The following is a 57,671-nucleotide window of genomic DNA, read 5'->3' as shown; positions in this document are numbered from 1 at the left end:
AGGTGCCGGGTATCCAGGTGACCCGGCCGCCCTTGGCCCGGTAGGCGTCGTAATCGCTCGCATAGCCGTCGACCGCCCGGCCCACCACGATGTCGGCGTAGCCGTCCCGGTTCACGTCCCCGACGGCGAGGTTCTCGCCGCCCTGGAGCGTGGCGCCGTCGATGTCCCAGACCAGGGTCCAGTCCGTGAGGCCGTCCTTGGTACCCCACCAGTACGCGGTCCGCCGGGAGTCGAAGTTCTCGCCGGTCTGGGCGGCGACGACGTCGGTGATCCCGTCGCCGTTGAGGTCGCCGACGTCGAGGTCGAGGACCGTGCTGGGGTACCGGTCCTTCACCACCTGGCGGTCGCCCCGGGCCGAGCCGGAGCGGGTGAAGGGGCCGCCGGTCGCCACCAGGCCGTAGTGGTCCACCGCGGTCAGCAGATCGGCCGCGCCGTCCCCGTCGACGTCCCCCACCGCGAGGTGTCCCTTGCTGCCGAGCCCGTCGTGGGCCCTGCCGGAGGCGAGGGAGGCGCCGCCGGACAGGCCGCGGGGGCCGCCCCACAGGACCTGCACCAGGCCGGACCCGCCGTTCTCGCCGCCCACGCCCACGACCAGGTCGGTGTATCCGTCCCGGTCCAGGTCGCCGGTGGTGAGCGCGCTGCCGAACCGGTCGCCGGCCTCGGAGCCGCCCGGGACACCGGCGGTGTTCTGGCTGAACACCCGTTTCGTCGAGGTCTTCAGGCCGCTCGGCGAGCCGTACAGCACACCGACGAACCCGGCCTTCGCCCGGCCGGCCACGGTCCCGTCGGGCGCCCCCACCGCGAGGTCGGCGTAGCCGTCCCCGTTGAAGTCGTCCCGCACCTCGTGCGGCGCGGCCCCCGCGACCGCGGGCAGAGCGACCACACCGCCGAGCGCCAGGGCCACGGCAAGCGCCGTACGCCACCCTCTTCGTTGAACGCGCATGCCGCATCCCTTCTGTGACGGTCGTACAGATGTGCCCGGTACGACTCACAGCAAGGGCGGTTGGTTGTCCTGCCGTGGGGCAGGACGTCGGCCGGCGTTCACCCGGGTGACGGGGACGCCGGCCGGTCGGCTCAGAAGGGCTCGAAGTCGTCGAACTCCTGGGAGGCCTCGTCCCGTTCGGCCTGCTTGTCGCGGCGGCGCTGGGCGGCGGGCCGGGGCTCCTCGAAGCGGTGGTCCTCGCCACGCCGGCCGAGCATCTCGGCACCGGCCATGACGGTCGGCTCCCAGTCGAAGACGACCGCGTTGTCCTCGGGGCCGATGGCCACGCCGTCGCCCGAGCGGGCGCCCGCCTTCATCAACGCGTCCTCCACACCGAGGCGGTTGAGGCGGTCGGCGAGGTAGCCGACGGCCTCGTCGTTGTTGAAGTCGGTCTGGCGGACCCAGCGCTCCGGCTTCTCGCCGCGCACCCGGAACAGGCCGTCCTCCTCGCGGACCACGGTGAAGCCGGTGTCGTCCACGGCCTTGGGCCGGATGACGATCCGGGTCGCCTCCTCCTTGGGCTTCGCGGCCCGCGCCCTGCCGACCAGGTCGGCGAGCGCGAACGACAGCTCCTTGAGGCCCATGTGCGCGACGGCGGACACCTCGAAGACGCGGTAGCCGCGCGACTCCAGGTCGGGCCGCACCATCTCGGCGAGGTCCTTGCCGTCCGGTACGTCGATCTTGTTCAGGACGACGATCCGCGGACGGTCGCCGAGGCCGCCGTACTCCCGGAGTTCGGCCTCGATGATGTCGAGGTCGGAGACCGGGTCGCGGTCGGACTCCAGGGTGGCGGTGTCCAGGACGTGCACCAGGACGCTGCACCGCTCCACGTGCCGCAGGAACTCCAGGCCCAGGCCCTTGCCCTGGCTGGCGCCCGGGATCAGGCCCGGCACGTCGGCGATGGTGTAGACGGTCTCGCCGGCGGTGACCACGCCCAGGTTCGGGACGAGGGTGGTGAAGGGGTAGTCGGCGATCTTCGGCTTGGCGGCGCTGAGCACGGAGATCAGCGAGGACTTGCCGGCGCTCGGGTAGCCGACCAGCGCCACGTCGGCGACGGTCTTGAGCTCCAGCACGATGTCCTGGAGGTCACCGGGCACGCCGAGCAGCGCGAAGCCGGGGGCCTTGCGGCGGGCGGAGGCCAGCGCCGCGTTGCCGAGGCCGCCGCGACCGCCCTGGGCGGCGACGTAGGAGGTGCCGTGTCCGACGAGGTCGGCGAGGACATTGCCCGCCTTGTCGAGGACCACGGTGCCGTCCGGCACCGGCAGGACCAGGTCCTGGCCGTCCTTGCCGGAGCGGTTGCCGCCCTCACCGGGCTTGCCGTTGGTGGCCTTGCGGTGCGGGGAGTGGTGGTAGTCGAGCAGCGTGGTGACGGACTGGTCGACGGTCAGGATGACGTCGCCGCCCCGTCCGCCGTTTCCGCCGTCGGGGCCGCCGAGCGGCTTGAACTTCTCCCGGTGGACGGAGGCACAGCCGTGACCTCCGTTACCCGCGGCGACATGCAGTTCGACGCGGTCCACGAAGGTGGTCATGGTTCGGTGCCTCCAAAAACGGTACGAGTACTACTTCAGTAACACGCGAAAGGCGGACCCGCCTTCCCACCAGGGAAGTGAGGTCCGCCTCGCGAAAAGTTCGGTCTAAGCGTGAGCTCAGGCGACCGGAACGATGTTCACGACCTTGCGGCCACGGTGGGTACCGAACTCCACCGCACCGGCGTTCAGCGCGAACAGCGTGTCGTCGCCGCCACGGCCGACGCCCGCACCCGGGTGGAAGTGGGTACCGCGCTGGCGGACCAGGATCTCGCCCGCGCTGACGACCTGACCACCGAAGCGCTTCACGCCGAGGCGCTGAGCGTTGGAGTCACGACCGTTACGGGTGGACGATGCGCCCTTCTTGTGTGCCATCTCTCCTCAGTCCCTTACTTCGCAGCCGCGGGGATCTCAGTGACCTTGATCGCCGTGTACTGCTGGCGGTGGCCCTGACGACGGCGGTAGCCGGTCTTGTTCTTGTAGCGAAGGATGTCGATCTTGACGCCCTTGTGGTGGTCCACGACCTCGGCCTGGACCTTGATGCCGGCCAGGACCCACGGGTCGCTGGTCACAGCGTCGCCGTCGACAACGAGCAGGGTCGAGAGCTCGACCGTGTCGCCAACCTTGGCAGTGGAAATCTTGTCAACCTCAACGATGTCGCCGACAGCAACCTTGTGCTGGCGACCACCGCTGCGCACGATGGCGTACACGCGGATCTCACTCTCTCGCTCGGGAACGGCACCCCCGCAGTCCAGCCGCCCGGCAGAGCGAACGGCCTCTCCCGGCCAGAACAGCGACCCGAGAGGAAGAGGTTTACGGGGATGTGGCGTGTCACCAGTGGACACGCCGACGGTCAAGAGTACGGGGCCTCGGCCGAACGGGTCAAACCGGGCCCCGCCTCGCTCAAACCCAGGATCAGGAACCGAGGCCCTGCCGGTACGCCACGCACTCCTCGTAGGAGGGCAGCAGCCCCTGCTCGCGCGCCTCGGCCAGGGTCGGCGCCTGCTCGTCCTTGGGGGACAGCAGCGGTTCGACGCCCTCGGGCCACTCGATGCCGATCTCCGGGTCCAGCGGGTGCACACCGTGCTCACGCTCGGGGGCATAGCCCTCGGAGCACAGGTAGACCACGGTGGCGTCGTCGGTCAGCGCCATGAACCCGTGGCCGAGCCCCTCGGAGAGGTAGACGGCGTGGTGGTCCTGGTCGTCCAGGCGGACGATCTCCCACTGGCCGAAGGTCGGCGAGCCCACCCGGATGTCCACGATCACGTCGAGGACCGCGCCGCGCACGCACTTGACGTACTTGGCCTGCCCGGGCGGCACGTCGGCGAAGTGGATGCCGCGCAGGGTGCCCCGGCTGGAGACGGACATGTTGGCCTGGGCCAGGCTCAGCTGGTGGCCCGCAGCCTCCGCGAAGACCGGGGCCTTGAACCACTCGTGGAAGCTGCCGCGGCCGTCGGGGAACACCTTCGGCTCGAACACCCAGGCACCGGAGATGGAAAGGGGTCGCATCGCGGGTCTCAGCCCTTCTTCTGGTTGGTCAGGGCGCGCTTGATGCGCCCGGCGGCCCGGCGCCACAAGGGGCGCGGTGCCTTCTTCGCGGGGGCGGCGGCCTTCTTCGCGGCGGGCTTCGCGGACGGCGTGTGCCGGTCGATCACCTTGGCGGCACCGTCGGCGTCCACCACGACGTCCACGGGGAGCCGGGTCCACTTGCGCTCGCCGCGGGCCGCGGAGGGCACCCCGACCCGGACCGCCCAGCGCATGCCGGTGAGCTTCTCCAGCGGCAGCGTGGCGGTGGCGACACGGCCGTCCAGCGTGGCGTCGGCCGGGTACTTGCCGACGTTCTTGCGCTCGAAGCGCAGCTGGACGGTGTCCCCGCCGGTCGCGGCGATGTGCAGCGGCAGGGGCAGCCGTACGGCGGAACCCTCGACCGTGCCCTTGGCGGGCGGCATGAAGGCGACCGCCTCGCCCTCCAGCTTGTTGGTGTGCTGGTCCACGTCGAGCGAGAGGTTGCCGGGGCCCTCGGTCCAGTACGGCAGCACGAGCCGCGTGGGTTCGCCGGTCAGGGCGGCCAGGCGGCCGGCCTCGACACCCTCGCCGCGCACCGCGCCGAGCCGGGTCTCCTTGCTCCAGCCGCAGGACTTGATCCTGAGGTGCAGGTCCCACAGGCCCTTGTCGAGCGGGGCACCGGAGGCCGCGGTCTCGGGGTCGAGCTCCGCGCGGGCGGAGATGCGCTGCCGGAAGACACCGTCGCCGGCCGCGATCTCGTGCAGCTCGCTGGTGACGGGCAGGTAGAACTGCCGGGCGTCCTCGCGGTGCCGGACCACGAGGTCGACGTCGCTCTTGGCGAGCGGGGCGTCCAGCTTGATGCCCTGGTCGTCGAGGGCCTTCAGCGCCTCGTCGGACAGCGGCAGCCCGAGCAGCTGCCGCTCGCCGTCCCGACGGAACGTCATCGGCTCGCCGTCGATCTGGAGTTCGGAGTCGAAGCCGACCTTCAGAGTGCCGTCCTGCCACTCCAGCGAGGTGAGTTCGCCGGTGGGCTTGATCCCGGCCTCCCACTCGGCGAGCGTGCGGATGTCCTGGTAGCGGTCGGCGAAGACCAGCCCCGCGACCACCTTCTGGGTGAGGCCGAGACGGGCGACGACACCGGGGCCGAAGCGCTCGGTGACCACCTTGTGGATCTCGGTGTACAGCTCCTCGGCGTAGTCCTCGGGGAGCTTGAGGAGGCGCTGGCCGCGCAGCCGCTCGACCATCTCGTTGCGCAGCCAGCGGCTGAACAGCTTGTCGCGCAGCGCGCCCGGCTCGGTCAGCTCCTCGACGACGTCCAGGGCCTCGCGCAGGTTGCCGAAGTAGCCGACCGGGTCGAAGCGCTGGAAGCCCGCGTTCGAGCCGTCGTCACGGGTGATGTGGTAGTAGCACAGGTAGTCGCCGAGCACGGCGACGCTCTTGGCGCGCAGGTAGGCCTCGACGACGAAGACGTGGTCCTCGAGTCGCCGACGGCCCTCCTTGAAGCGCATGCCGTGCTCGTTGAGGAACTCCCGCCGGAACATCTTGTGCGGGGTGAGGCTGTCGATCAGCGGCGCGTTCTCCACGGTGGCGCGCGGCCGGTTGACCCGGAACAGCTCCTGCGGCACCGGGCGCCCGATGCCCGCCATCTTGCCCACGACCACGTCGGCCTCGTTGGCCTTGCCGTAGTCGTACATCCGCTCGAGAGCCTCGTCGCCGAGCCAGTCGTCGTGGTCGACGAACATGACGTACTCGCCCTGGGCGGCCTCGATGCCGGTGTTGCGGGGGCGGCCGGACCAGCCGGAGGCGTCCTGGTGGATGACGTGGATGTGCGGGTGTTCGGCGGCGAGTTCGTCCAGCCGGGCCGGGGTCTCGTCGGTGGACCCGTCGTTGACGAAGAAGACCTCGAACTCGTCCGGGGTGAGGCTCTGCCGCAGCAGGCCTCCGATGCAGTCCTCGACGTACTTGCCGGGGTTGTAGACCGCGATGACGACGCTGACCTTGACCGTCACGCCGTGTTCTCCTTCAGATGGACCCGGTGGATCTCCGGGAAGGCCTCGGTGAGGGCCGTACGCCAGTCGCGCAGCGGCTCGATGCCGGCCTCGGCGAACCGGCCGTGGCCGAGGACGCTGTAGGCGGGGCGGGGCGCGGGGCGCACGAAGGCCTCGCTGGTGGTGGGGCGGACCCGGTCCGGGTCGGTGCCCAGCAGCCGGAAGATCTCCTGGGTGAAGCCGTGCCAGGTGGTCTCGCCGGAGTTGGTGCCGTGGTAGACGCCCGCCGGGGCGGTACCGGCCAGGGCGCCCAGGCCCAGCTCGACCAGCAGGCCCGCGAGGTCGGCGCTCCAGGTGGGCTGGCCGCGCTGGTCGTCGACGACGTCGAGGGTGTCCTTGACGCCCTCCAGCTTGATCATCGTCTTGACGAAGTTGGGGCCGCCGGTGCCGTACAGCCAGGCGGTGCGCACGACGTACCCGCGCTCGGTGGCGAGGACCGCCTTCTCGCCCGCCAGCTTGGTGCGGCCGTAGGCGCTGCGGGGCGCGGTGGGCGCGTCCTCGGCGTAGGGCGCGGTGGCGTCCCCGGCGAAGACGTAGTCCGTGGAGACGTGCAGCAGGACGGCGCCGGTGCGGGCGCAGGCCGCGGCCAGGTTCGCGGGCCCGTCGCCGTTGATGGCGAGCGCCTCGTCCTCACGGGTCTCGGCGTCGTCGACGGCGGTCCAGGCCGCGCAGTTGACGACCACGTCGGGCCGGTGCTCTTCGAGTGCCGCGCTCACGGCGTCGGCGTCGGTGAGGTCCAGCGCCTTGCGGTCGAGGGCGACGTACCGCTCCCCCGACTGGGCCAGCCGGGCCAGGACGTCCTGGCCCAGCATGCCGCCCGCGCCCGTGACCAGCCAGGTGCGGTTGTCGGTCACAGCGCGGCCCGCTCCTTCAGCGGCTCCCACCAGGCGCGGTTGTCGCGGTACCACTGCACGGTCTCGGCGAGGCCCTGCTCGAAGCTCTTGCGGGGCTCGTAGCCGAGCTCCTCGCGGATCTTCGTGCAGTCGACGGAGTAGCGGCGGTCGTGGCCCTTGCGGTCCTCGACGTACTCGACGCTGGTCTCCCAGTCGGCGCCGCACGCCTTCAGCAGCAGGCCGGTGAGCTCCTTGTTGGAGAGCTCGGTGCCACCGCCGATGTTGTAGACCTCGCCCGCGCGGCCCTTGGTGCGCACGAGCTCGATGCCCTGGACGTGGTCGTCGATGTGCAGCCAGTCGCGGACGTTGCCGCCGTCGCCGTACAGCGGGACCTTCTTGCCGTCGAGGAGGTTGGTCACGAAGAGCGGGATGACCTTCTCGGGGAAGTGGTGGTGCCCGTAGTTGTTGGAGCAGCGGGTCACCCGCACGTCGAGGCCGTGGGTGCGGTGGTACGACAGCGCGATCAGGTCGCTGGACGCCTTCGCCGAGGAGTACGGCGAGTTGGGCTCCAGCGGGTGCGTCTCGGGCCAGGAGCCCTCGTCGATCGAGCCGTAGACCTCGTCGGTGGAGATGTGCACGAAGGTCTTGATGCCCGCGCGGTGGGCCGCGTCGATGAGGGTGTGGGTGCCGACCACGTTGGTGCGCACGAACTCGGCGCCGCCGTCGATGGAGCGGTCCACGTGCGACTCGGCGGCGAAGTGCACGACCTGGTCGTGCTCGGCCATCAGCTTGCCGACCAGCTCGGGGTCGCAGATGTCGCCCTGCACGAAGGCGAAGCCCGGGTGCTCGCGCACCTCGTCGAGGTTGGCCGGGTTGCCCGCGTACGTCAGCTTGTCCAGGACGGTGACCGAGACGTCACCGGGGCCCTGGGGGCCGAGCACGGTACGGACGTAGTGCGAGCCGATGAAGCCGGCACCGCCGGTCACCAGAATCCGAGTGGTCATGAAGAGATCTGCACCTTGCTGTGATCACCGAGCACGAGCCGGTGTGCCTTGGGGTTACGGGGCGCGGGCGTGACCTCGACGTCACGTCCGATGAGGGAGGCCTCCACGCGGCGCACGCCGGTCACGGACGAGCCGCGCAGCACGATGGAGTACTCGATTTCGCTGTCCTCGATCCGGCAGTCCTCGGAGACGGACGTGAACGGGCCGATGTAGGCGTCGTTGACCACCGTGCCGGCGCCGATGATGGCAGGACCGACGATCCGGCTGCCACTGACGCTGGCACCGGCCTCGATGCGGACCCGGCCGATGATCTCGCTGGACTCGTCGACCGTGCCCTTGTTCACCGGATCGACGGTCTCCAGGACCGACCGGTTGACCTCCAGCATGTCGGTGACGTTGCCGGTGTCCTTCCAGTAGCCGGAGATGGTCGTGGAGCGGACGTCACGCTTCTGGTCGATCAGCCACTGGATCGCATGGGTGATCTCCAGCTCCCCGCGCCAGGACGGCTCGATGGAGCGGACGGCCTCGTGTATGGCCGGCGTGAAGAGATAGACGCCGACGAGGGCGAGGTCGCTCTTGGGCTGCTTCGGCTTCTCCTCCAGGCCCACCACGCGGCCGTCGGCGTCGAGCTCGGCGACACCGAAGGAGGTGGGGTTGGGGACCCGGGTCAGCAGGATCTGGGCCTCGGGCCGCTCGGCGCGGAACTCGTCCACCAGACCGGTGATACCGCCGACGATGAAGTTGTCGCCGAGGTACATGACGAAGTCCTCGTCACCGAGGAACTCCTGCGCGATGAGCACGGCGTGGGCGAGGCCCAGCGGCGCGTCCTGCGGAATGTAGGTGACCTTGATCCCGAACTGGGAGCCGTCGCCGACCGCCTCGCGGATCTCGTCCGCGGTGTCGCCGACCACGATGCCGACCTCGCTGATCCCGGCCTCGGCGATCGCCTCCAGGCCGTAGAACAGCACGGGCTTGTTGGCGACCGGCACCAACTGCTTGGCGGAGGTGTGGGTGATCGGGCGGAGGCGGGTGCCCGCTCCCCCGGAGAGCACGAGAGCCTTCACGAAAATCCCTATTTGTCTAAATTAAGCGTCAATCTCGGCTCACATCATAACCCTGGGCACAGGCCGGGGATTCACCGGCCATTCACATGATCGATCACCGGTTGACAACTGTCTGTCGGACGCAATAGCCACAGAATCACGAAATCCGCCCCCGGCGAACCGGGGGCGGATTTCGATCTCCGGACGATCTTCAGTTGGCCGAAATCATTCGGTGTCCGTCGGTCAGGCCTCGTCGGTCTGGGACGAGACGGACGGCTGCGACGACTGCTCGGCCGCCACCGTCTTCTTCGACGCCGCCTTCTTCGCGGTCGTCTTCTTGGCGACGGTCTTCTTCGCTGCCGTCTTCTTGGCCACGGTCTTCTTGGTCGCGGCCTTCTTCGCCGTGGCCTTCTTGGCCGTCTTGCGGGCCGTCTTCTTGGCCGGAGCCGCCTCCTCGGCGGACTCCTCCGCCACGGCGGGCTCCGCCGGCTCGGCCGGCGCCTCCGCGGACGGCACGACCACGACGGCCGCCTCCTCGGACGCGGTGGGCGCGGTGGCCTTGCGGACGGCCCGGCGACGCGGACGCGCCGGGGCGGCGCTCTCGGCGGACACCTCGGGCGCGGGCTCGGGCTCCGCCGCAGGCGCCTCGGCCACCGGCGCGGCCTCGGCGACCGTCACCACGGTGGCCTCCGCCCCGGCGGGCGACCCGGCCGGTGCGGACACCTTGCGGGTGGCGCGACGACGGGTACGGCCCTTCGGTGCCGCGTCCTCGGCGGGAGCGGCCTCGACGACCGGGTCCTCCGCGGCGACCGGCGCGGCCTGCGCCTCGGCGGCCGGCTCCGGCTGCACGGGACGCTCGGCCTCGGCCTCGGCGGGCACCGCCTGAGCGGTCGGCACCTCGGCGGTCCCGGAGACCGGGCCCTCCTCGACGGCCGGCTCCTCGAAACCGCCCGACCTGCGCGACCCGCCGCGCGGCGCACCGGCCGGAGCCGACGCCCGACGGCCCGTCCGACGACGGCCACGCCCGCGCGTGGCGGCCGCCTCCGCCTCGGCGATGCTGCTGTAGAGCTCCTCGTCGGGCTCGAACTCGGCCGGGGCGAGCGAGATCGGCTCGGCCACCTCGGCGGCGAGCTCGGCCTCCGTCTCGACCTCCTCGGGCGCCTCGGGAGCCTCCACGGCGACCGCGGCCTCGTGGGTGTGCTCGTGCCCGTCGCCGCCGCGCCCGCGCTTCTTGCGCTTGCCGCCGCCACCGGCGGAGCTCGGCTGCTCCATGTGCACGATGACACCGCGGCCGTTGCAGTGGACGCAGGTCTCGGAGAAGGACTCCAGCAGGCCCTGGCCGACCCGCTTGCGGGTCATCTGGACCAGGCCCAGCGAGGTGACCTCGGCGACCTGGTGCTTGGTCCGGTCCCGGCCCAGGCACTCCAGCAGACGCCTGAGCACCAGGTCCCGGTTGGACTCCAGGACCATGTCGATGAAGTCGATCACGATGATGCCGCCGAGGTCGCGCAGCCGCAGCTGACGCACGATCTCCTCGGCCGCCTCCAGGTTGTTCCTGGTGACCGTCTCCTCCAGGTTGCCGCCCTGGCCGGTGAACTTGCCGGTGTTGACGTCGACGACGACCATCGCCTCGGTCCGGTCGATCACCAGCGAGCCGCCACTGGGCAGCCAGACCTTGCGGTCCAGCGCCTTGGCGAGCTGCTCGTCGATCCGGTACGTGGCGAAGACGTCGACCTCGGAGGTCCACTTCTGGAGCCGCTCGGCGAGGTCGGGGGCGACGTGGGAGACGTATCCGTGGACGGTCTCCCAGGCGTCCTGACCGCTGACGACGACCTTGGAGAAGTCCTCGTTGAAGATGTCGCGGACGACCCGGACGGTCATGTCCGGCTCGCCGTAGAGCAGCGTCGGGGCGTTGCCGCCCTTGGCCTTCTTCTGGATGTCCTCCCACTGCGCCTGGAGCCGCTCGACGTCGCGGCGCAGCTCGTCCTCGGAGGCGCCCTCGGCGGCGGTGCGCACGATGACACCCGCGTCCTCGGGGACGATCTTCTTGAGGATGGTCTTCAGACGCGCCCGCTCGGTGTCCGGCAGCTTGCGGCTGATGCCGGTCATCGAGCCCTCGGGGACGTACACGAGGTAGCGGCCCGGCAGGGAGACCTGGCTGGTCAGACGCGCGCCCTTGTGCCCGATCGGGTCCTTGGTGACCTGGACGAGCACGGACTGGCCGGACTTCAGCGCGCTCTCGATGCGGCGCGGCCCGTTGGCCATGCCGAGCGCCTCGAAGTTGACCTCACCGGCGTAGAGGACCGCGTTGCGGCCCTTGCCGATGTCGATGAAGGCGGCCTCCATGGACGGCAGGACGTTCTGGACCTTGCCCAGGTAGACGTTGCCGACGTACGAGGTGGCCTGCTCCTTGTTGACGTAGTGCTCGACGAGCACGCCGTCCTCGAGCACGCCGATCTGGGTGCGCTCGCCGTGCTGACGCACGACCATCACCCGCTCGACGGCCTCGCGGCGGGCGAGGAACTCGGCCTCGGTGATGATCGGGACGCGCCGGCGGCCCTGCTCGCGGCCCTCCCGGCGGCGCTGCTTCTTGGCCTCCAGACGGGTCGAGCCCTTGATGGACTGCACCTCGTCGGACGGCTCGGTGCCCCTTTCCCGCGGGGGACGGGGCTCGCGCACCTTGACGACGGTCCGCTCGGGGTCGTTGTCACCGGGCTCGGCGTCGACGGAGGAGTCACCGGACCGGCGCCGGCGGCGACGGCGGCGACGGCTACTGGAGCTGGAGCCGCCGGACTCGTCGGAACGGGCGTCCTCGTCGTCCTCGTCCTCCTCGTCGTCCTGGGAGGACTGCTCGGCGGCGGGGTCGTCCGAGTCGTCGGAGTCCTCGTCACCGGAGGCCTCGGCGGACTCGCCCCGGCGGCGGCGACGGCCACCGCGACGACGGCGGCGACGCGAACCGGTGTCCTCGGACTCGTCCTCGTCGACGGAGTCCTCGGCGCGCTCGTCCGGCTCCTCTTCCTCGACTTCCTCGACGGCGGTCTCGGCAACCGTCTGCCGCGCCTCGGGCTCCTCGGGGGCACCGCGGCGCCGGCGGCGGCGCCGCGACCCGGTCTGCTCCTCGGCGGTCTCCTCGACGGCTTCTACAGCCTCGACGGGCTCGGCGGACGCGACGGCCTCGGCCTGCTCGTCCCGCCCTGCCTCCGCCTCGGCGGCGGCCTCGGCGGCCGCCCGCTGCGGGGTCTGGAACTGCGGCTCGGTGAAGACGGGGGCCTGGAACACGGCGACGGCGGGCCGCGCGGGGCGGCGCGAGCCGTTCTCCTCGTCCCCGGTGCCGGCGGTCCGCCGCGCGGGCTCGGAGAACCCGGTGGCGGCCTGGCGAACGGCCCGGCGACGGCCCCGACGGGGGGCGGCGTCCTCGACGGGGGCCTCCGCGGCGGGAGCCTCCGTGACGGGTTCGGCGGGGGCCTCGGCGGCGGGCGCCTCCTCGGCGGTGTTCTCGGCGGGCGTCTCGCTCTCGGCGGCCGGGGCGGACACGCGACGGGTGGCACGGCGACGGCGACGCGGAGCCGCGTCCTCGGCCTCGGCCTCCGCGACCTCGGCGGGCGCGGGGGCCTCGGCGGGCGCCTCCGCGGTCACCGGCTCGGTGGTCGACGGTTCGGCGGTCTCAGGGGCCCCGGCGGGCGCGGCGGCCCGCCGAGTGGCCCGGCGCCGGGTACGCGCGGCGGGCGCGGGGGTCTCCGCGGCGGGCGTCTCGTCGGCGGCCTCGGTCGCGGCGGCGACCGGCACCACGGTCTCGGTTTCGGCTGCCGCGGTCTCGGCGGGGGCCGCGGCCGGCGCCGACACTCGGCGGGTGGCACGCCGGCGCGGGCGCGCCGGGGCCGCGTCCTCGGTCGTGGCCTCGACGGCGGGCGCGCTCTGCGCGGTCACGTCATCGGCGGGCGCCTCGGCGGCCGCGGGCACCACGGTCTCGGCGGCATCGGCCGCCGTGGGGGAACCGGCGGGCGCGGACGCCCGGCGGGTGGCACGCCGACGCGGACGCGCGGCGGGCGCGGCGGCCTCGGCAGGTGCCTCGGTCTCCGTGCCCTCGACGGTCTCGTCGAGCTTCTCCTCCTCGTCGGAGACGAGGTCCTCGGCCTCCGCGGCCGGTATGGCCGGGGCGACGACCTCCTCAGCCGAGGCGGCGCCGTCGGTCGGCGGACCCGCCGGCCGGGACGCGGCACGGCGCCGACGACGCGGCGGCAGGGTGTCGCTGGGGGTGGTGTTGGCTTCGGAGTCCGTGGCGGACTCTGCGGCTTCGGTCGGTTCGAGCATGCGGGCTTGTCTCCCGTCAGGCTCCCGGGCGCCGCGCCTGGCCCGGCGGATATGCCGGTGACGTCCGCGGCTCGCGCGATGCGCGGTGCCGCCGTCCGGGGCGCGGGCGCCGCACGGGAGCTCTCTGTGTCCTGTCTCGCCGGTTCCGTACGCCCTCTTGGCTACGGCCTGGCGAAAGTCTTCTGTGTGGGTGCGCTGCCCGACCCAGGTGGCTCCCGAGTACGAGGGCTGCGCTACGACGCCCGTCCTTCGCGGGACCTTCCCTACGCCGGCGCCTTCGCGGTGGCGGTCGGTTCGGCCGTTGAGTGGGCCTCGACCGCCTCGCGGTCGGGCGCGAGCGGGTCGGTCACCGTGCCGGTCTCTTCATCGAGCAGCCCCTGCGCCAGCCTGGTCACCGCTGCGGGGACCGGCGGCGCCAGGTCGGCCACGGCGCGGAGACCGGACAGGACGTCGTCGGGTCGAACGGCAGGCGTCACGTGCCGAACAACCAGCCGCAGTATCGCACAGGGCTGGTCCGTCGGCCTATCAGCAGGTTCACTGTGCGTTTCAAGTTGTACGACAGCGGGGCGCGCGTCGAAGGTCCGGAGGCCGTTCTTGGTGGTGCGCTGGACCTCCACCGCCTCGGCGGCGTTGAACGCGGCGACCGCCTGCTCGGCCTCGGCCGGCTCCACTCCGTCCAGCCTGAGCTCCCAGACGGAAGCCGTGAGCCGGTCGGCGAGCCCCGAGGTCCTGGCCTCGACCGCGTCGACGATGTCGAGCCCGGTGGGCAGCGACTCGTCGAGGAGGAGCCGCAGCTTCTCCGGGTCGCGCGCCTGGGTGAGCGCGATCTCCAGGTACTCCGCCTCACTGCCCGTGCCGGTGGGTGCGGCATTGGCGTACGACACCTTCGGATGCGGTGTGAACCCCGCCGAGTACGCCATGGGCACCTCGGCGCGGCGCAACGCACGCTCGAAGGCGCGCTGGAAGTCACGGTGGCTGGTGAACCGGAGGCGGCCGCGCTTGGTGTAGCGCAGTCGGATGCGCTGCACCGCCGGTGCGGGCGGCGGGCCTTCGGGCTGTCGCTTGCCCAGTGTCGCTCAGTCCTTCGTGAGTGCGGTCGTACTGCTACCAAGAGTACGTGTGTCGGCGCCGGTCGGTTCCCGCCGGGCCACCGCTTCCCTCGCACGGGGTTCGCCGAAGAGCATGCGCCGGAAGTCGGCGCGGGCCTCGCGCACGGTCTCGCGGGCGGAGGCGAGGGCGGCCCGGGTGATCCGGCCCACAGCGCGGGCGGCCGCGGCGACCGGGCGCAGCACCACGTCCCGGACCACGTGCCCGACCGGGGTCAGCACCGTGCGGTACACCCAGCGCACGGGCTCCACGAAGATCCACCGGAAGAGGGTCCCGAGGAACCGTCCGACGGCGAGCGAGATGTGCCCGGCGATCCGCCAGGCGTGCCCGAGCGCGTGCCACACCTCCCGCCCGACGACGGCGAGGACGCGTCCGACGGGCGCGAGGACCCAGCGCCACAGGGCGACGGCGGGCAGCACGAGCAGCACGCGGGCGATCCAGTACAGGGCGACGCCGATGCCGTGGACGATCGTGCCCGCCAGCCACACGAGCCCGCCGGCGCACCAGGCGATCACACGCCAGACCGGCGTGAAGATCCAGGCGAGGACGGCTCCGACACCCTTGAGGAGCCACACGATGCCGTGCCCGATCGGGGTGAGCACGCGCGCGTACACCCACTCCAGCGCGGCCGCGATCCCGCGCGCGGCCCAGGCGATGCCGTGCCCGACAGGGGTCAGCACGTACCGGTAGAGCCACACCAGGGGGATGACGAGGAGCACCTTGCCGAGCCATCCGACCGCCTTGGCGAGGGGCACCACGACGTAGCGCCACAGGGCCGTCAGGGGCCAGACGACCAGCGCCCGCCACAACGGCCGCAGCAGGCTGTCCCGCAGGAACCGCCCGGCGACGACGAGCGCGTCCCACACCATGCGCACGGGCACGACCAGCACGAGCACGACGATCCGTACGGGGATGCGGATGGCGACGGTCAGACACCCCTCGGGCGCCGGCTGCCCCGGCGCGGGCTGCTTCTCCAGGTCCATAACGACGTAGACGCCTCAGTTCCCCGTCCGGATCCAGAACCGCAGCTTCACACCGCGCCGATCCTCGAATTCTCCGCCATTGGCCTCGATCACCTTACGAGACGCGGTGTTGGTGACGTCACACGTGATCAGGGCCCGCTCGATGCCCAGTTGACGACAGACCGGCAGCGCGGCCCGGAGCATCGCGGTGGCGTGCCCCCGCCGCCGGGCGCCCGGGCGGACCGCGTAGCCGATGTGACCGCCGAGTTCGAGCAGATGCAGGGTGAGCCGGTGCCGTATCGAGAGCGTGCCCAGGAAGGTGTCGCCCTGGACGTACCAGAGGTTGGTCATCGGCACCCGGTCGGGTGTGCGCGGGCGTTGGGCCTCCGCGCGGCGTCGGTCCAGCCGGGAGACCTGGAACCGGGCGTCGGGCGGGGTGAGCCGGGGCATCTCCTCATGATGGCGGGGACCCGTGCAGTATGTCCCCATGATTACGCTCACGAAGGAAGACGGCCCCGCCGACCTGGACGGCGTCACCCATCTGTCCATAGGGGTCTCCTGGGACCCCACGGCCGGCGCCAGCGGTGGAGTGATCGGCAAACTGCGCCGCAAGTCCGGCACGGACCTCGACCTGATCGCCATCGCCATGCACGACGGCGACCCGGTACGCCTCGCGGGCCTCGACTCCCTCGACCCCATCGGCAACGGCTCCCTGCTGCACAGCGGTGACAACCAGACCGGCCACGGGGACGGCGACGACGAGACCGTCACCGTCGAGTTCGCGAAGATCCCCCCGCACATCACGTCGATCGTCTTCGTCGCCGCGGCCTACAAGAAGGGCAGTTCCTTCCAGAAGGCCCGCAACATCAGCTTCAAGGTCTACGACGCCACCGGCGGCAGCTCCCAGCAGGTCGCCGACATCTGGCCCAGCATGCTCACCACGGACAACGGCTGCGCCGTCGCCAAGGCGGTACGGGTCGGCACCGCGTGGAAGCTCGAGGTCATCAACGTGACGGGCAAGATCAAGCAGGGCGACGAACTGGCCCTGATGCGCTTCGCGGCGAGCAAGTAACGGTCCCGGTCGCGAGCGGGAGGGCCACGGCGGGCGAACCGCCGCCCTGGTCCTGCCGCGGAGCGACCGATGAGTTCCGGTGCCCGCCGAGGTCTGTCCTCTCGGAAGAGACCGCTGCGCGCTCACTCCGTGAGGGGACCACATGACCACACACGCACTGCCCCCGGTCGTCGACACCGCGACCTGGCAGCACCGCCTCGACGAACTCCGCGCCCGTGAGAAGGCCGCCACACGGGAGCTGGACGCCATCGCCGCCGAACGCCGGCGCCTGCCGATGGTGGAGATGCCGGACTACACACTGGAGGGCGAGGACGGCCCCGTACGGCTGGCGGACGTCTTCGAGGGCAAGCGGCAGCTGATCGTCTACCACCACATGTGGTCCACCGGCCAGGAATGGCAGTGCCCGGGCTGCACGGGCTTCACCTCGCAGTTCACCCGCCTGGACTTCCTGGACGCCTACGACGCACGGTTCGTCGTGGTCACCCAGGGCCCGATCGAAGAGGCCCTCGCCTACCGGCACCGGGTCGGCAACCGGATGACCTGGTACTCGACGGCCGGCAGCCCCTTCGGCGCCGACGTAGGCGCCCCGCCCGACGGCGGCTTCGCGGTCAACGTCTTCCTCCGCGACGGCGACACCGTTTACCGCACCTGGCACACCACGGGCCGCGGCACCGAACAGCTCAGCCACACCTTCCCCCTGATCGACCTCCTCCCCTACGGCCGCCAGGAGGAATGGCAGGACAGCCCCGAGAACTGGCCCCAGTCCCCCACCTACAGCCGCTGGCCGACCTCCAAGCACATCGCATCCCTCTACGGCCCGACCACGGACCACACCCCCTGAGGACGTCGGCCCCTTCTCGACGACGGGACGAGGACGGGGTGGACCGGTCAGCCCGCCAGCTCGTCGAGCAGCGCACGTACGCGCCGCCCGATCCCGTCCCGGATCGGGCGCACCGCATCCACGCCCTGTCCGGCCGGGTCATCGAGCTGCCAGTCGAGGTACCTCTTGCCTGGGAAGACGGGACAGGTGTCCCCGCAGCCCATCGTGATCACGACGTCCGACGCCTGGACGGCGTCCACGGTGAGCACCTTCGGTGTCTCGGCGGAGATGTCGATACCGACTTCCTTCATCGCCTCCACCACGGCGGGGTTGACGGAGTCGGCGGGCGCCGAGCCGGCGGAGCGGACCTCGACCCGGTCCCCCGCAAGGTGGGCGAGGAAGGCCGCGGCCATCTGGGAACGACCCGCGTTGTGGACGCAGACGAACAGCACTGATGGTCGGTGGCCGAGAGCAGTCATGACGTGTCCTTCTGGTGACGATGATTCAAGGGGCAGCGGAAACGCCGACGTTCGGCGGCATTCGGGACATGGGCGGTCGCCGTGCCGGAATGTCGCCGTGCCGGAACGGGGACGCCCGGACAACGCCTGGGTGTCACGCGGGCACCCTGGCAGGCTCGGCTGTGGTCAGGAACGCGGCCAGTCGCTCCAGCACCCCGGGCAGCACCCAGTAGTAGACCCAGGTTCCGCGCCGCTCGCAGTCGATGAGTCCGGCCTGCCGGAGCAGCTTGAGATGGTGCGAGATGGTCGGCTGCGACAGATCGAAGGCCGGCGTCAGGTCACACACGCACACCTCGCCGCCCTCCCCGCGCGAGGCGATCATCGACATCAGCCGCAGCCGGACCGGGTCGCCCAGGGCCTTGAAGACCTTCGCCAGCTCCGCGGCTCGACCCTCGTCCAGCGGTGCGGACGCAAGCCCCTGGCAGCAGCCTTCATCGGCGTCCTGGCCGAGGATCTTCAGCTCTTGTTTCGACATGGCTCTATGTTGATGTTTTTCAATTCAAGGCGCAAGCTTGCATCAACAAACGTCAATACAGTCCGTTCCGGGGTAACGCCAAGCCCCCGTCATCCAGGAGTGAGACATGTCCGACCAGTCCACCGACCTGCGCGAAACCGTCCGACAGCGCTACGCGGCCGCAGCCGTGAAGGTCACCGAAGGCGGCAACGCCTGCTGCGGCCCCGAGCCCGTCGAGGTCGACGAGAACTTCGGCTCCACCCTCTACGCCGCGGACGAACGCGACACCCTGCCCGCCGAAGCCGTCGCGGCCTCCCTCGGCTGCGGCAACCCCACCGCCGTCGCCGACCTCCGCGAGGGAGACCGCGTCCTCGACCTCGGTTCAGGAGGCGGCATCGACGTCCTCCTGTCCGCCCGCCGCGTCGGCCCCACCGGCAAGGCGTACGGCCTAGACATGACCGACGAGATGCTCGAACTCGCCCTGTCCAACGCGGCCAAGGCCAAGGCGACCAACGTCGAGTTCCTCAAGGGCACGATCGAGGCGATCCCGCTGCCCGCGAACACCATCGACGTGGTGATCTCGAACTGCGTGATCAACCTGTCCACGGACAAGGCCGGCGTCTTCGCCGAGACCTTCAGGGTGCTGCGGCCCGGAGGCCGCATCGGCGTCTCCGACGTGGTCGCCGACGACTCACTGACACCGCCCCAGCGCGCCGAACGCGGCGACTACGTCGGCTGCATCGCAGGAGCCCTGTCCTTCACGGAGTACCGCGAGGGCCTCGAAGCGGCAGGCTTCACCGACATCGAGATCACCCCCACACACCCCGTCGCCGACGGCATGCACTCGGCCATCGTGCACGCCACGAAGCCCCTGGCCGGGGAGTGCTGCTGAAAGTTCAGTTCTCCTGCTCAGGCTCAGGGAAGAACCTTGTACTTCAGCTTGTAGAGGGCTCCCGCACCGTCGAACTGCTTCTGCACCTCTCCGTGACCGGCTTCATCGGACCGGAGGAACACGGTCCCCAGAGAATGGACTGTGCCGTCATCGACCGCTTTGAGGGCGACCGCGACTTCGCCGTGTTCCTCGGCGAACGGCAGGAAGAGATTCATGTCGTCCAGATCCCATACCTCGCCCTGCTGCACGGTCACCGTGCCGTGGTCGGGCAGGAATTGAACGCCCCCGACTCGACTCATGACTATCCGATCCTCCCCGTCGGAGTCCTGAGACTTCACCACGTTCAACTCCAAGAGCTTACCGAGAGGAAACGACATGAGATCCTCCAACTGACCTCGAACGATTCTCCGGTCGGAACGAACGGACGGTGCTTACGGGACAGCCGCGGCGTCACGGGCTCGGCAAGGCGAAGCGCAGCTCGAACTTCCCTTCATGGCCCGGGACATGACTCCGGAAGAGGGTGCCGAAGAGGTGGTCGTCGAAGACGGTGACCTTCCAGGCATCCTCTTCCGCAGGCGGCGGATTCTGTACGACGTGCCGGAAGCCGAGGAATGCACCGGGATGTCCCAGCGCATCGAAGTTCCTGGTCCCCATCTCGACGGACAGAGTCGTGATCGGCACCGTCACGTTGACGCCCAACGTCTCTCCTTGGGCGATATACCCCTCGAACAGCTCCTCGCCGTCCACGCGAAGGATGATCAATTGCTGATGGTCGCCGCTCGCCATGACAGGAGCAAAAACGTCCTCAAACTTGATGTTCGTCATCGCGTTCTCCAAACTCCTCTGCCGCAGCGCATGGAAATGAGACGCGGAAATGAGGGGGGAGTCAGCCCGTGAGCACGTCGAGCCCCGTGCCGTGACGATCCCGGCCACGTTGCTCGGATGTCGAATTCGCTCCACTTCCCATGTTCCCTCCGCTACCCCCTACCAGGCAACTCAGCCATCGGACCGAGCATGGGAAGCCCCCAGAAAGAGAGAACTGACAACCTCACGCCCGAAGCACGGTCTGCTCACGGCAAGTTGCGGCTCCGATTCGGCCACAGCCTGTTGCGGCACCTGAAGGGCACCCGCTGAAGACCAAGGGCATGACACTGACACTGGCCTCGGACAGCGTTGAGCCGCCTCCTGATCGAGAGGCAGAGAGAGCTGATCAACCAGCACCAATGTTGATCTTCAAGCTGGGAGATAACCGGTCCGCGCCAACGACCCTGGTGCCAGCGGGCAACTGAAGAGTGCGGAGGGAAAAGACTTGCCGCAACGAAGTCACATCGATTTCAGGGACAGGAGTTTCCAACGTCAACCGGGTAAGGCGGGGAAAATCTCCGAGCCAATCCCAAGAACTGTGCAAATCCGTCGCAATGCACAGACCTACGAGGCGATCAGCCGCGCAATAGCGCTTAATCTCTCCAGGACTGATAGGCGCTACGATCTTCAATAGCGATCTTCCGCCGAACCTACGCAGAGCCCGAAGTTCTCGACTGCTTGAAACCACGAAATAGAGGTCACCCTCCTGCAAATGGGCGATAACTTCTTCACCATAGCGGTCAGTGTCGAATCGACTCCACGCCAGGGCTAGTTCAGTACGCACTCTTAAATCATCTACGTCGCGAAATCTACTCAATACTGAAATGGCAGCATCAGTCCCGACCCGAACGGCGGTCAGGACGGTGAAGAAGGCCTCATCCAAAGTAAGGTTTTTGGGACCTTGCAGCAGTTCGAGTACGACCGGCCCGACATCTGCGAGACCACGAGTCTGGGCCATAGAACGAGGAGGGATGAGCTTCTCGGCACGGCGTTGAACTTCGGTTCGCACGGAAGGATCAAGCTCTGTGGCGTCGTCCAAGCAAGCCGCAGCTAACAGATGAAGGCGGTGGCGAATATCTGCGGACGAGTCGCCACGCTCGACCAAACCGGTCAGCAATCGCGTACGTTCCGTCGGACGCGCGTGAGCCACGGCCATTCGGATGACATCCTCCCATTGGTCAAGGTGGGCATTGCCACCCAGGAAGTCGAAATCAAGGCTCTCCACGGCGGCTCTTGCTCCGAGGTAGTCTTGAAATGTCCTGTGGATGAACTGCACAGTTCCTTCAATGGGCTCGATAAGCAGGCCGCTTCGAACTAGAAGATGTTGGTAGATCTGTTTCACCGTGCCCTGCTGCGCTACACGCGGCATCGCGGTCAACGCTTGGGACAGCAAGTCCAGTACGTCGCGCTTATCCATCTCAGAGCGACCGTTACGGATCAACCAATAGGCCAGTTTTTGGATCAGCTGAACCTGGTGAGTTTCACCGATGCGCATGTCGCCCTCTTTGTAGACACCACGCTCCCGGTCTCGCCTGGACAGCAGCATGGAGAGAGCCGCGTCATAGAGTTCTTTACGCCCATCAGGAAGGTAGCCCCTGCGATCTCGATGTAGCGCACAAATCAGTGCGCACATAAGCGGGTTGGTGGCAAGCCGGGCAAGTTCCTGCTTGGCCCGTATCGCGTAGAGCAGTTCCTTTCCATACACATCTGCACTTCCGGCCGCCCTATGCCAACGTTCGATGAACGCGGCGATATCGTCGCGACTCATGGGCGACAGATCCAGTTCCGAGAACCCCTCGTCAGCGAGCCAGTGTTCTCGTACGGCCGATGGACGTGAAGTCACAAGCCAATGATTTTTAGGGTATGAATCGATGAGGTCTTTCAGCCAATTGCGGGCTTCCTCGCGTTCTTCCTCGGGTATCTCATCGATTCCATCGACCAACATCAGCCCACGCCCTGCTGTGAGAACACGGTCATACCAGCCTGTGGGCTGGGCATGGGCAATCGGGCATCCCACGGCAGCAAGGAATTCGTCCGGGGCAGGCAGCCTTGCGCCGGCTCGGGTCAGTGACCGCAAAGGCAGTACGAACGGCACCAAACCATGCAGATATAGGAGCCGTTTATCGAGATCGTTACGAACGGCACTGACCGCCAACCACTGCACCAACGTGGTTTTTCCGGAACCTGCCACTCCTCGCAACAGCACTCGATCACGCCCTGCAAGGACCTTTTCGGCGGGAAGTACTAGTGGAACCTCGCCAATTGCAGTCTCGGTCGCCTCTAAGCTCAGGTAAGCCGCATCGAGGGGCCACGAGGCCGAAGATTCGGACAGATCGAGGCCGAAAATGGTTAACTTGCCATGCTTTTTAGAGATATAGCGCCCATACCTTTCTTCAAAACCGCCATCAGCCGGGGATGGATTTCGCAGAATAAGTACATCGATCCTTGAAGAGAGTTCTTCGATTTTGCGACTTTGCTCGACCAGCGTGCGAGGCACAAACGTGGATCTCGTGGTGAAGAAGTGCAGGATGTGCAAGCAGGCTGTATCCACGACGTTTGCATGTAGTAGCACTGCATCACTTGAGAGGCCAATCGTGGCTGCCTGATTGCTAGACCGCAGAAGCCGGGACAGTTCCAAGTAGCCGAGCCGGACCGCTTGCACATCGTCCATGTCGATATGCCCAAGAGAGCTGAGCGAGTGCGCCACCGCGTTCACCACTGCACGTTGCTCGTAACCAGCAAGGCGCTCCGAGACTCCGGTCGACTGCGCTGCACGGTCCACCAACTCTTCTGCAACCTTGCGGAGATCAGAGTCCGAGAGAGTCCGCTTCTCGCCGCGGAACGAAACTAGCTGGGAGATACGTATGGGGCGGTCAACAAGACCAGCACCGGGACCGTCCACCACAAAAAGTTTCTTCACCAACGGGACAACAACGCTCGATGCGAGTCGAGCCCCAATGCTCACTGGTTCCATGGAGCGTCAGCATAGAACTCCGAGGCCTGTCGTGACTGTTGAATGTACTACTGGGGCCAAAGTGAAAAGATCTCCCCGAGGGGCAGATGTCCACCCGCCGTCCCCAGAGCATCAGAGTTCAAGTTCCACCATACGAACAGTTGAGAGTTGTCCCGCAATCCAGAGAGGCTGAGAGTCATGCGGTGTCCGGGTCGGCGCCGACGGCACCAGCCGAGCGAAGCGAACGTCCGAGGTCTCCGGTGAGGATGCGGGGGTGTCGCCGCCACCACCACAGGTCGGGACCGGGCAGCCTGTGGAACAGGTTGAGTGCCTGACCGTCGTCGTCGACGGTCGCGGCCTTGTACCGGTCGTCCAGAACTTTGATCTGCGGGGTCCAGAGCTGGACGATGTGTTCGTCTAGCAGGAGCCACACCTCGTGCAGCCAGTTTCGGCAGTAAAGGTCGTTGGTGTACTCGTAGACGTCGTCGCCGTAGCCGCGCTCCACGGCGCTCACCAGCGCGGCCCACGCGTTCACTCTCTCAGCGACCGTGAATGCCGTCCGCCAGCCGCGCTGATGCAACAACTCTCCTGCCTCGGTTTCAGTAGCCACGGGTGTGAGGCTCACATGGCGAATCCGTGCGGGCGACTGAGATGTGTCCCGCCAGAAGCTGGCGGGCTCCGAAGCGTGATCAAGGTGAGACGATCTCGCCGTGGCCGGTGTGATCACAGCGTCGGAGCCGTCCTGGATAGCCCCGTTCACTGAGCTGAGTTCGCGGCAGTTCGGCAAGCTGGTGACGGTGCTGCGTCGTGAGGGTGCGGATGCGGTCCGCAAGGGTCGGCCGTGGCCTTCCGCTGGAGAACCGGGCACGGCTGATCGCGGCGTACCGCAAGGTGCGTGCCCGAGTGGAGCATGTGATCGGCCGGATGAAGAACTACAAGATCCTGCGTGACTGCCGACAACGAGGCGACGCCCCCACCACGCCGTCCAAGCCGTCGCCCACATGCACAACCTCGCCCTCTCATCATGACCAGAAGACCGCGATCACAGGCTCTGGCCTGCCCGAACACGGCCTTGTGCAACACCCTTAGGGGCCAAGTTCGCTGCCGCAGATGAGTCCTGCGAGCGTTCCCGAGCACTGAGAACCCAACCAGCTACTTCTTCACCACAGTCCGAGGCAGAAGTTTCTTTCCGGTCGGGCCGATCTGGATGTGGGAGTCCCTCTGCGGACAGGGTCCGAACCGCAACCGCTCAAGCCAGTCGACGAGAGAGCGACAGTCGGCGTCGCTCGCGGTCGACGTCGATGACGACAACCGTCAACTGATCGCCGACTTCTACAACATCCGCCAGCACCGCCACTGGCACCGAGTTCAGCTCGGACAGATGCACCAGGCCCTCGATGCCGTCGGCGAGCTCCACGAAGACACCGAACGGGACCAGTTTCGTCACCCGTCCGCTCAGCCTCTGCCCCACCACCACGCCTTCGACGAACTCCAGGAAGGGGTCCGGCTTCGTCGCCCGCAGGGAGAGCCGAGCCTCCCCGTTCCATGTGTCGAACTGCAAGAACTCACACGACACCCGCTGCCCGACCTCGACGACATCGGACGCCGCCTCAAAACGACGCCAGGACAACTCGGGATACGTGATGAAGCCGACGCCGGGATACACCGGATGCTCGGGGCCCTCATCCAGCGCCACGAAGACACCGAACCGCTCGATCGCCGCCACCGTGCCGGCCAGGAGCTCACCATGGCGAAGCCGCTTGAGGAACGCCCAGAGCTCCGTTTTCTCCGTGGCCGCCATCGACAGCCGCACCCGGCCCGCGTCGAGATCAACCGCGGTTACCTCGCCGGCGACCCTCTGCCCGACCACGGCAACGTCGGAGAAGCGCCGACGCCAGGAACCGTCCAACGGCCCCACCGTTCCGAGCGGCCGGTCGGTGAAATCGTCCAGGAGCACCGACATCTCGGACCGAGAAACCGAAGCGACCTGCCCACGGCACACGTCACCGACACGGAGCTCTGCCAGAAACCGCCGGACGTCATGCCCGACCGACGCATCCCCCATGCCGCCAAGGCTCTCACGGAGAGATCTCTATACCCACTCCACCTCAGACGGAATGGCTGCGCTCTCCCGGGGACAGTACGTCTGGGCCAGGTCTGACTATGAGGCATCGGCATAGGCGAGGTAAGTGCAGCGGAAGAGCAGCAGGTCGACGCAGGCACTGGCCACGCCCTCAGTAGCTGGCAGTCCGGTCAAACTTGGTGACGTTGAGCTTGATGCCCTTCACGCTCTTGAGCGTCGTGGGGAACTCGCCCCGAGCCGTCTGGCCAGGTTGCACGTTGGTCTCCAACTGCGAACCGTCCTCCACGCGTGTGCCGCCGGCGTCGACCGCCTCCCAGTCCCAGGAGTAGTTGGACTTCTCGCTGCTGCTGTTCTTGATCGTCCAGACGAGCCAAATGTTGGTGATGCCGGCCTGCGAGCGGTCGTCGAGTGTGAAGCTGATGAGGTCGGCCCGCTCACTCGCGGGTTCGCGTGTCTGCCCCTGCTTGGTCTTCGCTGTGGGGGTCGCACTGGGTGCAGAGGTGGTGCTGTTGTCCTTGTCCCCAGACGCGATCACCAGCACCACGATGACGATCACGACCACCGCGGCCAGAGCTCCGGCGCACCCCCAAAGACAGCCACGACCTCGTCGCTTCTTCTGCGGTGGCTCAGGGGGCGATGTCCACTGCCCGGGAGACGGAGAGGCTGGGCCGGGGCTCCCCCATCGAGGACTGCCCCCAGGCGACTCACTCGCTGACATGGCGCCTCCTCCGTAGCGGATATCGCCACGCTAGGAAGCCACGGAGCACGTCGCGAACAGAGAGCAGCCACTCGGGCGACAGCCACAGGATGAGGGCCTACAGGGGCCCGCAACCCCTCAGACCCACCCCACCTCGGAATGGACAGTCTCCGAGCCCCCAGAACGGCAGCGGCATTCCCTGCGTCTCCCGCACGATCCCCGGCCGCCCACTCTCCACACCGAGCGCCCTCAGGACAGCAGCCGACTCCTGCTCACTGCCGTCCCCGAGGGCAGCCACGATGCGCCGTAACGCCTCGCTCACCTCAGTGCGAGTGCCCACTCGCCGCCGGCGCCGCCCCCGCGTTCTTGACCGTCAGCGGAAGCAGCTTCTTTCCGGTCGGGCCGATCTGGATGTGGGTGTCCATCTGCGGGCACACCCCGCAGTCGAAGCAAGGAGTCCAGCGGCAGTCCTCGACCTCTGTCTCGTCGAGGGCGTCCTGCCAGTCCTCCCAGAGCCAGTCCTTGTCGAGGCCCGAGTCGAGGTGGTCCCAGGGGAGGACCTCCTCGTAGGTCTTCTCGCGGGTGGTGTACCAGTCGACGTCGACGCCGAAGGCCGGCAGCGTCTTGTCGGCGCACGCCATCCAGCGGTCGTAGGAGAAGTGCTCGCGCCAGCCGTCGAAGCGGCCGCCGTCCTCGTAGACGGCGCGGATCACCGCTCCCACCCGCCTGTCGCCCCTCGACAGCAGGCCCTCCACGATGCCCGGCTTGCCGTCGTGGTAGCGGAAGCCGATCGAGCGGCCGTACTTCTTGTCGCCGCGGATCTTGTCGCGGAGCTTCTGGAGGCGCGCGTCGGTCTCCTCGGCGGAGAGCTGCGGGGCCCACTGGAACGGGGTGTGCGGCTTGGGGACGAAGCCGCCGATCGACACCGTGCAGCGGATGTCGTTCTGGCCGGAGACCTTGCGGCCCTCGGCGATGACCCGCGTCGCCATGTCGGCGATCTGGAGGACGTCCTCGTCGGTCTCGGTCGGCAGGCCGCACATGAAGTACAGCTTCACCTGGCGCCAGCCGTTGCCGTACGCCGTGGAGACCGTGCGGATCAGGTCGTCCTCGGAGACCATCTTGTTGATGACCTTGCGCATGCGCTCCGAGCCGCCCTCGGGGGCGAAGGTCAGGCCCGAGCGGCGGCCGTTGCGAGTCAGCTCGTTGGCCAGGTCCACGTTGAAGGCGTCCACGCGGGTGGAGGGGAGGGACAGGCCGATCTTGTCCTCCTCGTACCGGTCCGCCAGGCCCTTCGCGATGTCGCCGATCTCCGAGTGGTCCGCACTCGACAGCGACAGAAGACCCACCTCCTCGAAGCCCGTCGCCTTGAGGCCCTTCTCCACCATGTCGCCGATGCCCGTGATGGAGCGCTCGCGGACCGGGCGGGTGATCATGCCGGCCTGGCAGAAGCGGCAGCCGCGGGTGCAGCCGCGGAAGATCTCCACCGACATGCGCTCATGGACCGTCTCCGCCAGGGGGACGAGGGGCTGCTTCGGGTAGGGCCACTCGTCCAGGTCCATGACCGTGTGCTTCGACACGCGCCACGGGACACCCGACTTGTTCGGTACGACGCGGGCGATACGGCCGTCGGGGAGGTACTCGACGTCGTAGAACGCCGGGATGTACACCGACCCTGTCTTCGCGAGGCGGAAGAGGACCTCCTCGCGGCCGCCCGGCCTGCCCTCGGCCTTCCAGTCACGGATGATCTTCGTCATGTCGAGCACGGCCTGCTCGCCGTCGCCGATGATCGCCGCGTCGATGAAGTCCGCGATCGGCTCGGGGTTGAACGCCGCGTGGCCGCCGGCCAGGACGATCGGGTCGTCCAGCCCCCGGTCCTTCGACTCCAGGGGGATGCTGGCCAGGTCCAGCGCGGTGAGCATGTTGGTGTAGCCCAGCTCCGTGGAGAAGGACAGGCCGAACACGTCGAAGGCGCCCACCGGGCGGTGGCTGTCCACCGTGAACTGCGGGACGTGGTGCTCCCGCATCAGGGCCTCCAGGTCCGGCCACACGCTGTAGGTGCGCTCGGCGAGGACGCCCTCCTGCTCGTTCAGGACCTCGTAGAGGATCATGACGCCCTGGTTGGGCAGCCCGACCTCGTAGGCGTCCGGGTACATGAGCGCCCAGCGGACGTCGCAGGACTCCCACGGCTTGACGGTCGAGTTGAGCTCTCCGCCGACGTACTGGATCGGCTTCTGCACATGCGGGAGCAGCGCTTCGAGCTGCGGGAACACCGACGCGGCGGTTTCGGCTGACATCTCGCACTTCCATGGGCTGACAGGGGTGACCATCTAGCCTAACGCGGCGACGACCACCCCCCGTACGCCCCGCGGCCTCAGAGGCCGTCCGCCGCGCCCTTCACGCCGTCCCAGAACCCGGGCAGCTCCGCCTCCACGGTCGCCGCCCGCTGTTCCTCGCGGCCGTACAGCAGCCCGTACGTGAAGGCGCTCTCCCCCGCCGCGTGGGCGACCGCGGAGAGCTCGCGCAGGGTGCCGCGGGCCATCACGCTGTCCTGGTGCTCCCCGAGCAGGTTCTGGAGCGACTTCATGGACTTGACCATGGACTTGGCGGGCTCACCGAGGACCGGGCGGGCCGCCTCGGCCGCGTAGCGGGTGCGCTTGGTCTTCTTGCGGGCCTCGTGGATCGCGACGTCACGCTCGGTGCCGGGCTCCAGCTCCAGCGCCCGCCCGACCAGCTTGGACACCTTCTTGAAGTCCTTCGTCACGGCCTTGGCGATCACCTTGTGCGGCTTCTTCGCGGCAGCCTTCAGCAGCGGCGGGTCGGCGATCAGCGCGTCCAGGGCGTCGAGCAGCGCGAGATGGCGGTGCGAGTCCAGGACGCCGATCAGCCGGGCGCTCGCCCCGCCGGGGCTGTCCCCCGCCCAGACGTGCAGCCGTTCGGCCACGGGTCCGGAGACCAGCGTCCCGGGCACCTCGTCGAGGGCCGTGGAGAGCCGTTCGGCCAGTACCTCGCGGTCCCGGTCCACGCCCAGCTCGCCGGCGAGCCACTTCAGCTCGTCGCCGACCGGGTCGGTGACGGCCCGGTCCAGGACCTTGCCGTACGACTTGAGAGTGCTGCGGAGCCGGCGCGTGGCGACGCGCATGCTGTGCACGGAGTCCTCGGTGTCCTGGCGGACGGCGGGATCGAGCGCGACGATCGCGTCCCGCTGTTCCCGGAGGTACGCGAGGACGTGGTCGCCGGCGGTCACGGGGTCCCCGGGGCGGGCGGCCGGCTTCTTCGGTGCCGTCTCGGCGAGGGCCCTGGCCAGTTTCGAGGAGGACCCGGAGCGCCGTACGCCCGCCTTGCGCAGCCGTTTCTCCACCTTGTCGAGGAAGGCGGGGTCGCCGTCGTCGGCGAGCTCCACCTCGATCTCGGTCCACTGGGCGACGCCGACGCCGCCGCTGAGCCGTTCGGCGTGCACGGCGTCCACGCTGACCTCGGCGAGCAACTGCCCGTCCCCGTCCAGGAGGTGGCGCACATCGCGGTCCGAACGCAGCCGGACGACGGGCAGCAGCTCCACGTTCCGGGTGCGGGAGCGGACCAGTGCGGCGAGTTCGTCGGGGAGGGTGTCGGAGAGCGGGGCGCGGATCTCGTCGCGTACGCCCTCGGAGACGGGGAGTTTGAGGTGCCAGCCCGCGTCCGAGCCGCCTGTTCGGCGGCGCAGGGTGATCGAGGACGCCAACAGGCGTTCGTCGGCCGTGTCGTAGTAGATGGCGTCCAGACTCGCCACGCCCTTGTCGACGACGGCCTCGACGCCGGCGACTCCGGTCAGGTCCGGCAGCCCGCTGTCCTCGGACTCGTACTTCCGCTCGATCTCCCGCTTTGTGTCCGCCATGACCCGAATCTAATGGTCAAACGCCGGTCACGGCAGGGGGCCGCCGCCGGTCGGGGCACTCCGGCCCCGGTCGGCCGAGGCACTCCGGCCCCGGTCGGCCGGGGCACTCCGGCCACCGCCGACCGGGGCACCCCGCCTACGCCGACATCGGCACCCCGTCTACGCCGACATGGGCCGCTGCACCCTGATCGACTGCAACAGCCCCACCGCCACCCACACCGCGAACATCGAGGATCCGCCGTACGACACGAACGGCAGGGGCAGGCCGGTGACCGGCATGATGCCGAGGGTCATGCCGATGTTCTCGAAGGCCTGGAAGGCGAACCAGGCGACGATTCCGGCGGCCACGATCGTGCCGTACAGCTCGGTCGTCTCGCGGGCGATCCGGCAGGCCCGCCACAGGACGACGCCGAGCAGGACGATGATCAGGCCCGCGCCGACGAAGCCCAGTTCCTCGCCGGCGACGGTGAAGACGAAGTCGGTCTGCTGTTCGGGGACGAACTGGCCGGTGGTCTGCGAGCCGTGGAAGAGGCCCGCGCCGGTCAGACCGCCGGAACCGATCGCGATCCGGGCCTGGTTGGTGTTGTAGCCGACGCCGGCCGGGTCGAGGCTCGGGTTGGCGAAGGCGGCGAAGCGGGCGATCTGGTACTCGTCCAGGATGTGCAGCTGCCACACCGCGACCGCGCCGAGCGTGCCCGCGCCGAGGAGGCCGAAGACCCAGCGGTTGGAGGCGCCGGAGGCGAGCAGCACTCCGAGCACGATGATGACCATCACCATGACCGAGCCGAGGTCGGGCATCAGCATCACGATCAGCATCGGGATGGCGGCGAGGCCGAGCGCCTGGAGGACCGTGCGGTGGTCGGGGTAGGGCTTGTCGCCCGCGTCGACCCGGGCCGCGAGCAGCATCGCCATGCCCAGGATGATCGTGATCTTCACGAACTCCGAGGGCTGGAGCGAGAAGCCGCCGCCGAGCACGATCCAGGAGTGGGCGCCGTTGACCGTGGAGCCCAGCGGGGTGAGCACCATGAGGATGAGGAAGACCGAGGCGCCGTAGAGCAGGGGCACTGCGGTGCGCAGGGTGCGGTGGCCGACCCACACGACGCCGATCATCAGGGCGAACCCGATGCCGGTGTTCATGAGGTGCCGGATCAGGAAGTAGTACGGGTCGCCCTGGTTGATCTCGGTGCGGTTGCGGGTCGCCGAGAAGACCAGGAGCGAGCCGATCATCGACAGCGCGAGGGCCGAGAACAGTATCGGCCAGTCGAGCCGGCGGGCGAGCGAGTCACGGGCCAGCAGCCGGGTCCAGCCCGCGCGCTCGGGGCCGTAGCCGGAGACCTGGAAGCTGTTCGCCCCGGTCATGTGAGCATCCTCCGGTTTCCGCGCGCTCGGCGCCGACGACGGGTGACACGGTTCCCGCCCGTCGCCGTGTTCACGGTCGCGGCCGGCTGGGACTCGTTCGGCTCGGGCGCGCCCTCCTGGCTCACCCGCTGGTCCTTGGCCGGGTCCTTGGCGATCTTCGGGGACTTGACGGTCCCGTCGGTCTGGATCTTCGGCAGGCTCGTCTGCGGGCTCGGCAGCAGCGCGTTCTTCTTGTCGATCGTGCCGTCGGCCGCGACGCCGTACAGGGCGTTGTAGATGTGGCGCACGGCCTCACCCGAGGCGCCGGAGCCGGTACCGGCCTGAGCGATCGTCATGACGACCGTGTAGTCCTTGGAGTACGTGGCCAGCCAGGACGTGGTCTGCTTGCCGTAGACCTCGGCGGTGCCGGTCTTGGCGTGCAGCGGGATCTTGTCCTGCGGCCAGCCGCCGAACTTCCAGGCGGCCGTACCGCGGGTGACGACGCCTTCCAGGGCGGCGTCCATGCCCTTGAGGGTGGCCTTGCTGACCGGGAGCCGGCCGGTCGCCTTGGGCTTGATCTCCTGGACCGTCTTGCCGTCGGCGCTGATGATCGCCTTGCCGATGCTCGGCTGGTACATGGTGCCGCCGTTGGCGAGCGCTCCGTAGATCCTGGCCTCCTGGATCGGGGTGACGAGGGTGTCGCCCTGACCGATGGAGTAGTTGATGGAGTCACCCTCGCGCATCTTGTTGCCTTCGAGGCAGTTCTCGTAGGCGATCTTCTCGACGTAGGAGCCGTCCTTCTTGCCGGTCTTGCACCACGCGTCCTTGTTGGCCTTCCAGTACGACTCCTTCCACTGGCGGTCGGGGACGCGGCCGGTGACCTCGTTGGGGAGGTCGATGCCGGTCTCCTTGCCGAGGCCGAACTGGTGGGCGGCCTTGTAGAAGTAGTCCTTCGGCTCGCCCTTCTTGGGGTTGATGCCGCCGTCCTTCTTCCACTCCCGGTCGGCCAGACCGTAGAAGACGGTGTCGCAGGAGACCTCCAGGGCGCGGCCGAGGGAGATGGGGCCGAAGCTCTCGCCCTCGAAGTTCTTGAAGACCTGGCCGCCCACCGAGTACGAGCTGGTGCAGGGGTAGCCGCCGTCCCACTCGTAGCCGGCCTCGACCGCGGCGGCCGTGGAGACCACCTTGAACGTCGAACCGGGCGCGGACTGACCCTGTATGGCCCTGTTGAGCAGCGGGTAGTCGGAGTTCTTGCTGGTGAGGTTCTTGTAGTCCTTGGCGGAGATACCGCCGACCCAGACGTTCGGGTCGTAGGTCGGGGCGGACGCCATCGCGACGATCCGGCCGGTCTTGGCCTCCATCACGACGACGGCGCCCGAGTCGGCCTTGTAGTTCTCGCCGGTGATCTTGTCGAACTGCTGGCGGGCGATCTTCATCGCATTGTGCAGTTCGTACTCGGCGACCCGCTGGACGCGGGCGTCGATGCTGGTGACGAGGTTGGCGCCGGGCTGGGCCTCGTCGGCCTCGGCCTGGCCGATGACCCGGCCGAGGTTGTCGACCTCGTAGCGGGTGACACCGGCCTTGCCGCGCAGTTCCTTGTCGTACTGGCGCTCGAGGCCCGAGCGGCCGACCTGGTCGGAACGCAGGTAGGGCGAGTCGGTGTCCTGGGCCTTGGTGATCTCCTCGTCGGTGACCGGGGAGAGGTAGCCGAGGACCTGGGCGGTGTTGGCCTTGCCGGGGGCGGCGTAGCGGCGGACGGCCTGCGGCTCGGCGGTGATGCCGGGGAAGTCCTCGGCGCGCTCGCGGATCTGGAGGGCCTGCTTGGCGGTGGCCTCGTCGGTGATGGGGATCGGCTGGTAGGGCGAGCCGTTCCAGCAGGGCTGAGGCGTCTTGGCGTCGCAGAGGCGGACCTTCTGGATCACCTCGGCGGGCTTCATGCCGAGGACGCCGGCCAGCTTGGTGAGGACGGCCTTGCCGTCGTCCGGCATCTTCAGCAGGTCGGTGCGCGAGGCGGAGACCACGAGCCGGGTCTCGTTGTCCGCGAGGGGCACTCCGCGCGCGTCCAGGATCGAGCCGCGCACGGCGGGCTCGACGACCTGCTGGACGTGGTTGCCGGAGGCCTCCTTGGCGTATTCGTCGCCCTCGCGGATCTGGAGGTACCAGAGGCGTCCGCCGAGGGTGCCGAGGAGGGACAGCACGAGGATCTGGATGACGACGAGACGGATCTGGACCCGTGGGGTCCGTCCGGTCTCGGGGATGTTGGTCACTGCGGCTGCCGCCCCCTCTCAGTGTGTGTATGTGTCATATACGGCGAACCTGTGAACGGGGTCCGCCAACTGCCGTGGGGTCACAGCCGCTTGACTCCCTTGATGCGGCCCACGCGGGCCGTACGGGTGCGTGCCTTGTTCTTGAGGCCGCCCAGGCCCCCGCGCTGGCCGCCGATCTTGAGGCCGGTGCCGGAGGAGAGCCAGCCGGAGGAGATGTCCGCGGACTTGGCCGCGGAGCTCGTCTCGGCCAGCGGGTCGTTCTCGGCCTTGCGGGCGAGCGCCATGATGCCGGGGACGACGAACGGGGCGAGCAGCAGGTCGTACAGGGCGGCGGTGAACAGCAGGCTGGGCAGGCCGACATGGCGGGCGGTGGTGTCGCCGACCAGAGCGCCGACCCCGGCGTACAGCAGGGTGGTGCCGAGGGCGGCGGCGACCACGACGACCATGGGTCCGGTGGCCGACTTGAGGCGGCCGTTCTCCGGCTTGGCGAGTCCGGCGAGGTAGCCGATCACGCACAGGACCAGGGCGTACCGCCCGGCCGCGTGGTCGGCGGGCGGGGCGAGGTCGGCGAGGAGGCCGGCGCCGAAGCCGACGAGGGCGCCGCCGACATGGCCGTAGACCAGGGCGAGGCCCAGCACGGTCAGGAGCAGCAGGTCCGGGACGGCGCCCGGGAGGTGGAGGCGGGCGAGGACGCTCACCTGGACGACCAGGGCGACGACGATCAGGGCCGACGAGAGCAGGATCCGGTTGACGCGCATCAGGTACAGCTCCTACTGCTCTTGCTGGATCTCGCCGTCGAGCGGCGCGTTGGCGGACGGGGTGACGGTGACCGTCACGGTCGGCGTGGGCGTCGGTTTCGGCTTGGCGGGCAGCACCGTGTCGCGCGGGTCCTTCTTCGGGGCCTCGACGACGATGCCGACGATGTCGAGCTTGGTGAAGCTGACGTACGGCGTCACGTAGAGGGTGCGGGTGAGGTCGCCGCCGGAGGGGTCGACGCGGGAGACCACGCCGACCGGCACGCCGGGCACGAAGGGCTTGTCGGCCTGGGAGCCGAAGGTGACCAGGCGGTCGCCCTTCTTCACCTCGGCCTTGCCGTTGAGGAGTTCGACGCGCAGCGGGCGGTCGCCCTGTCCGGAGGCGAAGCCGAGCTCGTCGGAGGCCTCCATGCGGGTGCCGACGGTGAAGTCGGGGTCGTTGGCGAGGAGCACGGTGGCGGTGTCGGGGCCGACCGTGGTGACGCGGCCGACCAGGCCGTCGCCGTTGAGGACGGTCATGTCGCGCTGGATGCCGTCGTGGGCGCCGACGTCGACGGTGATGGTCCAGGAGAAGCCCTGGGCCGCACCTATGGCGATGACCTGGGCGCCCTTGATGCCGTACTGGCCCTCGCCGGCGATCTTCAGCATCTTGTCGAGCTGCTTGAGGCGGCTGGAGTTGCGGTCGTCGCTGCCGAGCTTCGCCTTGAGGGCGGCGTTCTCCTGCTCCAGCTCCGCGAGCCGGTCGTGCCGCTCGCCGGAGTCGCGGATCGCCGACACCGCGTTGCCGACCGGGTTCACCGCGGACGACACACCGTCCTCGACCGGGCCGAACACGGCGGCCGCGGCCTGGCGGGCACCGTCGACCGGTGAGTCCTCCCCGCCGCGGATGTCGACCGTGATCAGCGCGAACGCGACGGCGATCAGCAGCACCAGGAGCAGCCGGCTCTCTCGTGTGTCCCTCACGTGCGGCGGCCGTGCCCTTCTCATTGAAGTTGCGTTTATGGGAGCTTATGCCTCGATATCAACGATCCGCCGCACGAGAGGAGATCATCTCGTACGGCGGAATCGAAGAGTTACGTCATCTGCGCGGCTGGGCGTCCAGCACCTGCTGGAGTGCCTCGAACTCCTCGACGCACTTGCCGGAGCCGAGCGCCACGCTGTCCAGCGGGTCCTCGGCGATGTGGATCGGCATGCCGGTCTCCCGGCGCAGCCGCTCGTCCAGGCCGCGCAGCAGGGCGCCGCCGCCGGTCAGAACGATTCCGCGGTCCATGATGTCGCCGGAGAGCTCCGGCGGGCACTTGTCGAGGGTCGTCTTGACGGCGTCGACGATGGCGTTGACGGGTTCCTCGATCGCCTTGCGGACCTCGGCGGCCGAGATGACGACGGTCTTGGGCAGTCCGGAGACGAGGTCCCGGCCGCGGATTTCGGTGTGCTCGTCAGCGTCCAGGTCGTACGCCGAACCGATCGTGATCTTGATCTGCTCGGCCGTGCGCTCACCCAGCAGGAGGGAGTACTCCTTCTTGATGTGCTGGATGATCGCGTTGTCCAGTTCGTCGCCCGCGACGCGGATGGACTGGGCGGTGACGATGCCGCCGAGGGAGATGACCGCGACCTCCGTGGTGCCGCCGCCGATGTCCACCACCATGTTGCCCGTGGCCTCGTGGACCGGCAGGCCGGAACCGATGGCGGCCGCCATGGGCTCCTCGATGATGTGCACCTGGCGGGCGCCGGCCTGGGACGACGCCTCGATGACGGCGCGGCGCTCGACGCCGGTGATGCCCGAGGGGACACACACGACGACGCGCGGCCTCGCGAGATACCGCCGCTTGTGGATCTTCAGGATGAAGTAGCGGAGCATCCGCTCGGTGATCTCGAAGTCGGCGATCACGCCGTCCTTCAGCGGACGCACGGCAACGATGTTGCCGGGGGTCCGCCCGATCATCTTCTTGGCCTCGGCACCGACTGCCAGAATTCCACCGGTGTTCGTGTTGATCGCGACGACGGACGGCTCGTTGAGTACGATCCCGCGACCCCTGACGTACACCAGCGTGTTGGCGGTCCCGAGGTCGACAGCCATGTCACGGCCGATGAACGACATTGAGTTCCCCATCAGGATTCGTCTGGCCTTCCCGGGAGCTTTTGAGGGCTTTTCAGGTCGGCGAAGTGGGTGCTGTGACGTGAAGGCTTCCATCGTAGACGCGCCTGCACGAACACTGCGCGAGGGTCTTCGCCATTGTCAGCAGATGTGAAGCCGCCCCGCTTGTGGAGACGGTCCATAGGGGGCACGCGTTCCCCCGATCGGCGCGCATATGCCAAGGGACGGCCGAAAAACATCGGCCGTCCCAGGTCAGGCACGGGAGCAGGCTGACGTCCCGTCAGAAACGTCCACGAAAAATCCGTACGGGCTAGGCGCGGTCCGGGAAGAACACCTTGACCTCACGCTCGGCCGACTCGACGGAGTCACTCGCGTGGATCAGGTTCTCGCGCACGATCACACCGAAGTCGCCCCGGATGGAGCCGGGCGCGGCGGCGATCGGGTCGGTCGGGCCGGCGAGCGCGCGCACGCCCTCGATGACCCGCTCGCCCTCGACGATCAGCGCGACGACCGGGCCGGAGGCCATGAACTCCACCAGCGGCTCGTAGAAGGGCTTGCCCTTGTGCTCGCCGTAGTGCTGCTCCAGCGTGTCCTCGTCGAGGGTCCGCAGCTCCAGCGCCGTGATCGTCCAGCCGGCCTTGCGCTCGATACGGCTGATGATCTCGCCGGTCAGGCCACGACGGACGGCGTCGGGCTTGAGGAGGACGAGGGTGCGCTGGCTCACGAGGGACTCCTTGGCTGCTGACATGTGCGGTGGGACGAGATTACAGGGCGTGTCGGCCGGCCGGTCACACAGCGTCAGGTGTAGAGGGGTCTGCCTGCACGGCCTGGGCGGCGAACCGCGCCTTCGCCTCGTCGATCTTCCGGCCGTAGTGGACGGAGGCCCACCACAGCAGCGCGAACAGCACGCCCATGACGAACATGGCCGGCAGCACGAAGCCCGAGGCGATCAGGGCGATCTGGAGGGCCCAGCCGAGGGCGATGCCGCCGGGCCGGGTGACCATCCCGCACAGCGCGAGGCACAGGAACATGGCGATGCCGCTGACGGTCCAGACCGTGGAGGTGGCGAGATCCGGGTCCTTCATCGCGACCAGTCCGGCGAAGCCGATGACGAAGAACTCGCCGATCAGGGTCGATGCACAGAGCGTACGCATGGCGCGGCTCAGCCCCTTCCGAGCAGCAGCCGGGCCTCGCCGACCGTGATGACCGACCCGGTGACGAGCACGCCGCCGCCCGCGAACTCGCCGTCCTCCTCGGCCAGCGTGATCGCCTCCTCCAGCGCGTCCGGCAGCCGCGGCTCGACCTGGACCCGCTCCTCGCCGAACACCTCGACGGCGATCGCGGCGAGCTCGTCGGCGTCCATCGCGCGGTGGCTGGAGTTCTGGGTGACGACGATCTCGGCGAAGATCGGCTCGAAGGCCTCCAGGAGCCCCCGCACGTCCTTCTCGCCGCTCGCGCCGACCACGCCGATCAGCCGGCTGAAGTCGAAGGCCTCGCCGACCGCCTCCGCGGTGGCACGGGCGCCCGCGGGGTTGTGGGCGGCGTCCAGGACGACGGTCGGGGACCGCCGTACGACCTCCAGGCGACCCGGCGAGGACACCGCGGCGAAGGCCTTGCGGACGGTGTCGATGTCGAGGGGGTCGGGGCGCTGGGCGCCGACGCCGAAGAACGCCTCGACGGCGGCGAGCGCCACCGCGGCGTTGTGCGCCTGGTAGGGGCCGTGCAGCGGGAGGTAGACCTCTTCGTACTCGCCGCCCAGGCCCCGCAGGGTCATCAGCTGGCCGCCGACGGCGACCTGCCGGGACACGACCCCGAACTCCAGGCCCTCGCGCGCGACCGTGGCGTCCACCTCGACGGCCTTCTTCAGCAGCACCTGGGCCGCGTCGACCGGCTGCTGGGCCAGGATGACGGTGGCGTCCTGCTTGATGATCCCGGCCTTCTCGGTGGCGATCTCCCCGGGGGTCCCGCCGAGCCGGTCGGTGTGGTCCAGGTCGATGGGGGTCACGACCGCGACATCGCCGTCGATGACGTTGGTCGCGTCCCAGGAACCGCCCATCCCCACTTCCACGACGGCCACGTCGACGGGCGCGTCCGCGAAGGCGGCGTACGCCATGCCGGTCAGCACCTCGAAGAACGACAGCCGGTACTCCTGCGCGGCGTCGACCATCTCGATGTACGGCTTGATGTCCTGGTACGTCTCGATGAACCGCTCGGCGGAGATCGGGGCGCCGTCCAGGCTGATGCGCTCGGTGATCGACTGGACGTGGGGGCTGGTGTAGCGGCCCGTGCGCAGTTCGAAGGCGCCGAGAAGGGCCTCGATCATGCGGGCGGTGGAGGTCTTGCCGTTGGTGCCGGTGATGTGGATCGAGGGGTACGACCGCTGCGGCTCGCCCAGTACGTCCATCAGGGCGGCGATACGGCTGACGCTCGGCTCCAGCTTGGTCTCGCCCCACCTCGTCGCGAGATCCGCCTCGACCTGGCGCAGCGCCCTGTCGACCTCGGGGTCCTCGGGGCGGGCCGGCACGTCTGCCTCCGGCGGGGCGCCCTGGGTGCGCAGGGTGCGGCTGCCGGCCTCGATGACCGCGAGGTCGGGGTCTCGGTCGGTCTCGGTCGCGACGATCTCGTCGAAGGGGTCGGTCTCACTCACGGGGCCAGTCTACGGAGGCCGACTGACAGAGTGCCTTCGGAGTGGGGTGGCCGGTCACCGTTGGCGGGCGCGGGGAACGTCGTGGCTGGTCGCGCAGTTCCCCGCGCCCCTAGAGGTGTCCTACTGCTGGGGCAGGTTTTCCAGCTGGGCCTGGATCCGCTTGATGTCCTCGTCCGCCTTGGCCAGGCGGCCGCGGATCTTGTCCACCACGTTGTCCGGGGCCTTCGCGAGGAACGCCTCGTTGCCCAGCTTGGCCTCGGCCTGCTGGCGCTCCTTCTCCGCCGCCGCCAGGTCCTTCGCGAGGCGCTTGCGCTCGGCCGCCACGTCGATCGTGCCGGAGAGGTCCAGGGCGACCGTGGCCCCGGCGACCGGCAGGGTGGCCGTGGCCGCGAAGCCCTCGCCCTCCGGCTGGAGACGCAGGAGCTGACGGATGGCGGCCTCGTGGGAGGCGAGCGCGGTGCCGGTCAGGTCCAGGCGGGCCGGGACCTTCTGGCCGTCCTTGAGGCCCTGGTCCTTGCGGAACCGGCGGACCTCGGTGATGACCCGCTGGACCAGCTCGATCTCCCGCTCGGCGGCCTCGTCGCGGAAGCCGCTGTCGGCCGGCCACTCGCCGATGACGAGGGACTCGCCGCCGGTCAGGGTGGTCCACAGGGCGTCCGTGACGAACGGGATGACCGGGTGGAGGAGGCGCAGCATCACGTCCAGGACCTCGCCGAGGACCCGGCCGGAGACCTTGGCCGGCTCGCCGCCCGCGAAGAACGTGGTCTTGGACAGCTCGACGTACCAGTCGAAGACCTCGTCCCACGCGAAGTGGTAGAGCGCGTCGGCGAGCTTGGCGAACTGGTAGTCGTCGTAGTAGGCGTCGACCTGCGCGACCGTGGTGTTCAGGCGGGAGAGGATCCAGCGGTCCGTCGCCGACATCTCGGAGGCGTCCGGCAGCGGGCCCTCGATGGTGGCGCCGTTCATGAGGGCGAAGCGGGTGGCGTTCCAGATCTTGTTGGTGAAGTTCCGGGAGGCCTTGACCCAGTCCTCGCCGATCGGCACGTCCGCGCCCGGGTTGGCGCCGTTGGCGAGGGTGAAGCGGACGGCGTCGGAGCCGTAGGCGTCCATCCAGACCAGCGGGTCGACCGCGTTGGGGTTCGACTTCGACATCTTCTTGCCGAACTCGTCGCGGACCAGGCCGGTCAGCGCGATGGTGTGGAAGGGGGCCTGGCCGTCCATGGCGTAGAGACCGAACATCATCATCCGGGCGACCCAGAAGAAGATGATGTCGTGGCCGGTGAGCAGGACGTCGGTCGGGTAGAACTTCCGCAGGTCCTCGGTCTGTTCGGGCCAGCCGAGCGTGGAGAAGGGCCACAGGCCGGAGGAGAACCAGGTGTCCAGGACGTCGGAGTCCTGGGTCCAGCCCTCACCCGTGGGCGGCTCGTCGTCCGGGCCGACGCAGACGACCTCGCCGTCGGGGCCGTACCAGATCGGGATGCGGTGGCCCCACCACAGCTGGCGCGAGATGCACCAGTCGTGCATGTTGTCGACCCAGTCGAAGTAGCGCTTCGACATGTCCTCGGGGTGGATCTTGACGCGGCCGTCGCGGACCGCGTCACCGGCGGCCTTGGCGAGCGGGCCGACCTTGACCCACCACTGCATGGACAGCCGCGGCTCGACGGTGGTCTTGCAGCGCGAGCAGTGGCCGACGGAGTGCATGTAGGGGCGCTTCTCGGCGACGATGCGCCCCTGCTCCTTGAGGGCGCCGACGACGGCGGAGCGGGCCTCGAAGCGGTCCAGGCCGATGAAGGGCCCGTGGACCGTGATGACGCCGTGCTCGTCCATGATCGTCAGGGACGGCAGGTCGTGGCGGCGGCCGATCTCGAAGTCGTTCGGGTCGTGCGCCGGGGTCACCTTGACCGCGCCGGTACCGAACTCGGGGTCGACGTGGGTGTCGGCGACGACCGGGATGGTGCGGTCGGTCAGCGGGAGCTTGATCTGCTTGCCGATGAGGTGCCGGTAGCGCTCGTCGTCGGGGTGGACGGCGACGGCGGTGTCACCGAGCATCGTCTCCGCGCGCGTGGTCGCGACGACGACGCTGTCCTCGCCCTCGCCGTAGCGGATCGAGACCAACTCGCCCGCGTCCTCCTGGTATTCCACCTCGATGTCGGAGATGGCCGTCAGACAGCGCGGGCACCAGTTGATGATGCGCTCGGCGCGGTAGATCAGCTCGTCTTCGTAGAGCCGCTTGAAGATGGTGAGGACGGCCTTGGAGAGGCCCTCGTCCATGGTGAAGCGCTCGCGGTCCCAGTCGACGCCGTCACCGAGCCGGCGCATCTGGCCGAGGATCCGGCCGCCGTACTCCTCCTTCCACTGCCAGACGCGCTCGACGAACTCCTCACGCCCCAGGTCGTGGCGGGACTTGCCCTCCTCGGCGAGCTGCTGCTCGACCTTGTTCTGGGTGGCGATGCCGGCGTGGTCCATGCCGGGCAGCCACAGCGCCTCGTAGCCCTGCATGCGCTTGCGGCGCGTGAGGGCGTCCATGAGGGTGTGCTGGAAGGCGTGCCCGAGGTGCAGGCTGCCGGTGACGTTCGGCGGCGGGATGACGATGGTGTACGGCGGCTTGTCGCTCTTCGCGTCGGCGGCGAAGTAACCACGCTCTACCCAGCGCTCGTACAGCGTCCCCTCTACATCGGCCGGCGCGTACTGGGTCGGCAGTTCGGTGTGGGGCGCTGTGGGCTGCTGCTGAGCGTTCTCGGTCACGGGGTCAGTTTAGGGGTGTCCCGGGCGTGTCCCGAAACGCGTTTGTTCTGTAACGGTGAGGCCCCCGATGGCCTGCGCCGACAGGGCCTGGGCCAGGATGTGAGGAACACATAAGCATCTGGAGGGGAACCCAGAGATGAGCAGCAACCAGCCGGGCCCGTACGGGCAGCCCCAGCAGCCGGGGCAGCCGCCGCAGCCCGGGCCGTACGGCCAGCCGGGCCCCTACGGCCAGCCGCCGCAGGCGCCCCAGCCCGGCTACGGCTACCCCCAGCAGCAGCCGCCGCAGACCCCGCCGCAGCCCGGGTACGGCTACCCGCAGCAGCCGCAGGGCGGTGCCGCGCCGCAGACCCCGCCGTACGGCCAGCCGCAGGCCCCCTACGGCCAGCAGCCGTACGGACAGCAGGCCCCGTACGGCCAGCAGCCGCCGTACGGCCAGGCCCCTTACGGTGTCCCCCAGCCCCCGCCGCCCGGCGGCGGCAACGGCAAGAAGATCGGCATCGCCCTCGGCGCGGTGGCGGTCGTGGCCGCGATCGCGGTCGGCGCGTACCTCGTGATCGGCGGCAGCAGCAGCGGCGGCTCGGACATCGCGGACGACGGGGCGCACAAGCTCACCGCGCCGGCGACGGTCCTCGACGGGGAGTACAAGAAGGGCTCCGACGCCGGGGTCGGAGGAATGACCGACGACGACATTCAGGACGCGGAGTCGTGGGGCGTGGCCAACCCCAAGGACGTCAGCGCGAGTTACACCGCGGGCTCGGGCCTGGCCTCGAAGAACCTCACGTTCGCCGGTGTGTACGGCACCATCGACGACCCGGAGAAGGTCATCGACGCGATGTTCACCCAGACCGAGTCGGAAGCGTCGAAGAGCTCCGGCAGCGGCGAACTCGTCGGCAGCCCGAAGAAGTTCACACCCGCCGGTTTCGAGAACGGCGTCATGAAGTGCCAGGAGATCAAGACGAGCCAGTCCGGACAGACCGTGACGATGCCGTTCTGCATCTGGGCCGACCACAGCACCGTCACCTATGTGCTGTCGTTCGACCTTGCCGGCCTGGCGGAGGGAAAGAGCACCTCCATGGAGGAAGCGGCCGCGCTGACGGCGAAGCTCCGCAACGACGTTCGTGTCAAAGCCTGACCCACACACAACAGGCGAAGGGGTCCCGGGCGATGGCCGACCGGGACCCCTTGTGTCAGCTGACCTGATACGAGATCAACGTTTGCTGCATGCGATGAGCGCGTGCTCGGACCGAACGCCTATGTTCAGAAGCCTCTGTACACAGCCCTGGTAACCGGTGATCCCGGTCTGTGCACAAGCCTCCTTGACCTTCGGACCGACGATGTACCCCTGGCTCGCCAGGTAGTTCCGGCAATCCGCGGCGCTGGCCTGTGCCGGTGCCGCCACCGTGAGCGGCACGACCACTGCCGCCACCGTCACGCCAGCGGCCGCAAGAGTTCGCCTGATCCTCATGTCTCGTCCCTCCGTTTTTCGAGTCGTAGGGCGGTCACCCCGACGACAGGCACGGGATCAAGGAAATGGCCATGACACAAGGCGCACGACGTGCAGTTGGCTTGATCCAGGCGGAGATCGCCCGAGGAAGTACGCCAAAGGGCACCCGACCAGATCGTCGAGTGCCCTCGGGGTGAGACCAGCGGCTACGCCGTCTTCTGCTCGCCCGAACCCCGTCCGCGGGCGTCCCTCGGGATGAGGGTCGGGTTGACGTTGGAGTGGACGACGTCGGCGGTGATGACGACGCGGGCCACGTCCTTGCGGGACGGGATCTCGTACATCACGCCCTGGAGGACTTCCTCCATGATGGCGCGCAGGCCGCGGGCGCCGGTCTGGCGCAGGATGGCCTGGTCGGCGATGGCCTCCAGCGCCTCGCGCTCGAAGTCCAGCTCCACGCCGTCGAGTTCGAACAGGCGCTGGTACTGCTTCACCAGCGCGTTGCGCGGCTCGACCAGGATCTGGAGGAGGGCCTCGCGGTCCAGGTTGTGGACGCTGGTGATGACGGGGAGGCGCCCGATGAACTCGGGGATCATGCCGAACTTGACCAGGTCCTCGGGCATGACGTCCTCGAACTGGTCCTTGGCCTCCAGCTCGCGCTTGGAGCGGATCGTGGCCCCGAAGCCGATGCCCTTGGCGCCCGCGCGGGACTCGATGAGCTTCTCCAGGCCGGCGAAGGCACCGCCCACGATGAACAGGACGTTCGTCGTGTCGATCTGGATGAACTCCTGGTGCGGGTGCTTGCGTCCGCCCTGCGGCGGCACGGAGGCGGTGGTGCCCTCCAGGATCTTCAGCAGGGCCTGCTGCACGCCCTCGCCGCTCACGTCCCGCGTGATCGACGGGTTTTCACTCTTCCGCGCGACCTTGTCGATCTCGTCGATGTAGATGATCCCGGTCTCGGCCTTCTTGACGTCGTAGTCGGCCGCCTGGATCAGCTTCAGCAGGATGTTCTCGACGTCCTCGCCGACGTAGCCCGCCTCGGTGAGCGCGGTGGCGTCCGCGATCGCGAACGGGACGTTCAGCATGCGGGCCAGGGTCTGGGCCAGCAGCGTCTTGCCGGAGCCCGTGGGGCCCAGCAGGAGGATGTTGGACTTGGCGAGCTCGATCGCGTCGTCACGGCCGCTCGCGCCGCCGTTCTCGCCGGCCTGGACACGCTTGTAGTGGTTGTACACCGCCACGGAGAGGGCCTTCTTGGCCGCGTCCTGGCCCACCACGTAGCCCTCGAGGAACTCGAAGATCTCGCGGGGCTTGGGGAGTTCCTCCCAGCGCACCTCGCTCGTCTCGGCGAGCTCCTCCTCGATGATCTCGTTGCAGAGATCGATGCACTCGTCGCAGATGTACACACCAGGCCCTGCGATGAGCTTCTTGACCTGCTTCTGGCTCTTGCCGCAGAACGAGCACTTGAGCAGATCGCCGCCGTCACCGATGCGTGCCACGGTGTGCTTCCCCTTCGCCTGGGAGACGCCTAGGTCCAGCGGCTCCTGGTGCTGCCTTATGTCCGACGGTACCTTGCCGGGCCCCCCGTTCGGGCCCCCCTTGGCAGGGTTCACTTCGACGTGCACGGTGCCAAGGGGCGGCATATCCTACGGGGTCCGCCTAGCGGACAGCGGCGTTGTTCATCTTCCGGGTGGAGATGATCTGGTCGATCAGGCCGTACGCCAGGGCGTCGTCAGCCGTGAGGATCTTGTCGCGCTCGATGTCCTCGCGGATCTTCTCGATCGGCGTGGTGGAGTGCTTGGCCAGCAGGTCTTCCAGCTGGGCACGCATCCGGAGGATCTCGTTGGCGGCGATCTCCAGGTCGGAGACCTGACCGCGGCCGGTCTCGCTGTAGGGCTGGTGGATCAGCACGCGGGCGTTCGGCAGCGCCATGCGCTTGCCCGGCGTACCGGCGGCCAGCAGGATCGCGGCGGCGGAGGCCGCCTGGCCCATGCAGACCGTCTGGATGTCGGGCTTCACGAACTGCATGGTGTCGTAGATCGCGGTGAGCGCCGTGAAGGAGCCGCCGGGGCTGTTGATGTAGACCGAGATGTCCCGGTCGGGGTCCATCGACTCCAGGCACAGCAGCTGCGCCATGACGTCGTTGGCGGAGGCGTCGTCGATCTGCACGCCGAGGAAGATCACGCGCTCCTCGAAGAGCTTCGCGTACGGGTCGTACTCGCGGATGCCCTGCGAGGTGCGCTCGACGAAGCGGGGGATCACGTACCGGGACTCGGCCCGCGGGCCGGTGTACTCGGCCTCGGTGCGGGCGTAGAGGCCGCTGCCGGGGAAGTCGTTCACTGTCTGTCTCCTAGGGGCTGTGACGGTCGGCTGGGGGCTGTGCGGGGGCTTTCCGGGCCCCGCGGGGGGCTCAGGTCCCGCATGGGGCTCAGGCCCCGGTGCCGCCGCCGCCCGGCATGCCGGCGGCCGTGGCGATCACGTCGTCGATGAGGCCGTATTCCTTGGCCTCGAAGGCGTCGAACCAGCGGTCGCGGTCCGAGTCGCGGGTGATCTGCTCGATCGTCTGGCCGGTGTGCTGCGAGGTGAGCTCGGCCATGCGCTTCTTGGTGTGCAGCAGCCGCTCGGCGTGGATCTTGATGTCCGAGGCCGAACCGGCGAGGCCGGCGGACGGCTGGTGGATCAGGATCTCGGCGTTCGGCAGCGCGAAGCGCTTGCCGGGGGTGCCGGCGCTGAGCAGGAACTGGCCCATGGAGGCCGCGAGGCCCATGGCGATGGTCACCACGTCGTTCTTGATGTACTGCATGGTGTCGTAGATCGCCATGCCGGCGGTGATCGATCCGCCGGGGCTGTTGATGTAGAGGTAGATGTCCTTTTCCGGGTCAGCGGCAAGGAGCAGCAGCTGTGCGGTGATCTTGTTGGCGATGTCGTCGTCGACCGGCTGGCCGAGGAAGATGATCCGCTCGTTGAGCAGCCGGTTGTAGACATGGTCGCCGAGGCCACCGCCGATGGAAGGCTCGCCGGCGGCGGAGGGCATCAGATTCGTCACGTATCCACCTGCTCGTCTTACGACGGCGCCGGGCCGTCTTACGTTTCCCTATCAAGGGACCCTAACGCGCTGGTCCCTTCGGGGAATCCCGGATGGAGGGCTGTTCGCCGGGGGCGTAGAGCCACCGGCGGGCGGGCGGCTGCCTGCTCGCCGTGACCGGACCCGCCGGTGGGCGGGTGCGGGTCGCGGGTGGTTGCTCGCGCAGTTCCCCGCGCCCCTTGCGTAGGCCGACGGGCCCTGGGTGCGGATGCTCCCAGGGCCCGTCGTACGACAATCAAGGCGCTGTCGGTGCTCAGGCCTCGGTCTTGTCCTCGGCCTCGGCCGGGGTCTCCTCCGAGGATGCCTCGACCGTCTCGGCCGTCTCGTCCTCGTCGTCGTCCAGGTCGATGACCTCGCCGTTGGTGTCCTTGACCGTGGCGGCCTCGACCACGACGGCCAGGGCCTTGCCGCGGGCGACCTCGCCGACGAGCAGCGGAACCTGGCCGCCCTCGACGACCGCCTGGGCGAACTGGTCGGGGGACATGCCGGAGGAAGCCGCGCGGCGCATGAGGTGCTCGGTGAGCTCCTCCTGGTTGACGTTCAGCTTCTCGCGCTTGACGAGCTCGTCGAGGACGAACTGCGTCTTGATGCCCTTGACCGCGGCGTCCTTGGTCTCGGTGTCGAACTCCTCGGCCGTCTTGCCCTGGATCTCGAGGTACTTCTCGAGGTCGAGGCCCATCTGGCCGAGCTGGTGGTGCTCCAGGTTGTGCTTGCGGGTGTTGATCTCGTCCTCGAGGAGCTTCTCGGGGACGGGCACCTCGACGAGCTCCAGGAGCTTCTCCAGGACGCGCTCCTGGGCCTGGGTGGCCTGGTCGTACTGCTTCATGTTCTCGAGGCGCTTGCGGCTGTCGGCCTTCAGCTCGTCGAGGGTGTCGAACTCGGAGGCGAGCTGCGCGAACTCGTCGTCCAGCGCGGGCAGTTCGCGGGCGGCGACCTGGGTGACCTTGACGGTGACCTCGGCCTCCTTGCCGGCCGCGGAGCCGCCCTTGAGCTCGGAGGTGAAGGTGGCCTCGCCACCGGCCTCCAGGCCCTTCACGGCGTCGTCGATGCCGTCGAGGAGCTCGCCGGAGCCGATGGTGTAGGAGACGCCGCTCGCGACGCCGTCCTCCAGCACCTCGCCGTCGACCTTGGCCTCCAGGTCGATGGTGACGACGTCGCCGTCCTCGGCGGCCCGCTCGACCGGGGAGGTCGAGGCGAAGCGCTCACGGAGCTGCTCGACCGACTTCTCGATGTCCTCGTCGGTGACCTCGACCGCGTCGACCTCGACCTCGATGCCGGAGTAGTCCGGGATCTCGATGGCCGGGCGGACGTCGACCTCGGCGGTGAAGTTCAGCGTCTCGCCGTCCTTCAGCTCGGTGATGTCGACCTCGGGCTGGCCCAGGACGTCGATCTCGGCCTCGTTGACCGCCTCGGTGTAGAACTTCGGAAGCGCGTCGTTGACGGCCTCCTCCAGCACCGCACCGCGGCCGAACCGCTGGTCGATGACGCGCGCCGGGATCTTGCCCTTCCGGAAGCCCTTCACCGTGACCTGCTGGTTGATCTTCTTGTACGCCGCGTCGAGGCTGTCCTTGAGCTCCTCGAAGGGCACCTCGATGCTGAGCCGAACCCGAGTCGGGTTCAGGGTCTCCACGGCGCTCTTCACGGTTCGGTCTCCTTGTGGCTGACTTCTCGGATTCTGCCGGGGCCAGAACGGCTCCGGCGGATAGCCGCCCGGAGGACTTCTAGTAGGAGAGACACACGGGCGTGCAGCTTGCATAGTAACGGCAGCGGCGACACGCCCCAAAGGCGATCACCGAAGCGAGCGCGCGCGGTGATCGCGCAGGTGGTCGGGGTGGCGGGATTTGAACCCACGGCCTTCCGCTCCCAAAGCGGACGCGCTACCAAGCTGCGCCACACCCCGTCTGGTGCGACACGTAGGGTACATGGCCGCAGGCTGCGGGGTTACCGCATTTCGCGAGCACGGCGACGGAGTCACCCTTCGGGTGCGGCGGGCGGGGGCCGACCGGAAGCGAGGTCGGCGGGGCCGTTCCGGAAGTGCGGTCGAGGGGTGTCCGACCGGAAGGGATGTGCGACAAGGCGTGACGACCCGCTACGATGCTTGCGTGCCGCCGGGGAGCGATCCGTGGCGTGTGCTGTGCGGGCGTAGCTCAATGGTAGAGCCCTAGTCTTCCAAACTAGCTACGCGGGTTCGATTCCCGTCGCCCGCTCTGATCAGGCCGCCGGCCCGGGCCCCCTCGGGGGTCCGGGCCGGCGGCCTGTGGCGTGTCTAGAACTGGATCGAGTTGATGGTGTCCGCTATCGAGTCCAGGAAGCGTTGGATGTCGTCGGCCATGCCGGTCGAGGCGAGGAAGAAGCCGAAGAGCACCGCGACTATGGCGGGGCCGGCCTTGATGGAGCCTCCCCGCATCAACACCACCAGGATGATCCCCAACAGCAGCACCACTGACAGCGAAATGGCCACAACTGATCACACCCTCGGTCGGTCCGCTTCCCGGCCCGGGGACGCGACCCCGCGACCCCCGCCAGAACCATCGTGCCACCAACGCGGCCCGCATATGCGGCCGGTGAGGCAACGTTTGGCCATGCCGATACACGCCCCGCAGCCCCTGGCCGGTTCCTTTCGGTCCGCAACCGCCTTGTCCGCACATCCCGTTCGCAAGGATTCCAAGGGAACGGCACATGCGTGCGACAGGCAGGGTTATGGGGCATTTGAGAGGGATTAATCAAGACAATGCAGGCGCGTTGACATCACCTCAGAAGTGAACAACGGGCGATCAAACAGCCGGTTTCACGGAAACACACAGCGGCGGCTAGGGTCCCTCAGATGTCTCAAGCCGCCAAGCAACGCGACGCCTTCTTCGACAACGCCAAGTACCTGGCGATCGTCCTGGTGGCCGTCGCGCACTCCTGGGAGCCGCTCAAGGGCGACAGCCGGATCCTGGAGGGCGTGTACACGGTCGTGTACTCGTTCCACATGCCGGCGTTCATCATCGTCTCCGGGTTCTTCTCGCGCAGGTTCGACATGCGCCCGGACCGGCTGAAGCGGCTCGTCACCGGTGTGGCGGTGCCGTACATCGTCTTCGAGACGGCGTACTCCCTCTTCAAGCGCTACGCCGACCACGACCCCGGGATGGAGATCAGCCTCCTGGACCCGTGGTTCCTGACCTGGTTCCTGGTGGCGCTGTTCATCTGGCGGCTGACCACGCCGATCTGGAAGCTGGTGCGGTGGCCGCTGCCGCTCGCGCTCGGCATCGCGATGCTCGCCTCCGTGACCCCGGACATCGGCGACGACCTGGACCTCCAGCGGGTGCTCCAGTTCCTGCCGTACTTCGTGCTGGGCCTGGTCATGAAGCCGGAGCACTTCCGGACGGTGCGCAGGCGCTCGGTGCGGATCGCCGCGGTGCCGGTGTTCGCGGCCGCGCTCGCCGTCGGCTGGTGGGCGGTGCCGCGGATGAACACCGAGTGGTTCTACCACCGCAACGCCGTCCAGGAGATGGGCGCGCCCTGGTGGACCGGGCCGCTCATGGTGCTGGCCATGTTCGGCAGTTCGCTGCTGCTGACGGCCTGCTTCTTCGCGTGGGTGCCGGGCCGGAGCATGTGGTTCACCACGCTCGGCGCCGGCACGCTGTACGGCTATCTGCTGCACGGCTTCCTGATCAAGGGCGCCGGTTTCGCGGGCTGGTTCGACCACGCCTGGCTGCACCGGCCGGCCGGCGAGCTCTTCGTGAGCGCTCTCGCCGCCGTCGCCGTCACCCTGCTGTGCACCGCGCCGGTGCGCCGGGTCTTCCGGTGCGTGATGGAGCCCGACATGAACTGGGCGTTCCGGCGGGAGGCGGCCGAGGTCGCGCGGGTGCCCGAGCAGCGGGCGGCGTCCCGGGAGACGGTGGACGCCTAGCCGGCATCCCCGTCCAGACCGAGGAGCGCGCGCATCCGTGCGTACTTCTCGGTCAGTCGTCGCCGCGTGTCCTCGTCGAGGACGGCGAGGCGGGCCGGGTCCGCGTTGTGGGCCAGGTCGGCCTCCTTCACCAGCAGCGCGCCCGGGGTCGCGAGAATGCGCCCGGCGTACGCCTCGGGCGGCTCTCCGGCCCGCTTGGTGACGGCGAGCACGATGTCCTTGGTACGACGGCTCAGGGCGGCCTCCTCGAGCCAGCGCGCGGAGAGGGCGTCGTCCTCGACGGAGTCGTGCAGCCAGGCCGCCGCGATCTGCTCGTCGTCACCGCCCCGCGCGCGCACGCCCTCGGCGACGGCCCGGAGGTGTTCGGCGTACGGCCGCCCCGCCTTGTCGGTCTGGCCCGCGTGGGCGGCCCGGGCGGTGTCCTCTACTTCGGCGAGCGTCAGTCGGTTCACCCGCCCAGTGTGACCCGGCGCGGTGCCCGGAGGGCAGGGAGAACGCTCACGGGGAGAACGGCTACGGGGAGAGCGGGTTCAGGGAGGGCCCGGCACGATGGGCGCGCCCGGCGGTGCCGAGGGGGGCGCCGAATCCCCTGGGGGCGGCGGGAGTTGTGGTGCACGCGTCGCCCTGGGACACGAGGAGAACACCCACCCCGGAGCGCGAGGCATCCCACCCCGGGCCCGACGAACCCCGCCGCCGAGACCTACCGCGGCGCCCCCGCCGTCGCCGGCCCCTCTCGGGAGATCAGCAGCAGGGCCCGGTCGTCGTTGACGTCCTTGGCCACCGCCTCGATCAGGTGCCAGGCCGCGCCGTGGAAACCGCCCGCCACATACCGGTCGGCCTCCCCGGTCAGCCGGTCGATTCCCTCCACGATGTCCCGGTCGGACGTCTCCACCAGGCCGTCGGTGAACAGCATCAGCACGTCGCCGGGGCGCAGCGAGCCCTTCACGGGGTCGAACTGGGCGCCGTCGTACACACCGAGGAGGGGTCCCTCCGCGGCCTTCTCCTCCCAGCGCCCGCTGCCGGAGCTGAGCTGGAGGCCCGGCGGGTGGCCGGCCGAGTAGAGCTCGTAGTCGCCGGAGTCCAGGTCGAGGACCAGGTGGATCGAGGTCGCGAAGCCCTCGTCCCAGTCCTGGCGGAGCAGATAGCCGTTGGCGGCGGGCAGGAAGGCGTGCGGGGGCAGGGAGCCCAGCAGTCCGCCGAAGGCGCCCGACAGCAGCAGGGCGCGCGATCCCGCGTCCATGCCCTTCCCGGACACGTCGGTCAGGACGACCTCCAGGGTCCGGCCGCCGTTGGTCCGGGCCGCGACCACGAAGTCGCCGGAGAACGACTGCCCGCCCGCGGGCCGCAGCGCCATCTCACGGTGCCAACCCTGCGGCAGCGTAGGCAACTTGCTCTGCACCCGGATGCGTTCGCGCAGGTCGAACAGCATGGTGCCGCCGCGCCGCCAGGGCACCCCGACCCGGCTGCGGAACTGGGCGATGAGCAGACCGAAGAAACCGCAGGCGGCCACGACCAGGACCACACCGGGCGTGACCCGGGACGGCCCCTCGGTGTACGGCCCCAGTTGCACCGACTCCACGATCAGCGCGGTCGCCGCCGCCGCGTACAGGCCCAGCAGGCTCGCCGGGCGCAGCAGCAGGCCGCCCGCGACGATCGGCAGGACCAGGGCGGCCGGGGAGCACCACACGGAGTTCATGAGAGTGACGGACGCGATCAGGGGCACGGTCAGGAGCAGACCGGCGAGCGCGACCCAGTCCGAGCCGTCGCCGCGGAAGTAGTCCACGGCGCTTCTGCGCAGCCCGACGCGGGCCCGGTGCCACTGCATCTTCAACCGGGCCGTGAACGTCTCGGCTTCCGCGCGCCGCTCTCGTCCTGCCATTAGTTCGGGACCCTATCCATCGAACCGGCTGCTTGGCACGGGAGGTCCCACTTGTCCCCCGTCTGTGGTTCAACTTCACAGTGAACTTCACCGGAGGCCGCCGCGCCGCCACCAAGCCGAAATTCCCTCGCTCCTCCCCGCAGGGCCCTGGTAGGCATGGGACATGGGGACTGACTTGCGGGTGCTTCGACGGGACGACTGGGACGAGTGGTACGACAACCTGCTCCGCGCCTTCGGCGGGATCCCGGAGCCTGCCGAGGAGCGGGAGGTGTTCCGTGAACTCACCGAGATCGACCGCTCCATCGGCGTCTGGGACGACGGGCGGTGCGTGGGGACGGCGGGTGCCTTCAGCTTCCGTCTGACCGTGCCGGGCGGCGCCTCGGTGCCCACCGCGGGCGTGACCATGGTGAGCGTGGCGGCCACGCACCGGCGGCGCGGGGTGCTGACCTCCATGATGCGGCGCCAGCTGGACGACGTGCGCTCCTGGGGCGAACCGCTGGCCGTGCTGACCGCCTCCGAGCCGGTGATCTACGGCCGGTTCGGCTACGGCGTGGGCACCTACCAGCTCAACGCCGACATCGACACGGCCCGGGTCCGCCTGTCGGTGCCGCCCGGCACCGACGACGTACGGCTGCGGTACGCGGCGCCGGCCGACGTGCTCGACGCCTGCGAGGCGGTGTACGCCCGGCTCGTGCCGGGGCGGCCCGGGATGATCGCCCGGATCCCCGGCTGGGAGCGGCTGTGGCTGCTGGACCCGGAGAGCACCCGCGACGGCGCCTCGCCGCTCCAGTGCGTGGTCGCGGAGCGGGAAGGGGAGGTCGTGGGGTTCGTCCGGTACCGGGTCAAGGCGGACTGGGACGCGACGGGGCCGAAGGGCACCGTGGTCGTCTCCGATCTGGAGGCGCTGGACCCCGCCGGGCACGGCGCGCTGTGGCGGTTCCTCTTCGACCTCGACCTGACCTCGCGGATCGACATCCGGCGGCGGCCGGTGGACGAGGCCTGGCAGTACCTCGTCTCGGACATCCGGCGCTGCTCGCCGCTGGTGCGGGACGCGCTGCACGTACGGCTGGTGGACGTGGGGGCGGCGCTGGAGGCGCGGACCTACCAGGCGCCGGTGGACGTGGTGTTGGAGGTCGAGGACGCCTTCTGCCCCTGGAACGAGGGGCGTTGGCGGCTGAGCGGGGACGCGAAGGGCGCGTCGTGTGCGCGTACGACGGATCCGGCCGATCTCGCGCTGTCCGTACGGGAGTTGGGGGCGGCCTACCTCGGCGGCGTGAGCCTCGCCTCGCTGGCCGGGGCCGGGCTGGTGCGGGAGCTGCGGCCGGGGGCACTGGCGGAGGCGTCGGTGGGGTTCGGGTCGGTCACGGCGCCCTGGCTGCCGCACGGCTTCTGAGACCCCGCCGCCGGAGCCCTCAGGGTTTCTGGCAGGTCGGACACCAGAACAGGTTGCGGGCGGCGAGATCGGCGGTGCGGATCTCGCCGCCGCAGATGTGACAGGGCAGGTTGGCCCTGCGGTACACGTAGACCTCGCCGCCGTGGTCGTCGACGCGCGGCGGGCGGCCCATCGCCTCCGGGGTGTGCTCCGGGCGGACGGTGTCGATGCGGTTGTTCCGGACGCCCTCACGCATGAGACCGACCAGGTCGGCCCAGATCGCGTCCCACTCGGCGGGGGCGATGTCCTTGCCCGCGCGGTAGGGGTCGATGCGGTGCCGGAAGAGGACCTCGGCGCGGTAGACGTTGCCGACGCCCGCGATGACCTTCTGGTCCATCAGGAGCGCGGCGATCGTCGTACGGCTGCGGGAGATCCGCCGGTACGCCGCCTGCGGGTCGGCGTCGGTGTCCGCGCGGAGGGGGTCGGGGCCGAGGCGGTCGTGTATCGCCTGCTTCTCGGCGGGGGTGATCAGCGCGCAGGTCGTGGGGCCACGGAGGTCCACGTACGCCGTGCTGTTCGCGAGGCGGAGACGGACGGTGTCGGTGGGCGGGGGCGCGGGGGCTCCGCCGAAGGTGACCTTGCCGAAGAGGCCGAGGTGGATGTGGATCCAGTCGGTGGCCCGGAAGCCGAGGAAGAGGTGTTTGCCGTGGGCCTCGGTGCGGGTGAGCTCTGAGCCGGTGAGGAGTTCGGCGGCGTCGGAGAACTTGCCCTGGGGGCTGGTGACGTGGGGTTTCGTGCCCTGGAAGGCGGCGGCGTAGTCCTGGGCCAGGCGGTGAATCGTGTGGCCCTCGGGCACGGTGCTCCTCTTGTGCGTGTCAGGGTGGGCGCCGGGTCTCTTCGCCCCCGCCGCCCCTACCCGTCCCATCCTCCAGGGGGCGCTGCCCCCTTCGACCCCCGTTCGCGGGGGCCAGCCCCCGCACCCCCGCTCCTCAAACGCCGGAGGGGCTGAATTGCTACTGCTGCGGGTGGTGCGCCGGGATCTCCGGCAGGTCGCCCGTCGTTTCGTAGTCCGAGAGCATGTCGATGCGGCGCTGGTGGCGTTCGTCGCCGGAGAACGGGGTCGCGAGGAAGGTCTCGACGAACTTCGTCGCCTCCTCCTGCGTGTGCATCCGGGCCCCCACGGCGACCACGTTGGCGTTGTTGTGCTGGCGGCCCAGCGACGCGGTCTCCTCGCTCCAGGCGAGCGAGGCGCGGACGCCCTTGACCTTGTTCGCCGCGATCTGCTCGCCGTTGCCGGAGCCGCCGATCACGACACCGAGGGCGTCCGGGTCGGCGGCCGTGCGCTCGGCGGCGCGCAGGCAGAACGGCGGGTAGTCGTCCTGGGCGTCATAGATGTGGGGCCCGCAGTCGACGGGGTCGTGGCCGGCCGCCCTGAGCCAGTCGACGAGGTGGTTCTTGAGTTCGAAGCCCGCATGGTCGGAGCCGAGATACACGCGCATGGAACGAGTGTGACACGGCTGTTTCAGGGCAGCAGCCCCGGGTGTCAGGCAAGGAAACGAGGGACCTGGCAATGGAACCTCAAGAAAACCTCAAGTAACGATCTGGATTCAGAGGTTCAGGAATCTCTTTGCCTCCGATTCACTGGACCGACCCGTACACCGCTCGTACGGGACCCCCCACCCCGGCACGAAGGAATTCCCCGTATGACTGGTCTCCAGGCCGGACTCAAGAACCGCCACCTCTCGATGATCGCCATCGGCGGAGTCATCGGCGCGGGCCTCTTCGTGGGCTCCAGCTCCGGTATCGCCACCGCCGGACCCGGCATCCTGCTGTCGTACGCGCTCGTCGGCACGCTCGTGGTGCTGGTGATGCGGATGCTCGGTGAGATGTCGGCCGCCAACCCCACCTCCGGTTCGTTCTCCGCGCACGCCGACCGGGCGCTCGGCCGCTGGGCCGGGTTCTCCATCGGCTGGCTGTACTGGTTCTTCTGGGTCGTGGTGCTCGCCGTCGAGGCGACCGCGGGCGCCAAGATCCTCGAAGGATGGATACCCGCCGTACCGCAGTGGGGGTGGGCGCTGATCGTGATGGTCGTGCTGACCGCCACCAACCTGGTCTCGGTGGGGTCCTACGGCGAGTTCGAGTTCTGGTTCGCCGGGATCAAGGTCGTGGCCATCGGCGCGTTCATCGTCGTCGGCCTGCTCGCGGTGTTCGGTGTGCTCCCCGGCGTCCACACCGACCAGGCCGGTTTCTCCAACCTCACCGGTCACGGCGGCTTCCTGCCGAACGGGCCCGGCGCCATCCTCACCGGTGTGCTGCTGGTGGTCTTCTCCTTCATGGGCAGCGAGATCGCGACCCTCGCGGCCGGTGAGTCGGAGGACCCGCAGCGGGCCGTGACCAAGTCGACCAACAGCATCATCTGGCGGATCGCGGTCTTCTACCTCGGGTCCATCTTCGTCGTCGTCACGCTGATCCCGTGGGACTCCAAGTCCATCCAGGACAAGGGCTCCTACGTGGCCGCGCTCGACTCCCTCGGGATCGCGCACGCCGGTCAGATCATGAACTTCATCGTGCTGACCTCGGTGCTGTCCTGTCTCAACTCCGGTCTCTACACGGCCTCCCGGATGGCCTTCTCGCTCGGTGAGCGGGGCGACGCGCCGAAGGCGTTCGCGCGGGTCAACGGGCGGGGTGTGCCGATGGCCGCGATCCTCGCGTCGGTGGTGTTCGGCTTCGTCGCCGTCTTCTTCAACTACCTCTCCCCCGACAAGATCTTCCTGTTCCTCGTCAACTCCTCCGGCGCGGTCGCCCTGTTCGTGTGGCTGGTCATCTGCTTCTCGCAGCTGCGGATGCGGAAGATCATCCAGGCCGAGGCGCCGGAGAAGCTGGTCGTGCGGATGTGGCTGTATCCGTATCTGACCTGGGCGACGGCCGCGTTGATCGTCTTCGTCCTCGGCTACATGCTGACCGACACCGAGCACGACGGGCGGGAGACCGTGCTGCTGTCGCTGCTCGTCGCCGCGTTGGTGCTGGTCATCGCCGTGGTGCGGGAGAAGGTCGGGGGGCGCGGGCGTACGGCGTCCGCGTCGGCCGGAGACGTCACGGACAAGGTGTCCGTCTGACCTTTCGACGGTGCGTGCAGGGCCCCGGGGTGCACACCCCGGGGCCCTTGTGCTGTGCGGTTCACAGCACGGTGAAGCTGTCCTTGACCCTCTCGTACGTGTCGAGGGCCTGCTGCTCGATGCCGGGCTGGTACCAGGTGTTGATCTGGTACGACTTGTCGCCCTCGTTGAAGCCGAGCAGCTGGGCGTGCCAGGGGATGCCGCCGAGGGTGAAGGTGTACTCCCAGACGACCGCGGGGTGATCGCGGAAGGTCGTCTCCTCCAGACGGATCTTGCGGTAGTCCTGGCCCTGGTGGGCGTTCTGCTCGGAGGTCTCCCAGGTCTCCATCAGGTCGCCCCGGGCCAGCGAGGACTTGGCCGCGAGCTCCTGTTTGCCGTCGGGCGAGGTGTAGTGGACCTCCGCCCCGGTCTTCACGTCCCGCCGCCAGCCGGTGGGGGTCGCCCACGCGAACCCGCCGGCCTCCTCGTGGGCGCCGGGCGGCAGGGAGCGGGGGCGGGAGGTGCCCTCGACGGTGGAGGACGGGGTGCCGGGGGTGGAGGCACCGGTTCCGGAGGCGGAGACGGAGGCGGAGACGGAGGCGGAACCGGACGAGGGCCCGCCCGCCTGGTTGTCTCCGGGTGAGCCGGAGGTGGTGGCGAGGACGATCCCGACAACGACTGCGGCCGCGGTGAGCACTCCGCCTGCGGCGACGAGGGCGGTGCGGCGCCGGGTGCGGTGCGGGGCGGTGGCGGGGCGGGCTGGGCCGGGGAGTTCGGCCTCGTCGGGGGGTTCCTCCGGGGGGAGGCGGTGGGGGTGAGGGCCGAGCACGACGGCGGGGTCCCGGCCGGGGAGGGGGTGGGTGTCGGGTGCGGAGGGGGAAGTGGCGCCGCTGTCGCCTGCGCGGCCCGGGTCCGGTTCCCCGCCGGGATGCTGGTCGGGTTCGGCTTGGTTGCCGCGGATCAGGGAGACACCGGAGCGCGGGCCGACGCGGGTGGGGGCGGAGGCCACGCGGGTCGGGGTGTCCCGGGTCGGCGCGTCCGGCATGGGGTAGTGCTCGGTGGGGGCGCCCGCGGAGAGGGAGTCCTGGGTGGGGGCGCTCGCCAGGGGCGTACTGGTCGTGGTGGCCCCGGCCCGGAGCACGGCCCCCACGGAGTTCCCGGCCGACGCCTCGGACCTGACCTCCGACCCGTCCTCGGAGCGCGCCTCGGTGGACGCACTGGCACGGTCGCCGCCGGCGGGGAGCCCGGGGGCGAATGGTTCGCCGTGGGCGGGGACCGCGGGGGCGAACGGTTCGCCGTGGGCGGGGGGCTCGGCGGAGATCCGCTCCGGGGACCCGGACGACTCGGCGGGGGCGGAACCCCCCGCGGACGCGAACGGCTCGACAGACGCGGAACGCCCAGCCGACGCGGACGGCTCGGCCACGGCGAACGACCCGCCAGAGGCCGAGGATTCGGCCGCGAACCGCTCCGCCGGCCCGGACGACCCGGCGAGGGCGGAACCCCCCGCAGACGCG

Annotated in this window: 49 protein-coding genes, 2 tRNA genes and 2 pseudogenes (2 of these 53 cut by a window edge); 10 read left to right on the top strand and 43 right to left on the bottom strand. The window is 69.2% G+C overall.

Going from position 1 to position 57,671, the window contains the following annotated elements:
- From H295_RS0115240 to H295_RS0115180, 13 genes are all read right to left on the bottom strand, one after another.
- On the bottom strand, positions 1-943 hold the 5' portion of the coding sequence (locus tag H295_RS0115240; protein WP_028809378.1) for an FG-GAP and VCBS repeat-containing protein. The gene continues 566 nt to the left of window position 1, outside the view; the window shows 943 of its 1,509 coding nt (coding positions 1-943); the start codon lies at positions 941-943; the stop codon falls past the left edge of the window.
- A 131-nt stretch (positions 944-1,074) separates the two neighbouring features.
- Entirely contained in the window at positions 1,075-2,511 is a 1,437-nt protein-coding gene (gene obgE, locus H295_RS0115235; protein ID WP_020136194.1) for a GTPase ObgE, read from the bottom strand.
- 117 nt (positions 2,512-2,628) lie between these two features.
- Positions 2,629-2,883 (bottom strand): 50S ribosomal protein L27, encoded by a 255-nt coding sequence (gene rpmA, locus H295_RS0115230; protein ID WP_015660411.1) that lies wholly within the window; start codon positions 2,881-2,883, stop codon positions 2,629-2,631.
- 14 nt (positions 2,884-2,897) lie between these two features.
- Positions 2,898-3,218, bottom strand: a complete 321-nt coding sequence (gene rplU / locus H295_RS0115225; RefSeq protein ID WP_007381993.1) for a 50S ribosomal protein L21 — start codon at positions 3,216-3,218, stop codon at positions 2,898-2,900.
- 205 nt (positions 3,219-3,423) lie between these two features.
- The gene (gene rfbC, locus H295_RS0115220) at positions 3,424-4,017 is read right to left on the bottom strand and encodes a dTDP-4-dehydrorhamnose 3,5-epimerase (RefSeq protein WP_020136193.1); all 594 of its coding nucleotides are present in this window, start codon (positions 4,015-4,017) and stop codon (positions 3,424-3,426) included.
- Positions 4,018-4,025: 8 nt separating this feature from the next.
- Positions 4,026-6,023, bottom strand: coding sequence for a glycosyltransferase family 2 protein (locus H295_RS0115215; RefSeq protein WP_020136192.1), 1,998 nt, complete (start codon positions 6,021-6,023; stop codon positions 4,026-4,028).
- Positions 6,020-6,916, bottom strand: coding sequence for a dTDP-4-dehydrorhamnose reductase (gene rfbD, locus H295_RS0115210; RefSeq protein WP_020136191.1), 897 nt, complete (start codon positions 6,914-6,916; stop codon positions 6,020-6,022). The genes H295_RS0115215 and rfbD overlap by 4 nt, the downstream gene beginning before the upstream one ends.
- The gene (rfbB, locus tag H295_RS0115205) at positions 6,913-7,899 is read right to left on the bottom strand and encodes a dTDP-glucose 4,6-dehydratase (protein WP_007381997.1); all 987 of its coding nucleotides are present in this window, start codon (positions 7,897-7,899) and stop codon (positions 6,913-6,915) included. The genes rfbD and rfbB overlap by 4 nt, the downstream gene beginning before the upstream one ends.
- A complete protein-coding gene (locus H295_RS0115200; protein ID WP_020136190.1) occupies positions 7,896-8,963 on the bottom strand; it encodes a glucose-1-phosphate thymidylyltransferase in 1,068 nt (355 codons plus the stop codon). The genes rfbB and H295_RS0115200 overlap by 4 nt, the downstream gene beginning before the upstream one ends.
- Positions 8,964-9,185: 222 nt before the next feature.
- Complete coding sequence (locus H295_RS0115195; RefSeq protein ID WP_020136189.1) at positions 9,186-13,253, bottom strand: Rne/Rng family ribonuclease; 4,068 nt, start codon at positions 13,251-13,253, stop codon at positions 9,186-9,188.
- 263 nt (positions 13,254-13,516) lie between these two features.
- Positions 13,517-14,281, bottom strand: a complete 765-nt coding sequence (locus H295_RS0115190) for a TIGR03936 family radical SAM-associated protein (RefSeq protein ID WP_020136188.1) — start codon at positions 14,279-14,281, stop codon at positions 13,517-13,519.
- A gap of 48 nt (positions 14,282-14,329) precedes the next feature.
- Entirely contained in the window at positions 14,330-15,343 is a 1,014-nt protein-coding gene (locus H295_RS0115185; protein ID WP_020136187.1) for a hypothetical protein, read from the bottom strand.
- 15 nt (positions 15,344-15,358) lie between these two features.
- On the bottom strand, positions 15,359-15,772 hold the full coding sequence (locus tag H295_RS0115180; protein ID WP_020136186.1) for a GNAT family N-acetyltransferase: 414 nt from the start codon (positions 15,770-15,772) through the stop codon (positions 15,359-15,361).
- Positions 15,773-15,809: 37 nt separating this feature from the next.
- Between H295_RS0115180 and H295_RS0115175 the strand changes: the two genes are divergently transcribed.
- Both H295_RS0115175 and H295_RS0115170 read left to right on the top strand, forming a co-directional pair.
- A complete protein-coding gene (locus H295_RS0115175; RefSeq protein ID WP_020136185.1) occupies positions 15,810-16,394 on the top strand; it encodes a TerD family protein in 585 nt (194 codons plus the stop codon).
- Positions 16,395-16,536: 142 nt separating this feature from the next.
- Positions 16,537-17,235: a DUF899 domain-containing protein gene (locus H295_RS0115170; protein WP_020136184.1), complete on the top strand. Its 699-nt coding sequence runs from the start codon at positions 16,537-16,539 to the stop codon at positions 17,233-17,235.
- 47 nt (positions 17,236-17,282) lie between these two features.
- Here the strand turns inward: H295_RS0115170 and H295_RS0115165 are convergent, their stop codons facing one another.
- Together H295_RS0115165 and H295_RS0115160 are read right to left on the bottom strand one after the other, a co-directional pair.
- Entirely contained in the window at positions 17,283-17,693 is a 411-nt protein-coding gene (locus tag H295_RS0115165) for an arsenate reductase ArsC (RefSeq protein WP_043217509.1), read from the bottom strand.
- Between the two features lie 133 nt (positions 17,694-17,826).
- The gene (locus tag H295_RS0115160; protein ID WP_020136182.1) at positions 17,827-18,207 is read right to left on the bottom strand and encodes an ArsR/SmtB family transcription factor; all 381 of its coding nucleotides are present in this window, start codon (positions 18,205-18,207) and stop codon (positions 17,827-17,829) included.
- 106 nt (positions 18,208-18,313) lie between these two features.
- Between H295_RS0115160 and arsM the strand changes: the two genes are divergently transcribed.
- On the top strand, positions 18,314-19,078 hold the full coding sequence (gene arsM, locus H295_RS0115155; protein WP_020136181.1) for an arsenite methyltransferase: 765 nt from the start codon (positions 18,314-18,316) through the stop codon (positions 19,076-19,078).
- Positions 19,079-19,101: 23 nt separating this feature from the next.
- Here arsM and H295_RS0115150 read toward each other — a convergent pair whose 3' ends face one another.
- From H295_RS0115150 to H295_RS0115130, 4 genes are all read right to left on the bottom strand, one after another.
- Entirely contained in the window at positions 19,102-19,455 is a 354-nt protein-coding gene (locus tag H295_RS0115150) for a hypothetical protein (RefSeq protein WP_020136180.1), read from the bottom strand.
- A gap of 73 nt (positions 19,456-19,528) precedes the next feature.
- Entirely contained in the window at positions 19,529-19,903 is a 375-nt protein-coding gene (locus tag H295_RS0115145) for a hypothetical protein (protein ID WP_020136179.1), read from the bottom strand.
- A 385-nt stretch (positions 19,904-20,288) separates the two neighbouring features.
- Complete coding sequence (locus tag H295_RS45460; protein ID WP_078616652.1) at positions 20,289-22,916, bottom strand: NACHT domain-containing protein; 2,628 nt, start codon at positions 22,914-22,916, stop codon at positions 20,289-20,291.
- Between the two features lie 175 nt (positions 22,917-23,091).
- Entirely contained in the window at positions 23,092-23,505 is a 414-nt protein-coding gene (locus tag H295_RS0115130; protein ID WP_028809376.1) for a hypothetical protein, read from the bottom strand.
- Between the two features lie 100 nt (positions 23,506-23,605).
- Here H295_RS0115130 and H295_RS47935 point away from each other — a divergent pair.
- Together H295_RS47935 and H295_RS47930 are read left to right on the top strand one after the other, a co-directional pair.
- Positions 23,606-23,780 (top strand): annotated as a pseudogene (locus H295_RS47935) (IS5/IS1182 family transposase); the annotation flags it as partial.
- Positions 23,772-23,923: pseudogene (locus tag H295_RS47930) on the top strand (transposase); the annotation flags it as partial. The pseudogenes H295_RS47935 and H295_RS47930, both read left to right, overlap by 9 nt.
- A 221-nt stretch (positions 23,924-24,144) precedes the next feature.
- Here the strand turns inward: H295_RS47930 and H295_RS0115125 are convergent.
- The 13 genes from H295_RS0115125 to H295_RS0115065 all read right to left on the bottom strand — a co-directional run bounded on the left by H295_RS0115125 (position 24,145) and on the right by H295_RS0115065 (position 41,393).
- Positions 24,145-24,960 carry a S1 RNA-binding domain-containing protein gene (locus tag H295_RS0115125; RefSeq protein WP_020136175.1) on the bottom strand — a complete coding sequence of 272 codons (816 nt, stop codon included), beginning with the start codon at positions 24,958-24,960 and terminating at the stop codon, positions 24,145-24,147.
- Positions 24,961-25,129: 169 nt separating this feature from the next.
- Entirely contained in the window at positions 25,130-25,540 is a 411-nt protein-coding gene (locus tag H295_RS0115120; protein WP_020136174.1) for a hypothetical protein, read from the bottom strand.
- A 458-nt stretch (positions 25,541-25,998) separates the two neighbouring features.
- Entirely contained in the window at positions 25,999-27,969 is a 1,971-nt protein-coding gene (locus H295_RS0115115) for a TIGR03960 family B12-binding radical SAM protein (protein WP_020136173.1), read from the bottom strand.
- A gap of 77 nt (positions 27,970-28,046) precedes the next feature.
- On the bottom strand, positions 28,047-29,546 hold the full coding sequence (locus H295_RS0115110) for a CYTH and CHAD domain-containing protein (protein ID WP_020136172.1): 1,500 nt from the start codon (positions 29,544-29,546) through the stop codon (positions 28,047-28,049).
- Positions 29,547-29,705: 159 nt separating this feature from the next.
- The gene (gene rodA / locus H295_RS0115105; protein WP_020136171.1) at positions 29,706-30,905 is read right to left on the bottom strand and encodes a rod shape-determining protein RodA; all 1,200 of its coding nucleotides are present in this window, start codon (positions 30,903-30,905) and stop codon (positions 29,706-29,708) included.
- Complete coding sequence (gene mrdA / locus H295_RS0115100) at positions 30,902-33,151, bottom strand: penicillin-binding protein 2 (RefSeq protein WP_020136170.1); 2,250 nt, start codon at positions 33,149-33,151, stop codon at positions 30,902-30,904. The genes rodA and mrdA overlap by 4 nt, the downstream gene beginning before the upstream one ends.
- An 80-nt stretch (positions 33,152-33,231) precedes the next feature.
- On the bottom strand, positions 33,232-33,909 hold the full coding sequence (gene mreD / locus H295_RS0115095) for a rod shape-determining protein MreD (protein ID WP_020136169.1): 678 nt from the start codon (positions 33,907-33,909) through the stop codon (positions 33,232-33,234).
- 12 nt (positions 33,910-33,921) lie between these two features.
- Entirely contained in the window at positions 33,922-34,869 is a 948-nt protein-coding gene (gene mreC / locus H295_RS0115090) for a rod shape-determining protein MreC (RefSeq protein ID WP_020136168.1), read from the bottom strand.
- A gap of 115 nt (positions 34,870-34,984) precedes the next feature.
- A complete protein-coding gene (locus H295_RS0115085) occupies positions 34,985-36,004 on the bottom strand; it encodes a rod shape-determining protein (protein ID WP_004931372.1) in 1,020 nt (339 codons plus the stop codon).
- Between the two features lie 307 nt (positions 36,005-36,311).
- Positions 36,312-36,725: a nucleoside-diphosphate kinase gene (gene ndk, locus H295_RS0115080; protein ID WP_020136167.1), complete on the bottom strand. Its 414-nt coding sequence runs from the start codon at positions 36,723-36,725 to the stop codon at positions 36,312-36,314.
- 64 nt (positions 36,726-36,789) lie between these two features.
- Positions 36,790-37,155, bottom strand: a complete 366-nt coding sequence (locus H295_RS0115075; RefSeq protein WP_020136166.1) for a DUF4233 domain-containing protein — start codon at positions 37,153-37,155, stop codon at positions 36,790-36,792.
- Positions 37,156-37,163: 8 nt separating this feature from the next.
- Positions 37,164-38,648, bottom strand: coding sequence for a bifunctional tetrahydrofolate synthase/dihydrofolate synthase (folC, locus tag H295_RS0115070; protein WP_020136165.1), 1,485 nt, complete (start codon positions 38,646-38,648; stop codon positions 37,164-37,166).
- Between the two features lie 120 nt (positions 38,649-38,768).
- On the bottom strand, positions 38,769-41,393 hold the full coding sequence (locus tag H295_RS0115065) for a valine--tRNA ligase (protein ID WP_020136164.1): 2,625 nt from the start codon (positions 41,391-41,393) through the stop codon (positions 38,769-38,771).
- A 136-nt stretch (positions 41,394-41,529) separates the two neighbouring features.
- On the opposite strand from H295_RS0115065, the gene H295_RS0115060 reads away from it, so the two are divergent.
- Positions 41,530-42,525 carry a membrane protein gene (locus tag H295_RS0115060; RefSeq protein ID WP_020136163.1) on the top strand — a complete coding sequence of 332 codons (996 nt, stop codon included), beginning with the start codon at positions 41,530-41,532 and terminating at the stop codon, positions 42,523-42,525.
- A gap of 518 nt (positions 42,526-43,043) precedes the next feature.
- On the opposite strand, the gene clpX is transcribed toward H295_RS0115060, so the two are convergent.
- The 5 genes from clpX to H295_RS0115030 all read right to left on the bottom strand — a co-directional run bounded on the left by clpX (position 43,044) and on the right by H295_RS0115030 (position 47,816).
- Positions 43,044-44,330 carry an ATP-dependent Clp protease ATP-binding subunit ClpX gene (gene clpX / locus H295_RS0115050; protein WP_020136161.1) on the bottom strand — a complete coding sequence of 429 codons (1,287 nt, stop codon included), beginning with the start codon at positions 44,328-44,330 and terminating at the stop codon, positions 43,044-43,046.
- A gap of 160 nt (positions 44,331-44,490) precedes the next feature.
- On the bottom strand, positions 44,491-45,171 hold the full coding sequence (locus H295_RS0115045) for an ATP-dependent Clp protease proteolytic subunit (protein ID WP_020136160.1): 681 nt from the start codon (positions 45,169-45,171) through the stop codon (positions 44,491-44,493).
- Between the two features lie 88 nt (positions 45,172-45,259).
- Entirely contained in the window at positions 45,260-45,865 is a 606-nt protein-coding gene (locus tag H295_RS0115040; protein ID WP_020136159.1) for an ATP-dependent Clp protease proteolytic subunit, read from the bottom strand.
- A gap of 304 nt (positions 45,866-46,169) precedes the next feature.
- On the bottom strand, positions 46,170-47,558 hold the full coding sequence (gene tig / locus H295_RS0115035) for a trigger factor (protein WP_020136158.1): 1,389 nt from the start codon (positions 47,556-47,558) through the stop codon (positions 46,170-46,172).
- A gap of 181 nt (positions 47,559-47,739) precedes the next feature.
- A tRNA-Pro gene (locus H295_RS0115030) sits at positions 47,740-47,816 on the bottom strand.
- Between the two features lie 236 nt (positions 47,817-48,052).
- Between H295_RS0115030 and H295_RS0115025 the strand changes: the two genes are divergently transcribed.
- Positions 48,053-48,123: transfer RNA gene (locus H295_RS0115025), tRNA-Gly, on the top strand.
- Positions 48,124-48,182: 59 nt separating this feature from the next.
- Here the strand turns inward: H295_RS0115025 and H295_RS0115020 are convergent.
- Positions 48,183-48,377 carry a hypothetical protein gene (locus tag H295_RS0115020; protein ID WP_020136157.1) on the bottom strand — a complete coding sequence of 65 codons (195 nt, stop codon included), beginning with the start codon at positions 48,375-48,377 and terminating at the stop codon, positions 48,183-48,185.
- Between the two features lie 363 nt (positions 48,378-48,740).
- Here H295_RS0115020 and H295_RS0115015 point away from each other — a divergent pair, with 363 nt between their 5' ends.
- A complete protein-coding gene (locus H295_RS0115015) occupies positions 48,741-49,811 on the top strand; it encodes an acyltransferase family protein (protein WP_020136156.1) in 1,071 nt (356 codons plus the stop codon).
- Here the strand turns inward: H295_RS0115015 and H295_RS0115010 are convergent.
- Entirely contained in the window at positions 49,808-50,263 is a 456-nt protein-coding gene (locus H295_RS0115010) for an HD domain-containing protein (protein WP_020136155.1), read from the bottom strand. The genes H295_RS0115015 and H295_RS0115010 overlap by 4 nt on opposite strands.
- Before the next feature lie 248 nt (positions 50,264-50,511).
- The gene (locus tag H295_RS0115005) at positions 50,512-51,690 is read right to left on the bottom strand and encodes a PP2C family protein-serine/threonine phosphatase (RefSeq protein ID WP_020136154.1); all 1,179 of its coding nucleotides are present in this window, start codon (positions 51,688-51,690) and stop codon (positions 50,512-50,514) included.
- Between the two features lie 163 nt (positions 51,691-51,853).
- Here H295_RS0115005 and H295_RS0115000 point away from each other — a divergent pair, with 163 nt between their 5' ends.
- A complete protein-coding gene (locus tag H295_RS0115000) occupies positions 51,854-53,083 on the top strand; it encodes a GNAT family N-acetyltransferase (RefSeq protein ID WP_028809374.1) in 1,230 nt (409 codons plus the stop codon).
- A 19-nt stretch (positions 53,084-53,102) separates the two neighbouring features.
- On the opposite strand, the gene H295_RS0114995 is transcribed toward H295_RS0115000, so the two are convergent.
- Both H295_RS0114995 and H295_RS0114990 read right to left on the bottom strand, forming a co-directional pair.
- Complete coding sequence (locus H295_RS0114995; protein WP_020136152.1) at positions 53,103-53,918, bottom strand: Fpg/Nei family DNA glycosylase; 816 nt, start codon at positions 53,916-53,918, stop codon at positions 53,103-53,105.
- A gap of 157 nt (positions 53,919-54,075) precedes the next feature.
- Entirely contained in the window at positions 54,076-54,561 is a 486-nt protein-coding gene (locus H295_RS0114990; protein ID WP_020136151.1) for a ribose-5-phosphate isomerase, read from the bottom strand.
- Positions 54,562-54,765: 204 nt separating this feature from the next.
- Between H295_RS0114990 and H295_RS0114985 the strand changes: the two genes are divergently transcribed.
- The gene (locus H295_RS0114985) at positions 54,766-56,178 is read left to right on the top strand and encodes an amino acid permease (RefSeq protein ID WP_020136150.1); all 1,413 of its coding nucleotides are present in this window, start codon (positions 54,766-54,768) and stop codon (positions 56,176-56,178) included.
- Positions 56,179-56,239: 61 nt separating this feature from the next.
- Here H295_RS0114985 and H295_RS47925 read toward each other — a convergent pair whose 3' ends face one another.
- Positions 56,240-57,671: the 3' portion of a serine/threonine-protein kinase gene (locus H295_RS47925; protein WP_234021613.1), read on the bottom strand. 1,229 nt of this gene lie beyond the right edge of the window; 1,432 of the gene's 2,661 nt are visible here — the last part of the coding sequence; the start codon falls outside the window, past its right edge; the stop codon is at positions 56,240-56,242.

The organism is Streptomyces sp. 351MFTsu5.1 (assembly GCF_000383655.1).
Lineage (GTDB): Bacteria > Actinomycetota > Actinomycetes > Streptomycetales > Streptomycetaceae > Streptomyces > Streptomyces griseorubiginosus.
The sequence above is the reverse complement of the archived record's forward strand: the minus strand, read 5'-3'. Positions and strand labels throughout refer to the sequence as shown.

Bases quoted from the DNA above. Each gene is read 5' to 3' on its own strand.
- H295_RS0115110 (WP_020136172.1), bottom strand. From the start codon at position 29,546: ATGGCGGACACAAAGCGGGAGATCGAGCGGAAGTACGAGTCCGAGGAC.
- H295_RS0114990 (WP_020136151.1), bottom strand. From the start codon at position 54,561: ATGCGCGTGTATCTCGGCTCCGACCATGCGGGCTTCGAACTCAAGAAC.
- H295_RS0115040 (WP_020136159.1), bottom strand. From the start codon at position 45,865: ATGCCCTCCGCCGCCGGCGAGCCTTCCATCGGCGGTGGCCTCGGCGAC.
- H295_RS0115000 (WP_028809374.1), top strand. From the start codon at position 51,854: ATGGGGACTGACTTGCGGGTGCTTCGACGGGACGACTGGGACGAGTGG.
- H295_RS0114985 (WP_020136150.1), top strand. From the start codon at position 54,766: ATGACTGGTCTCCAGGCCGGACTCAAGAACCGCCACCTCTCGATGATC.
- H295_RS0115175 (WP_020136185.1), top strand. From the start codon at position 15,810: ATGATTACGCTCACGAAGGAAGACGGCCCCGCCGACCTGGACGGCGTC.
- H295_RS0115115 (WP_020136173.1), bottom strand. From the start codon at position 27,969: ATGTCAGCCGAAACCGCCGCGTCGGTGTTCCCGCAGCTCGAAGCGCTG.
- H295_RS0115125 (WP_020136175.1), bottom strand. From the start codon at position 24,960: ATGGGGGATGCGTCGGTCGGGCATGACGTCCGGCGGTTTCTGGCAGAG.
- H295_RS0115195 (WP_020136189.1), bottom strand. From the start codon at position 13,253: ATGCTCGAACCGACCGAAGCCGCAGAGTCCGCCACGGACTCCGAAGCC.
- H295_RS45460 (WP_078616652.1), bottom strand. From the start codon at position 22,916: ATGGAACCAGTGAGCATTGGGGCTCGACTCGCATCGAGCGTTGTTGTC.
- rodA (WP_020136171.1), bottom strand. From the start codon at position 30,905: ATGACCGGGGCGAACAGCTTCCAGGTCTCCGGCTACGGCCCCGAGCGC.
- H295_RS0115150 (WP_020136180.1), bottom strand. From the start codon at position 19,455: ATGTCGTTTCCTCTCGGTAAGCTCTTGGAGTTGAACGTGGTGAAGTCT.
- rfbB (WP_007381997.1), bottom strand. From the start codon at position 7,899: ATGACCACTCGGATTCTGGTGACCGGCGGTGCCGGCTTCATCGGCTCG.
- H295_RS0115145 (WP_020136179.1), bottom strand. From the start codon at position 19,903: ATGACGAACATCAAGTTTGAGGACGTTTTTGCTCCTGTCATGGCGAGC.
- H295_RS0115185 (WP_020136187.1), bottom strand. From the start codon at position 15,343: ATGGACCTGGAGAAGCAGCCCGCGCCGGGGCAGCCGGCGCCCGAGGGG.
- H295_RS0115165 (WP_043217509.1), bottom strand. From the start codon at position 17,693: ATGACTGCTCTCGGCCACCGACCATCAGTGCTGTTCGTCTGCGTCCAC.
- arsM (WP_020136181.1), top strand. From the start codon at position 18,314: ATGTCCGACCAGTCCACCGACCTGCGCGAAACCGTCCGACAGCGCTAC.
- H295_RS0115075 (WP_020136166.1), bottom strand. From the start codon at position 37,155: ATGCGTACGCTCTGTGCATCGACCCTGATCGGCGAGTTCTTCGTCATC.
- rfbC (WP_020136193.1), bottom strand. From the start codon at position 4,017: ATGCGACCCCTTTCCATCTCCGGTGCCTGGGTGTTCGAGCCGAAGGTG.
- H295_RS0115170 (WP_020136184.1), top strand. From the start codon at position 16,537: ATGACCACACACGCACTGCCCCCGGTCGTCGACACCGCGACCTGGCAG.
- H295_RS0115160 (WP_020136182.1), bottom strand. From the start codon at position 18,207: ATGTCGAAACAAGAGCTGAAGATCCTCGGCCAGGACGCCGATGAAGGC.
- rpmA (WP_015660411.1), bottom strand. From the start codon at position 2,883: ATGGCACACAAGAAGGGCGCATCGTCCACCCGTAACGGTCGTGACTCC.
- H295_RS0115005 (WP_020136154.1), bottom strand. From the start codon at position 51,690: ATGGCAGGACGAGAGCGGCGCGCGGAAGCCGAGACGTTCACGGCCCGG.
- H295_RS0115180 (WP_020136186.1), bottom strand. From the start codon at position 15,772: ATGCCCCGGCTCACCCCGCCCGACGCCCGGTTCCAGGTCTCCCGGCTG.
- H295_RS0115015 (WP_020136156.1), top strand. From the start codon at position 48,741: ATGTCTCAAGCCGCCAAGCAACGCGACGCCTTCTTCGACAACGCCAAG.
- mreD (WP_020136169.1), bottom strand. From the start codon at position 33,909: ATGCGCGTCAACCGGATCCTGCTCTCGTCGGCCCTGATCGTCGTCGCC.
- H295_RS0115085 (WP_004931372.1), bottom strand. From the start codon at position 36,004: ATGTCGTTCATCGGCCGTGACATGGCTGTCGACCTCGGGACCGCCAAC.
- H295_RS0115060 (WP_020136163.1), top strand. From the start codon at position 41,530: ATGAGCAGCAACCAGCCGGGCCCGTACGGGCAGCCCCAGCAGCCGGGG.
- obgE (WP_020136194.1), bottom strand. From the start codon at position 2,511: ATGACCACCTTCGTGGACCGCGTCGAACTGCATGTCGCCGCGGGTAAC.